The sequence below is a fragment of the Rhodopirellula halodulae genome (genome assembly GCF_020966775.1).
GTDB classification, from domain to species: Bacteria; Planctomycetota; Planctomycetia; order Pirellulales; family Pirellulaceae; genus Rhodopirellula; species Rhodopirellula halodulae.
Window position 1 is genome coordinate 1 of the sequence record NZ_JAJKFV010000029.1, and the last position, 50,000, is coordinate 50,000.

At 56.3% G+C, this 50,000-nt stretch carries 40 protein-coding genes (1 of these 40 running past the window's edge); 10 read left to right on the top strand and 30 right to left on the bottom strand.

Annotation, left to right across the window (positions count from 1 at the left end; genetic code table 11):
- Positions 1 to 93: 93 nt before the first annotated feature.
- Positions 94 to 1,380 (top strand): sulfatase-like hydrolase/transferase, encoded by a 1,287-nt coding sequence (locus tag LOC70_RS13095; protein WP_315857294.1) that lies wholly within the window; start codon positions 94 to 96, stop codon positions 1,378 to 1,380.
- Between the two features lie 276 nt (positions 1,381 to 1,656).
- Positions 1,657 to 2,688, top strand: a complete 1,032-nt coding sequence (locus tag LOC70_RS13100; RefSeq protein ID WP_390889066.1) for an AI-2E family transporter — start codon at positions 1,657 to 1,659, stop codon at positions 2,686 to 2,688.
- Positions 2,689 to 2,705: 17 nt separating this feature from the next.
- On the opposite strand, the gene LOC70_RS13105 is transcribed toward LOC70_RS13100, so the two are convergent.
- Positions 2,706 to 5,831: an efflux RND transporter permease subunit gene (locus tag LOC70_RS13105; RefSeq protein WP_230254037.1), complete on the bottom strand. Its 3,126-nt coding sequence runs from the start codon at positions 5,829 to 5,831 to the stop codon at positions 2,706 to 2,708.
- Between the two features lie 65 nt (positions 5,832 to 5,896).
- Positions 5,897 to 7,225: an efflux RND transporter periplasmic adaptor subunit gene (locus tag LOC70_RS13110; protein WP_230254038.1), complete on the bottom strand. Its 1,329-nt coding sequence runs from the start codon at positions 7,223 to 7,225 to the stop codon at positions 5,897 to 5,899.
- A gap of 244 nt (positions 7,226 to 7,469) precedes the next feature.
- Between LOC70_RS13110 and LOC70_RS13115 the strand changes: the two genes are divergently transcribed.
- Positions 7,470 to 8,189 (top strand): potassium channel family protein, encoded by a 720-nt coding sequence (locus LOC70_RS13115; RefSeq protein ID WP_230254039.1) that lies wholly within the window; start codon positions 7,470 to 7,472, stop codon positions 8,187 to 8,189.
- A 12-nt stretch (positions 8,190 to 8,201) separates the two neighbouring features.
- Here the strand turns inward: LOC70_RS13115 and LOC70_RS13120 are convergent, their stop codons facing one another.
- The 6 genes from LOC70_RS13120 to LOC70_RS13145 all read right to left on the bottom strand — a co-directional run bounded on the left by LOC70_RS13120 (position 8,202) and on the right by LOC70_RS13145 (position 14,418).
- Positions 8,202 to 9,533: an APC family permease gene (locus LOC70_RS13120; RefSeq protein WP_230254040.1), complete on the bottom strand. Its 1,332-nt coding sequence runs from the start codon at positions 9,531 to 9,533 to the stop codon at positions 8,202 to 8,204.
- A 119-nt stretch (positions 9,534 to 9,652) separates the two neighbouring features.
- Positions 9,653 to 11,125 carry a cardiolipin synthase gene (gene cls / locus LOC70_RS13125; RefSeq protein WP_230254041.1) on the bottom strand — a complete coding sequence of 491 codons (1,473 nt, stop codon included), beginning with the start codon at positions 11,123 to 11,125 and terminating at the stop codon, positions 9,653 to 9,655.
- Between the two features lie 181 nt (positions 11,126 to 11,306).
- Positions 11,307 to 12,713 carry a hypothetical protein gene (locus LOC70_RS13130; RefSeq protein WP_230254042.1) on the bottom strand — a complete coding sequence of 469 codons (1,407 nt, stop codon included), beginning with the start codon at positions 12,711 to 12,713 and terminating at the stop codon, positions 11,307 to 11,309.
- A gap of 54 nt (positions 12,714 to 12,767) precedes the next feature.
- Positions 12,768 to 13,892, bottom strand: a complete 1,125-nt coding sequence (locus LOC70_RS13135) for an HlyD family secretion protein (RefSeq protein ID WP_230254043.1) — start codon at positions 13,890 to 13,892, stop codon at positions 12,768 to 12,770.
- The gene (locus LOC70_RS13140) at positions 13,889 to 14,068 is read right to left on the bottom strand and encodes a hypothetical protein (RefSeq protein WP_230254044.1); all 180 of its coding nucleotides are present in this window, start codon (positions 14,066 to 14,068) and stop codon (positions 13,889 to 13,891) included. Before LOC70_RS13140 ends, LOC70_RS13135 begins: the two co-directional genes overlap by 4 nt.
- Positions 14,065 to 14,418: a DUF3302 domain-containing protein gene (locus tag LOC70_RS13145; protein WP_230254045.1), complete on the bottom strand. Its 354-nt coding sequence runs from the start codon at positions 14,416 to 14,418 to the stop codon at positions 14,065 to 14,067. Before LOC70_RS13145 ends, LOC70_RS13140 begins: the two co-directional genes overlap by 4 nt.
- 224 nt (positions 14,419 to 14,642) lie before the next feature.
- Here LOC70_RS13145 and LOC70_RS13150 point away from each other — a divergent pair, with 224 nt between their 5' ends.
- Positions 14,643 to 16,166, top strand: a complete 1,524-nt coding sequence (locus LOC70_RS13150) for a DcaP family trimeric outer membrane transporter (protein WP_230254046.1) — start codon at positions 14,643 to 14,645, stop codon at positions 16,164 to 16,166.
- Between the two features lie 57 nt (positions 16,167 to 16,223).
- Here LOC70_RS13150 and LOC70_RS13155 read toward each other — a convergent pair whose 3' ends face one another.
- The 3 genes from LOC70_RS13155 to LOC70_RS13165 all read right to left on the bottom strand — a co-directional run bounded on the left by LOC70_RS13155 (position 16,224) and on the right by LOC70_RS13165 (position 20,205).
- Positions 16,224 to 17,129 carry a hypothetical protein gene (locus LOC70_RS13155; RefSeq protein WP_230254047.1) on the bottom strand — a complete coding sequence of 302 codons (906 nt, stop codon included), beginning with the start codon at positions 17,127 to 17,129 and terminating at the stop codon, positions 16,224 to 16,226.
- Between the two features lie 110 nt (positions 17,130 to 17,239).
- The gene (locus tag LOC70_RS13160) at positions 17,240 to 19,183 is read right to left on the bottom strand and encodes a mu-protocadherin- cell-suface protein (protein WP_230254048.1); all 1,944 of its coding nucleotides are present in this window, start codon (positions 19,181 to 19,183) and stop codon (positions 17,240 to 17,242) included.
- A gap of 8 nt (positions 19,184 to 19,191) precedes the next feature.
- Positions 19,192 to 20,205: a YybH family protein gene (locus LOC70_RS13165; protein WP_230254049.1), complete on the bottom strand. Its 1,014-nt coding sequence runs from the start codon at positions 20,203 to 20,205 to the stop codon at positions 19,192 to 19,194.
- Between the two features lie 354 nt (positions 20,206 to 20,559).
- Between LOC70_RS13165 and LOC70_RS13170 the strand changes: the two genes are divergently transcribed.
- The gene (locus tag LOC70_RS13170) at positions 20,560 to 21,870 is read left to right on the top strand and encodes a carbohydrate porin (protein ID WP_390889067.1); all 1,311 of its coding nucleotides are present in this window, start codon (positions 20,560 to 20,562) and stop codon (positions 21,868 to 21,870) included.
- 17 nt (positions 21,871 to 21,887) lie between these two features.
- On the opposite strand, the gene LOC70_RS13175 is transcribed toward LOC70_RS13170, so the two are convergent.
- The 8 genes from LOC70_RS13175 to LOC70_RS13210 all read right to left on the bottom strand — a co-directional run bounded on the left by LOC70_RS13175 (position 21,888) and on the right by LOC70_RS13210 (position 30,042).
- Positions 21,888 to 23,153 carry a BatD family protein gene (locus LOC70_RS13175; protein WP_230254051.1) on the bottom strand — a complete coding sequence of 422 codons (1,266 nt, stop codon included), beginning with the start codon at positions 23,151 to 23,153 and terminating at the stop codon, positions 21,888 to 21,890.
- A gap of 83 nt (positions 23,154 to 23,236) precedes the next feature.
- Positions 23,237 to 23,881 (bottom strand): tetratricopeptide repeat protein, encoded by a 645-nt coding sequence (locus LOC70_RS13180; RefSeq protein ID WP_230254052.1) that lies wholly within the window; start codon positions 23,879 to 23,881, stop codon positions 23,237 to 23,239.
- The gene (locus tag LOC70_RS13185; protein WP_230254053.1) at positions 23,878 to 24,831 is read right to left on the bottom strand and encodes a vWA domain-containing protein; all 954 of its coding nucleotides are present in this window, start codon (positions 24,829 to 24,831) and stop codon (positions 23,878 to 23,880) included. Before LOC70_RS13185 ends, LOC70_RS13180 begins: the two co-directional genes overlap by 4 nt.
- Positions 24,828 to 25,865 carry a VWA domain-containing protein gene (locus tag LOC70_RS13190; RefSeq protein WP_230254054.1) on the bottom strand — a complete coding sequence of 346 codons (1,038 nt, stop codon included), beginning with the start codon at positions 25,863 to 25,865 and terminating at the stop codon, positions 24,828 to 24,830. The genes LOC70_RS13185 and LOC70_RS13190 overlap by 4 nt, the downstream gene beginning before the upstream one ends.
- Positions 25,865 to 26,392: a DUF4381 domain-containing protein gene (locus tag LOC70_RS13195; RefSeq protein ID WP_230254055.1), complete on the bottom strand. Its 528-nt coding sequence runs from the start codon at positions 26,390 to 26,392 to the stop codon at positions 25,865 to 25,867. The genes LOC70_RS13190 and LOC70_RS13195 overlap by 1 nt, the downstream gene beginning before the upstream one ends.
- Entirely contained in the window at positions 26,389 to 27,321 is a 933-nt protein-coding gene (locus LOC70_RS13200) for a DUF58 domain-containing protein (protein ID WP_230254056.1), read from the bottom strand. The genes LOC70_RS13195 and LOC70_RS13200 overlap by 4 nt, the downstream gene beginning before the upstream one ends.
- Positions 27,322 to 27,341: 20 nt before the next feature.
- Positions 27,342 to 28,301 (bottom strand): AAA family ATPase, encoded by a 960-nt coding sequence (locus tag LOC70_RS13205; protein ID WP_230254057.1) that lies wholly within the window; start codon positions 28,299 to 28,301, stop codon positions 27,342 to 27,344.
- Between the two features lie 184 nt (positions 28,302 to 28,485).
- The gene (locus LOC70_RS13210) at positions 28,486 to 30,042 is read right to left on the bottom strand and encodes an arylsulfatase (RefSeq protein WP_306796912.1); all 1,557 of its coding nucleotides are present in this window, start codon (positions 30,040 to 30,042) and stop codon (positions 28,486 to 28,488) included.
- Positions 30,043 to 30,556: 514 nt separating this feature from the next.
- Between LOC70_RS13210 and LOC70_RS13215 the strand changes: the two genes are divergently transcribed.
- Together LOC70_RS13215 and LOC70_RS13220 are read left to right on the top strand one after the other, a co-directional pair.
- A complete protein-coding gene (locus tag LOC70_RS13215) occupies positions 30,557 to 30,730 on the top strand; it encodes a hypothetical protein (protein WP_230254059.1) in 174 nt (57 codons plus the stop codon).
- A gap of 76 nt (positions 30,731 to 30,806) precedes the next feature.
- Positions 30,807 to 31,664, top strand: coding sequence for a pirin family protein (locus LOC70_RS13220; protein WP_230254060.1), 858 nt, complete (start codon positions 30,807 to 30,809; stop codon positions 31,662 to 31,664).
- A gap of 94 nt (positions 31,665 to 31,758) precedes the next feature.
- On the opposite strand, the gene LOC70_RS13225 is transcribed toward LOC70_RS13220, so the two are convergent.
- The 3 genes from LOC70_RS13225 to LOC70_RS13235 form a co-directional block, all read right to left on the bottom strand.
- Complete coding sequence (locus tag LOC70_RS13225) at positions 31,759 to 32,007, bottom strand: hypothetical protein (RefSeq protein WP_230254061.1); 249 nt, start codon at positions 32,005 to 32,007, stop codon at positions 31,759 to 31,761.
- On the bottom strand, positions 32,004 to 33,572 hold the full coding sequence (locus LOC70_RS13230; RefSeq protein ID WP_230254062.1) for a YeiH family protein: 1,569 nt from the start codon (positions 33,570 to 33,572) through the stop codon (positions 32,004 to 32,006). Before LOC70_RS13230 ends, LOC70_RS13225 begins: the two co-directional genes overlap by 4 nt.
- A gap of 73 nt (positions 33,573 to 33,645) precedes the next feature.
- On the bottom strand, positions 33,646 to 34,158 hold the full coding sequence (locus tag LOC70_RS13235) for a MarR family winged helix-turn-helix transcriptional regulator (RefSeq protein ID WP_230254063.1): 513 nt from the start codon (positions 34,156 to 34,158) through the stop codon (positions 33,646 to 33,648).
- Between the two features lie 196 nt (positions 34,159 to 34,354).
- On the opposite strand from LOC70_RS13235, the gene LOC70_RS13240 reads away from it, so the two are divergent.
- Both LOC70_RS13240 and LOC70_RS13245 read left to right on the top strand, forming a co-directional pair.
- Entirely contained in the window at positions 34,355 to 35,782 is a 1,428-nt protein-coding gene (locus tag LOC70_RS13240; protein ID WP_230254064.1) for an FAD/NAD(P)-binding protein, read from the top strand.
- Positions 35,783 to 35,846: 64 nt separating this feature from the next.
- Positions 35,847 to 37,193 carry a hypothetical protein gene (locus tag LOC70_RS13245; RefSeq protein WP_230254065.1) on the top strand — a complete coding sequence of 449 codons (1,347 nt, stop codon included), beginning with the start codon at positions 35,847 to 35,849 and terminating at the stop codon, positions 37,191 to 37,193.
- A 36-nt stretch (positions 37,194 to 37,229) separates the two neighbouring features.
- On the opposite strand, the gene LOC70_RS13250 is transcribed toward LOC70_RS13245, so the two are convergent.
- Positions 37,230 to 38,831, bottom strand: a complete 1,602-nt coding sequence (locus tag LOC70_RS13250) for an ABC transporter permease (protein WP_230254066.1) — start codon at positions 38,829 to 38,831, stop codon at positions 37,230 to 37,232.
- A 169-nt stretch (positions 38,832 to 39,000) separates the two neighbouring features.
- Between LOC70_RS13250 and LOC70_RS13255 the strand changes: the two genes are divergently transcribed.
- The gene (locus tag LOC70_RS13255) at positions 39,001 to 39,798 is read left to right on the top strand and encodes a DUF1559 domain-containing protein (protein ID WP_230254067.1); all 798 of its coding nucleotides are present in this window, start codon (positions 39,001 to 39,003) and stop codon (positions 39,796 to 39,798) included.
- Positions 39,799 to 39,804: 6 nt separating this feature from the next.
- Here LOC70_RS13255 and LOC70_RS13260 read toward each other — a convergent pair whose 3' ends face one another.
- The 7 genes from LOC70_RS13260 to LOC70_RS13290 all read right to left on the bottom strand — a co-directional run.
- Positions 39,805 to 40,815, bottom strand: coding sequence for a class I SAM-dependent methyltransferase (locus LOC70_RS13260; RefSeq protein WP_230254068.1), 1,011 nt, complete (start codon positions 40,813 to 40,815; stop codon positions 39,805 to 39,807).
- Entirely contained in the window at positions 40,812 to 41,945 is a 1,134-nt protein-coding gene (locus LOC70_RS13265) for an ABC transporter ATP-binding protein (protein WP_230254069.1), read from the bottom strand. The genes LOC70_RS13260 and LOC70_RS13265 overlap by 4 nt, the downstream gene beginning before the upstream one ends.
- Complete coding sequence (locus LOC70_RS13270) at positions 41,942 to 44,287, bottom strand: hypothetical protein (protein WP_230254070.1); 2,346 nt, start codon at positions 44,285 to 44,287, stop codon at positions 41,942 to 41,944. Before LOC70_RS13270 ends, LOC70_RS13265 begins: the two co-directional genes overlap by 4 nt.
- Positions 44,284 to 44,634, bottom strand: coding sequence for a hypothetical protein (locus LOC70_RS13275; RefSeq protein WP_230254071.1), 351 nt, complete (start codon positions 44,632 to 44,634; stop codon positions 44,284 to 44,286). Before LOC70_RS13275 ends, LOC70_RS13270 begins: the two co-directional genes overlap by 4 nt.
- Before the next feature lie 23 nt (positions 44,635 to 44,657).
- A complete protein-coding gene (gene ppk1, locus LOC70_RS13280) occupies positions 44,658 to 47,015 on the bottom strand; it encodes a polyphosphate kinase 1 (RefSeq protein ID WP_230254072.1) in 2,358 nt (785 codons plus the stop codon).
- A gap of 4 nt (positions 47,016 to 47,019) precedes the next feature.
- Entirely contained in the window at positions 47,020 to 48,117 is a 1,098-nt protein-coding gene (locus LOC70_RS13285; protein ID WP_315857296.1) for a c-type cytochrome domain-containing protein, read from the bottom strand.
- A 578-nt stretch (positions 48,118 to 48,695) separates the two neighbouring features.
- Positions 48,696 to 50,000, bottom strand: the 3' portion of a protein-coding gene (locus LOC70_RS13290; protein WP_390889042.1) for a hypothetical protein. 345 nt of this gene lie beyond the right edge of the window; the window shows 1,305 of its 1,650 coding nt (coding positions 346-1,650); its start codon lies off the right edge, out of view; the stop codon is at positions 48,696 to 48,698.

Consider the following 50,000-nt stretch of genomic DNA (forward strand, 5'->3'; position numbering starts at 1 on the left):
ATCGCATCAATCGGACGGATGCTCCGAAGACTTGCACCCGCTGGCGACCAACCTCCGTTCAAATATCGACTTACAACCTGAATCGGTTTCCGGATAGGCTCTTACTGCCAAGTCCCAACCTGCGGGGCATCTCGGGCCAGTCTGTTCACGTCGCTGTATCCGACGGAAGAACGCTTTCCGAACTTCCTGACTTGGGCGGAACGCGACGCGAAGGATGTGAAAACGTTGCCGCAGCGTTTCAAAGAGGCGGGCTACGTCACGATCAGCAACGGCAAGGTGTTTCATCACAAAAAGGACACCGAGCATCGTTCCTGGAGCGAACCGGCGTGGCGTCCCGGCACCAACGGGCGGACGTTTTACAACGAGGCCACCAAACAGTGGAAACAAGAGCGAATGAAAACCATTCGCGGAAAGAATGCAGACGAACGAAAGAAGAAGGTCCCGATGTGGGAAGCGGGCGATGTGAATGCGATGCAGACGCACGATGGTCAGATCGCATCCAAGACGATGGCCGATTTGGAACGGTTGGCGCAGGGCGATCAGCCATTTTTCATCGCGTGTGGATTGGCGAAGCCTCACATGCCGTTTTACTCACCGGTGGAGACTTACCGTCGTTACCCACTGAAACAGATTGAGCTCGCGGAGCATCGCGAGCTGCCCAAACCGATCCCGGAAAGATTCCGATTGGTGAAGGAACAATTTGCGTACGTGCCGATGACGTTGGATCTTTCACGGGAGGTGAAATACAACAGCGATGAATACCATCGGCGAATGCGACAGGGCTATTACGCGTCCGTGTCTCATGCAGACGACTTGATGGGACGAGTCTTCGCCAAGATGGAAACGCTCGGACTGGATAAAAGCACGATCGTGGTCGTGTTGGGCGATCATGGATGGCTACTTGGCGAGCACAATTCGTGGGCCAAGAATCAATTGCTACATCCCGCACTACGGACTGCCATGTGGATGCGTGGACCTGGAATCGCGAAAAATGCCTCGATTCCGACGCATGTCGAATTTGTTGATGTGCATCCAACCCTGTGCGAAATGGCGGGCATCCGAGTGGAGGAGCCCATTCACGGAAAGAGTTTTGCTTCAGTCTTGAACGATCCGCAGGCGGTTCATCGCGAAGATGCCTACACTCGTTTCGGACCGGGCGATGCGTTGACGAGTCAGGACCACTATTACGTTCGATGGCGTGGCGATTCAGATGCGTCCGGAAAAAATGAGTTGCTGATCGACCGAGTCAAGGATCCGTTGCATCAGGTGAATGTTAGTGGAGACCCGCAATATGAAGCGGTGCGGAAGGAGTTGCGAAGCAGGTTGCAGACCCGGATCGAGATGGCGGAGTCCGTGATGACGGAGACCGCGGCTCACTGAGTTTGCGATCGCGAGCGAGCTGCCTGATGAACGAAACACTGTTTTGTTATAGTCCCGACCATCACCCTGAAGTCGGTCGTGTAATGGGCTTCAGTTGTGCTTGCCACTTCGTCGCACCTGTGAGACAGCGTCATGAGCCATCCTTCGGAAGTTGAACCGAGTGAATCCGGTCGTCCGATTCGCAATTCGGTGCAAGACGCTTGTTTGTTGATCCTGACGGCGATTGCTTTGATGGCGGCGGTTTATTGGTTGCGGTCGGTGCTCATTCCGTTGGTGGTGGCGTTGTTCATCGTCAGTGGGATCACGCCGATTTTGGATTTCATGCAGGCTCGGCTGAATGTCAATCGGTTGGTAGCCGCGGGTGTGACGTTCGCGTTGGCAATCGGCGGAACGCTGTTGGTGGGGATGAGCATTTGGTTGTCGATCGCCCAGTTGTCAGAAGAGGGCAAGCTTTACCGGATGCGTGTGTCCGAGATAGTGTCAAACGCCGAGGAATGGTTGCATGACAACGTGACTGAGCGGTTCGACCAAAGCGAAGTATCGGAACGATCAGAGGCAGCCGTTGCGGATCTGGTCAACGTCGAACATCCACCGGTCGTTTCCGCCACGCAATCCGAGCCGGACGAACTGCTGGCCAATGCGGCGGCTGACTTGCGGGCGCAGCTCGAGACCTTTTTGCGAGACGCGGTGGCGACGTTGTCGAGTGAACTGTTCCAGTTGGGATCCACCAGCATCGTGATTTTGATTTACGTCTTCTTCCTGTTGCTGGGAAATCTCAGCGGTTATGGCGAGAACACGTTGGCGTATCAGGTTGATCGACAAGTCAGATCGTATTTGTTTGTCAAAACCATGATCTCGCTGGCGACCGGTATCGTGTTTGGATTCGCGTTGTGGTTGTTTGGTGTTCCGATGGCGCTGACGTTTGGGTTGTTGGCGTTTTTGCTGAACTACATTCCCAACATTGGTCCGATCCTGGCAAGTCTGTTGCCATTGCCGTTCATCTTGTTGCACCCCGATGGTTCGATGGCCTGGATGATCAGTGCCATTGTTGTGACTTGTTCCATTCAGGTTGCCAGTGGCAATTTGGTCGAGCCAAAGTTGATGGGCAATTCGGCTGATTTGCATCCGGTGGTGATTTTGCTCGCGCTGATGTTCTGGGGCACGCTTTGGGGCATCACCGGGATGTTCCTCGCGACGCCGATCACCGCCGCGATCAAAATCGCGTTGGACCGCATGGAAGTCACTCGGCCCGTGGCACAGATGATGGCGGGCCGGATGGGAGAAAGCCCGAGCGTGAACGCGACCTGAACGGAACGTTGACGAACCTAGTCGTTGCTTTCGGCATCGGGCTTCGGCGAGAACCATTCCGACAGTGTCCGAAAGACAACGAAGAAGGTCGGGACGAGTAGCAACGCGAAAATGGTTGCCGCGACCATTCCGCCAACGACCGCGGTTCCGACGGCCTGGCGACTGGCAGCTCCGGCACCCGTTGCGACAAGCAATGGGAGGAATCCGAGGATGGATGAGAAAGCCGTCATCAAGATGGCTCGAAAGCGAAGCTTGGCGGCTTCCGTGGCGGCATCGCGAGGAGAGAGGCCGGCGTCGCGTTGTTCCGATGCAAATTCGACAATCAAGATCGCGTTCTTACTGGCCAAAGCGACGAGCAGCACGATTCCGATCTGCGTGTAGGTGTTGTTGTCGCTGCCTCGCAGCATCAGGGACAGAGCAACCCCCAACGCCGCCAAAGGCACCACCGCGATCACGGCGGCGGGGCTGGTCCAACTTTCGTACTGTGCGGCAAGCACCAAGAAGACGAATAAGATTGCCAATGCGAAGATGAAGTACTGCCCACCCGAAGCCTGCTTTTCTTGGAAAGACATGCCCGTCCATTCGTAAGAGAAGGACGCGGGCAAGGTTTGGGTGGCGGTTTGTTCCATCAATGTGAGCGCGGTCCCTGAACTGATTCCTGGGGCGGCGGAACCATTGACGGCGGCACTGGGATACATGTTGTAGCGGCGCACGACGTCCGGGCCGTAATCGTCGCGAACGGTGACGATCGAACCCAGCGGAATCATGTTCCCACTGTTGTCACGGACATCCAGTTGAGTGATGTCTTCGGACTTTCGGCGGAAAGGTGACTCCGCCTGGACACGGACTTGATAGGAACGGTTGTTGAGTGTGAAGTCATTGATGTAAGCCGATCCGAGCGAGGCTTGCAGGGTTGCGAAAACGCCGCTTAGCGGAACGTCCATCGTCTTCGCCTTTGCGCGATCCACGTCCACGTAGAGTTGCGGCACCGTGGCTCGGAAGGAGGTGTTCAGGGCGGCCAAGCTGGATTGTCCCGAGGCGTTCGCGACCAACTCTTCCGTCGCGTTTTGCAGAGCGAGATAGCCGTTGCTACCGCGATCTTGCACTTCCATTTGGAAACCGCCCGCGGTACCGAGACCGTCGATGGGTGGCGGCGAAAACGTGAACAGGATGGCACGTTTTTCCTTCGCGAATTCTTTTTGCAGCCGCTGCTGAATTGCAACAACGCTTTCGGCTTCCGGATCGCGTTCATCCCATGGTTTGAGAATCAGAACGGAGAAGCCGACGTTCGAACCGCCGTTGCCACCGAGCAACGAGTATCCGGTGATCGACAACCAATCACGCACACCCGGCGTTTCGCGAAAGACTTCGTCCAGACTGTGGATCACTTCGTCGGTGCGTTCTTTGCTCGCGGCGTCCGGCAGCTGCACGTTGACGAACAGCACGCCTTGATCCTCATCTGGAACGAAACCGGTGGGAAGTTGAGTCAGGATCCACCCGGTGGCTCCCACCAGTGCAATGGACGCCACCGAAACAATGAAGGTCAATCGGACCAAACGCGTCACGGCCGAACCGTAAACGGATGTGGTTCGTTCGAAGAAACGGTTGAAAAGTTTGAAGCCAACGAAGGAGGCTTCCTTGGGTGGCCGAAGGAAAATCGCACACAACGCGGGACTGAGCGTCAACGCGTTGATTGTGCTGATGATCACCGAGGCCGAGATCGTCAACGCAAATTGCCGGAACAGTTCCCCCGTGATTCCCGGCATGAACGCACACGGCACGAACACGGCCAGCAGAACCAAGGTGGTCGCGATGACGGGGCCGGTAATTTCGGACATCGCCTTCACCGCCGCGTCGCGGCTGCTCAACCCATCGGCAATGTGTCGGGAAACATTTTCGACGACAACGATCGCATCGTCGACCACGATGCCGATGGCCAAGACAATCCCAAACAACGAAAGCATGTTGAGTGAAAAGCCAATGCCTGACATGATCGCGAAGGTACCGATCAACGAGACCGGAATGGCGACAACGGGGACGATGGTGGCCCGCCAGTCTTGCAGGAAGATGAAGATCACGAGGACCACCAGTACGACCGCTGTACCCAGGGTTTTGTAAACCTCGGAAATGGACGCGGTCACAAACGCGGTCGCGTCGTAGGCGACTTCGGCCTCGACATCATCGGGCCAGTTCGCCGCCGAACGGAGTTCGTCCATCTTCCGGCGAATCGCATCGGCGGTTTCAAGAGCGTTGGCCCCAGGCAATTGGTAGATCGCCAGCGTGGCAGCGTTGTCTTCTGTGTACGTGCTGGAATAGGTGTAGCTTTCGGCCCCCAGTTCAACGCGAGCCAGATCGCCCAGGTGCAGCACCTCACCATTTTCACCGGCGCGAACGATGATGTTCTCGAATTGTTCGACCGTGTTGAATCGGCCTTGCGTGTTGACCGAGAATTGAAAGGCTGTGCCGGACTCCGCAGGAGGGGCGCCAATTTGTCCCGCGGCGACCTGGACGTTTTGTTCTTGAATCACGGACACGACGTCTTGGGTGGTCAGCCCTCGAAGTTTCAATCGACGAGGATCTAGCCAGACTCGCATGCTGTAGTCGCCGTCGCCAAACGTTTGAACGTCTCCGACGCCTTTGACGCGACTGATTTCATCTCGGATGTCGAGCGAAAAGTTGCTGAGAAACAATCCGTCTCGCGATCCGCCGGGCGAGGTGAGCGCGAGGAACTGCAGCGTTTGTGTGGATCGCTTCTTGGTGGTGACGCCTTGCGCTCGGACTTCCTGTGGCAGGCTGGCTTCCGCACTGCCGACCAAGTTCTGAACCAGGACCGACGCAATGTCCAAATCCATTCCCAGCTCGAAAGTGACGGTCAGCGTGTACAGACCTTCGTTGGTGCTGGTGGACGACATGTAAATCATGCCCTCGACGCCATTGACCGCTTGTTCGATCGGTGCGGCGACGGTTTCAGCAACGGTGCGAGCGTTCGCACCGGGATAGATCGCGGTGACTTGTACCGTCGGTGGCGTGATCGGAGGGAACTTTTCGATGGGCAGGCCAAAGAAAGACACCGCTCCAGCGATCACGATCACAATCGAGATGACCGTGGCAAAGATCGGGCGATAGATGAAAAAGCGTGACATGATTCAGTCGGCAAGTTGCAAACGGAGGCCGGGCGTGGTGATGAGACAGATGGATTCCGAGGGAATCAATCTTCGGTCTCCGTCGGAGGTGCATCGTCGACGGAGGAATCAATCGCCGCTTTCAGCATGGGACTGTCTTCTGTCGACAGTTCAGTGATCGTTGGCGAGACCTTGCTGCCGGGGCGTGCTCGCTGCAATCCGTCCAGCACAAAGGTCTCGTCCGCTTCCAGTCCGTCGCGAACCAACGCCCATCCGTCCAGTGTTTGACCAACACTGATTTCGCGTTGTTCGATTTGGTTGTCACCGTCAACGAGCATCAGGTAGGAACCCGTTTGGTTGCGAACGATGGCTCGTTCGGGAATCAGCACAGCATTTTCAATCTGTCGAACCGGCAACCGAATGATCACGAACATGCCGGGCAGGAGTTTGCCGTCTTCGTTGTCAAACACGGCTCGCAATCCGAAGGTGCCCGTTCGTTGATCGATCCCGCGTTGGTCGACATAGTCCAGGTTGCCACTCATCCACTGAGTGCTGTCGCCGTCACGTTGCAGATAGACCGGGATTTTGGACCAGTCTTCGGGTGAGTCAGCAGGTTCTTCCGTTTCAGGTCTTGCTTCGACCAGTTCCAGCAACTTGCGATCGCTGATGCTGAAGTTGGCGAAGATGGTTCGTTGATCGACGACGGAAGCGAGTGTGCTACCGACCTGCACGAGGTTGCCAAGTTTGATCTCCGTTTTGGAGACCCGGCCGTCAATGGGAGCACGAACGATCGTGTATTCCAGGTCCAATTCGGCTTGAGCCAGTTGGGCTTTGGCCTGCAACAGTTTGGCTTTGTCGGCTTCGATGTTGGCCTCGGCCGCTTTGGCTTCGGCTTGGCTGGAATCTCTCGCGGCGAGTGCGGCGTCCAGGGACGCTTGTGAGCCGGCGTTGGAGGCTTCGAGTTGCCGTTCGCGTTTGAGATCGTTTTCCGCTTTTTGCACGGAGGCCAGCGCGGAAGCCAGCGAGGCTTCGCTGACTTGGATCGCAGCTTCCGCAGCTTGAACGGTCGCGTCGGCGGCATTGCGATTGGCTTGGTAGGTGTCGGGCTCGATTTTGTAAAGCTCTTGGTCTTTCTCGACCAACTGACCGGGTGCGAAGGAGATTCCCTGAACGAAGCCGCCCACTCGCGCTCGGACGTCGGCTTGCTCGACCGCTTCCGTTTCGCCGTTTTCTTCAATGAAAATGGTCAGCGTTTGCAGCACTGGTTTGGCAGTGGTGACTTCGGGTGGTGGCGGGGCTTGGTACTCATTGGATGTGGATGAGCAACCCACCAGGGTCAAGACGACCAGAGTACCGGCGACGGCGTGTGAAGAAAGGTTCATGCAAGGCAGGGGACGGTGTGAGAATGGTTTCATCACAGATGGCTCGGCGGGAGAAAGAGATCGTGTCATCACCGTTGTCAGAAGAAGTGACAAAGGGTGGCCCGCCGACTGATCAGTTTCTATGGTACACCATCACCGTCAATGGACAGTCAAAGATTTTGGTTTGACGTGGCTTTGCCTGTCGAGATTGGATTCAACAGCGAAGGACGAAAGCACTGTATCCAATGTTGGTGAAGGGAAGTCTTCACCCGAGTGATCGAATGCGAATGATTGCAATATGAAGCCTGAGTCACCCCTGAAGAATCGATCGCGATCGACTCATGCCGAGCTGTTGATTGCCTTGGTGGGACTGATCTTCATTCAGTCTTGGTTGTCGCCAGACAATCAGCTTCACCGGGCGTTTTTCAACGGTTTGTTTTTCTTGGTGGTGTTGTCGGCAATCCGAGCGTTGTCGGAATCCACTTGGCGCATGTATATGACGTTGGCGCTTGGTGCAGTGGCCTATGCGATCAGCTGGGTGAACGACTCGGTCGGGAGTTTCTGGTTTTCGGCCATTGGGGACACCTGTTTTGCCAGCGTCTTTGCTGTCTTGACGTTCACCGTTGGTCAGAGTGTGTTCAGCCGTGGTCCGGTGGACGCACGCCGAATCATCGGTGCGGTCTCGATCTATTTCTTGCTCGGACTCCTATGGGCGTTCTTCTATACCCTCATTGAGTTAATTGAACCGGGGTCGTTCCGAATCGCCAATGCGGATGCGGAGTCGCAGAGCAATTCACGATTGTTGAGTGAATTCATCTATTTCAGCAACGTGACGTTGACCACGTTGGGCTACGGAGACATCGTGCCGGAGTCTCGGCCGGCCAAAACGATGGCGTTACTCGAAGCGATGCTGGGTCAGCTCTACATTGCCATCGTGATCGCACGCATGGTCGGGATGCAGGTGGCGCAGCATCAGAAAGAGCCCGAGCGAGACAAGCTCGTCGAATCGGAAAGCTGAGTGGATTTCCGGTCAGGAATTGCCTGGATCGGGCGGCGTCGATGGAGTTCGGCTTTGCGTGGTCAAGACATACATGGTGCCACCGACCAAGAAGGTGATTCCCGTCGCGAATAATTGTGTTGGATCATTCGCGGTCATGATGAAGGCGGAAACCAAGGTCGCCAGCACAAAGAACGCAGGGGCGAAGAGCCAAATTTTGGGGGCGGCACGCTCGGAGTTGCGAACGGACGGTAGGAACAGGCAGCAAACCGAGCAAGCCGCGGTGAGCGAGAGTGTTAGCCCCAAGTAGGACAGCAGTCCTTGCAAGTCGGAGATCAATACGAGTATCACCGCCAAGACCACTTGCACCGCCGTCGCGGCAAAGGGAGCTTCCCCTTGGAACCGCATCCATGCCGGCAACATGCCATCGTCCGCCATTTTCGCGTACACCCGTGGAGCCGCCATCATCATGCTGAAAACGGATGTGAGCAAACAGAGAGCGATGGTCCAACGAACGAAGTTGGCTAGCCCGTTGCCACCCAGGCTTTCCGCGGCAATCGCGGCCACGTCGGCGTTCCCCACGATGCTGGCCGCAGGTGGTGCATAAACAAACACCGCATTGAGCAGCAGGTAGAGCAGCGTGGTTGCGATCGTTCCTGCTACCAATGCGCGAGGCACGACTCGTTTGGGATCGATCACTTCATCCGCGACATACACCGCCGCGTTGAATCCTGAGTAGCTCAAAGAGATCCAAACCAGACTGCCTGCAAACGCGGACCATTGCGCCCAGGTGCTCGTTTCGGCAGATTCAACTTCGGGTGTGCTACCCTGAGTAGCAAGGTTGCCCTGCGACCATTGATAAGCGGCGACGATCAAGATGACCGCGAGCAACACGAGTTTGACGCTCACCGCGATGTTCTGAGTCGCGGCACCAAATCGCGGGTGCATTCCGTGAAAAAAGCCCGCCAAGACGATCGCCATGACGGTGACAATTCCCGCAGGCATCCATTCCGGGCGAAGGCTGTCGGGCACAAGGTAGCCTTCCAGGGCAGTTGCGGCGAAAGCGATGGCACCGGAGAAGCCAGCAATGAGCGAGACCCAACCGGCGATGTAACCCAGCAGCGGATGGGCGGCTCGCGAGAGAAAGAGGTACTCACCGCCGGACTGCGGCATCACTCGAATCAACATGGCATAGCTGATCGCCCCCATCAGTGCGATCACGCCTCCGGCAAACCAAGCCCAGAGAACTCGATCGGGCGAGCCCAAATCCGCGAGCGAGTACCCGGACGTCGTGAACACGCCCGCACCGATCATGTTGGCGATGACCAGGAACGCGAGTGTCCAAAATCCGTATTTCCCGCTCAATCGACTGCTTTCTTGGGTGAATGTTTGAGGCCATCTGCGAGGACAATGTAATTCAATTGTCCGGTTGGATCACTGTCCTGTTGGATTCGAGTGAGTGGTCGGTTTGAGGTATCGGCTGATCAAAGCACCGGTCCGAGGGTGGCCAGGACGTTGTTCCACAAACGCTGCGGAAGGCTCCAGGATTGAACCTGCTCGGCCGTGACCGGTTGTGAGTCCGCGAGGTATTCCTGCTGTCTTTGATAAACATCGCCGGTCAATTTCGGATCGTAGAACAGGATGTTGTTTTCATAGTTCAGGTCAAAGCTGCGTCGGTCCATGTTGGCGGATCCGATCAAGGTGATCTCGTCGTCGACGGTGACGGATTTGGTGTGCAGCAGCCCCTTGGTGTACTCATGGATCTGGATTCCTGATTCCAGTAGCCCCGCGTAGTAACTGCGACTGGCACCGCCGACGATCCGTGAGTCATTTCGAGCGGGAAGGATCAAATTGGTTTCCACGCCTCGCCACGCTGCGGCACAAAGAGCTTGTTGCATGGATTCGTTCGGAACATAGTACGGCGAGGTGATTGTCAGTTTTCGACGAGCGGTATGAAAAAGCGTTTCGAACACCTCCGGCATGGCTGAGTTGCGAACGGTCGGCCCCGTTCCAATCACTTGAGCGGGGAAGCCCATTCCAATGTTCGGCAGTGGGCCTTCCAATAAGCAGGTCAGATCGTCGTCTTCGCCGGCCATCCAATCCGCGATGAAGAGCTGTTGATTTTGCCGAACCACCGGGCCTTCGAATCGAATCATCGCATCCACCCAAGGCGCGTACTTTGGTTTGACCCGGAACTCGGGGTCCGCGCAGTTTTGGCTGCCGCAGTACGTGATGCTGCCATCGATCACCACAATCTTGCGGTGGTTGCGCAAATCGATCCGGCCTCGCAACGCTCTCAGCACCAAGTTGCCGATGGGAAGAGCACGAGATAGATGCACCCCGGCTTCACGCATTTGCTGCCAGTGTTGTGACCGGATGATCCCGCGAGATCCCAAATCATCCGCCATGGCTCGGCAGCGCACACCGCGTTTGGCTGCTCGGATCAATGCATCTTTGATTCGAGTTCCATTGTTGTCAGGCAGCCAAATGTAAAACAACAAATGAACATGATCGGTTGCATGGTCAATGTCATTGACGATCGATTCGATCGTGTCGTTGGAATCCTTCATCAGAACGCCTCGATTGCCACCCAAGGCTTCGAAGCCATTGACGGACTCGCCCATTCGAAACAGGTGCTGGTATCGATCCGGAACATTGGCCAACGTGTGCCGCGATTCGTCCGCGTTGATTTCAGGCATGGATGGTAGGCGTTCCATCACACCCTTCATACGCTGCATGCGACGGCTGCCGATGTTGGTTTCACCGAAGAGGAAATAGAGAAAGACTCCCAAGAAGGGAATCGCCGCAATGATCGTGACCCACGCGATTCGGGAAGCTGGTTCGCGATGCGGTCGGGTCATGACACGAGTGAGCGTGACGACCTCGATGGCGACATGAATGACCAAACCGATCGAGATCGCATCCACGTGGAATTGAAAGTACTTTTCAAGATTCATGGCGAGCGTTGATCGCTCCTGTGAGGAATGGTCGTGCAAAGATCGAGGTCGGCATCTGGCAGCCAAACGGACAGAGCATCGATCATGAAAGGCAGATTGCCAAAGCAAAAAGCCAAGCGATGAATCTTAAAGGATCCAACGCTTGGCTTTGAGGATGGTCGACTCGAAGTCGGGTGACGACTCAGAATTGAACTTGGTATTTCTGAGTCATGTCGCGGCGGATTGCCGCGGTCAGTTTGTCGATTTGGTTGAGGGCTTCGCGGTAGTTTCCGTAGGCGTTGCCCTGGGCGATCGCGCTGGTGACGCGCTGATAGTCGGTCACGCTGTTGGTATTGTAGTACCCGTAGCCGTCGTTGTAGTACCCGGTGTCCAAGCTTTGACTGGCTTTCACCTGACCAGCCTTGATGTTGGTTTTGCGAACTGTCAACGCATTCCCGCGAAGCAATTCGGAGACGTTGGTTCCGTACTGGATCATGTCGGGGTCGACATTCAAAGTTCCCAATTCGTCAATTTGGCGAGCACGCTGGTCGCTCCATTTGGCCATGGCGCCGGCGGTTTGCGATTTGTGGTCGCGTGTGTGCTCGATGATGTTGTTGATTTGATCGAAGTAGTACTTGGACTCGTAAGCCATCCGTTGCTCTTCGGTTTGTTCGGTCAAGTTCGCTCGACCGGCTGCACGTTCGGCTTGGCTTTGCAAGCTGAAGATTCCCATCAGGCTGCTCAAGCTGGCTTGAGTGATTGGGCCCTGCAGCGACAGAGCATTGCCATCCACCGAGACCTTCCACTGCTTGACCTCCGGAGCATCTGTTCCGTTGCGACGCAAGATTTCCGCAAGCAACTCAGGAGCGATGAGTTTGAGGGCGGATGGCGATTGGCTGAACTCGAACTTCACGATGCATTCGTTCAAACTTCGACGGCCAACGATGATGCTGAAACCCTCTACTGACGCCAGGATTTTGGCAATTGATTCAGGAGAGTTTGATTTGAGCGACTCCAATCCTTCCAGCCGTGTTTTCAACGGAACCGGTGACAAGACGTTGGCCATGTCAACGGCCAACATGAACGAAAGGTAAGCCTCGGGCTGTTTCGCGTGTGCCGTCAAAAACGGCGTGTACTTCACGTCGATCACGGGAGTCAGCCAGCCAGCCAACAACGAACGGTCGGTGGGGCGAAGGATGCCCAATCGATCGGGATGGTCAGTGCCGGGAAGGAAATAGGTTTGATTGGGTGCGTGGACGACTTCGCGATTGACCACCTCGTCGACGTAACCACCCAAGTGATCAGCCAGTTTCTTTGCATCGACCGGTTTGTTGACGATTGCGTAGCCAGCTTCCCACTTAGGACGCAGGTTGCCCAAATCGAGATCCGCCAGGAGCCAAACTTCTTTGACGGATGAAGCCGCCGCGGGAGAGAACCCCGCGTCTTTCATCAGCTTGTGAAGGGCGGGCACATTGACGTAGCCAATGGCGTTGCCAGGGGCGGGCGATCGATCGAGAAGCAATTCGATCTTCTCTTTCTCTTCCGCGTGAATGATTGATGAAGAAAGGGCAACGGTGGCTGCAATGGCCAATGAGAGGAGGGTTCGCATAAGATTGGCTGGCTTCATCAAAGGTTGTGAGTCGGTAGAGAGAACCGCGGAGAGCTAGAAGACATAGTTCATCCAACTATTTGCCCGGATGACAAACATGATCGGAATTCCGGCAATTTGAACGTCGCCAGTATAAACCGCGGCTTGGCCCTGTGCACCGCCGGGCATGGGGTAAGATTCGGGGTCGTCCAAGCGGATTCGCACCGCAAATTGCGATGGTTTTCCATCTGAGACCGAACTGGGAACGACACCGCCGGCGGTGAGCTGCCCCTTCCCGGAAACGTTGATCGCGTTAAGAACTCGCCCGGTGAGAATTTCACCTGGATAGGCGTCCATCGCCAGTTCCGCGTACTGATTCGGTTGGATCCGCAGGAAGTTTTTCTCCGTGAAGAGTGCCACGACGATGCCGTCGTGCTCCTGATCAAAATCGCGAATGAAAGACATGACGGGACCCGTTGCGGGACCCAGCAACATGCCGGGATGGACTTGGAGATTGGTCACGTAGCCATCGGCCGGAGCTCGGACCGTGGTTTGTTCCAAGTCGTATTCCGCGTTGGCAAGGGAGGTTTCCGCTTGGGATTGTTTGGCCTGTGCCACACCGACAGATATCTGGGCTTGTTTGAGTGATTGCTCGGCTTGCGTGAGGGCGGCGTCGGCTTGTTGAAACTGAGTCTCGGCCCGTTCCAATTCATCTTGGCTGGCTCCACCGGACTCTCGCAGCTTGCGATATCGATCGCGGTCATTGGTGGCATATCGCAAATCGGCCGTGGCGCGATCCAGGGTCGCTTTGGCAAGTTCGACCGTTGACTCCGATAGTTCGATACTCTGTTTCGCCTGAGTCAGATTGGCTTGAGCGAGTTGGACTGCGTTCTCATAGGGAACGGGATCCACTGTGAAGAGTACGTCGCCTTTCTTAACCGGATCATTGGCCGAAACGAAGACTTCTTGAATGCGGCCGTTGGTCGAGAGTTGAGCTGTGATCGGATCAATCTGTGCGATCACAATGGCGTGTTTGGTGTAGGGGTGAAAGTATTGGGCGCAAAAGAGCAGGGCGATGATCAACCCCGGCCCCACCGAAGCAAGGAACACGGCGAGCGGAAGCGTCAAACGCAACAGTTTGAACTTCGCGAAAATCAGCCAGACCGCTCCGCAATAAAGACCACCAAGAATCCAGCTCATGTCGCGTCCTCGGTGTTGGCGGAACTCGCAAGTTTTTCCATTCGCGATTGAAGATGTGAGAGACGCTGATTCAGGTCGTCAGCGGAACGCTCTTCGTGACCAATCGGTGTTTCGGGTGCGTTCAAGCTTCGGTAGAGATAGATCACGAAGACACAACTGACCAAAGCTGGGATCATGATTTGGCTCCTTGACCAGAGGCTTCCATTGAATCGACCAACGCTTCGAGACTTTGGATCTGTGTTTCCAATTGCAACGGATCGATTTGCGAGTGTTTGCTTTGTGGCGTGGGTTTGGGACTCATGTGTGCCCAAACCATGGCCAGCACCCAAACGATCCCGGTCGGAAGCCCCAGCCATCCCGCGATGTTAACGGCGTCCGCGTAAGCGTGTTGACGTCGCTTGGCGATCTGACCCGGCAGGGCTGCGAGGACAACTGTCACCAACAGGGCCAGTGCGACAAAGACGAGCAGGAACACCAACGCGATGATTCGCAACGTGGGTCCCGCGGATTGCAGTCCGTATTCCATGGCAGAATCTTGGGTGAGAGTGCAAAGACACTGATGGATGCCATCTTATCGATGCTGTGAACGCCTCACCAGCAATCGCGATCACACCGCAAGCTTTGGTTGTCGGCAAAATCGTCGAATATGGAAATATCGTTCAATTTTAACGTTGTTTGATGACGATCCCAAGAAAGACAAACCCAGGTCGGGTTCTGCGCAGAGACGGACTTGAATCGCAGTGTCATTCAATGAATTCGCGATCATTGGACCGAGAACGAACGATCTCTTCCCTTGCCACACGAATGATTCTTCAAGCGATGGAACGAACGCGAAATCGTCTAGCCGGCCAATGGTTTGGGCGATGGTCGACGGCTTTCATCGCATCGATGGTGTTGCTTGGGCAGGCGAACGTCATGGGCGAGGAGTCGTTTGCAAACCTGTTGCAATCGATGACCGTGGTTCCAGGCGAAGACACGTTGCTGGCGGCCCACTTTCGAGAGTTGGATCGCGAATTGGCTGCGATCGAGGAACCGATCATTGCTTCGTCGATACCTGATCCGGAGCCGATTGCCTGGGTGGGTGATTCGTCTGGGAACGCATTACCGGGTAACGTTTCTTGGAACGGTTCGAGCCAGCCTTTTTTGACCGAAGCGTTCGACCGTCCGTCGGGAGTTCAAAAGCAGAACAACTTCACGGTCTTTCCTGACTTTGATTCGGGGATCGTGATCGAAGGCGACGGGGTGGCACTCAAGATCGGTGGCTTTGTGAAAGCCGACTTCATTTCAGATTTCGATCCGATTGACTCAGAAGATTCTTTTGACACCAGCGAGATCGCAGTCGGTGCTGCGGACCGCGAAAATTCGCGGTTTCATTCGAAGGCATCTCGCTTGAGCTTTGACACCCGTTGGCGAATCCACGAGCAAGCCGTTCGTGCCTTCATCGAAGCGGACTTCTTTGGTGGCGAAGACGGTGCGAACGGATCGTTGAGGCTGCGTCATGCGTACGGAACCATGGGCTACTTCACCGCGGGTCAGACTTGGACAACGTTCACGCATCCGTCGGCGGTGCCACAGACGTTGGACTTTGAAGGTGCCGTTTCCAACGTGAACCGACGGCAAGGTTTGGTGCGTGTGGATTTGCCGTTGGGTGATAGCGGTTTGTCTTGGGCCGTGTCGCTCGAGGATCCGCAGATCGACATCGAAATCCCAACGGGCGTGATGGGAGAGGGACGCACCGAATCGCCGGACTTCATCACCCACGTCAAATTGGAACGCGAACGTGGCGATTTCCAAGCCGCGATGGTGATTCGTGAACTCGGATTTCAACGAAACGGGGATCCGGTCATCACGGACACCGCGTGGGGGTTCAATTTCACCGGGTCGCTTGGATTGTCCGAGGCCACTCGCGTTTATTCGCAGATCACGTTTGGAGAAGGAATCGGAAGCTACCGGGGCTCGCCCGATGTTGTGGCAACCGGACCGACCTCCGCGCAGATCCTGCCGATGTTTGGTTGGATGATCGGTACCAAGCACATTTGGAGCGACCGCTGGACGTCCAACTTGACCTACAGCGAGTTGTCGTTGGATCCCATTGCTGGGCAATCAGGATCGAACTTGCGCGACACGACGTATCTCGCCGTGAACTTGATTCACAATCCTGTCGACAGAGTCTTCATCGGTGCTGAGTACCTGTATGGCACGCGGGAGAACCAGAATTCACAGCGAGCCGATGCGACACGCTTGCAGATGACCTTCGGTTTCTATTTGCCGTAACCTCGACGGTAGGGGGCTTGAAAGTGGAGGCCCTGAAGGTGGGGCAGCAAAGTCGAGTCAGTAGCTGACTTTGCGAACTCCGATCGTGGAGTAACCCGGATAGTTGGGAAGCACCATCTGCGTCGCGGTCAGGCTATCGCGAGCCGTCACCATCACGCTGATGGGGCGTCCATAGACGCCGGGGTTGGGGCGGATCTGAACTTCCCACACATGAGTCAGCCCGGTTCGAACGGCGGCCATGTTGAACTTCAAGAGTTCCATTTGTTGACGCTGTTGTTGCTGAGCCATGGATTGTTGGTAGTTGGCAGCTTCGTAACGCATCATCAAATCTTCGCGGGCGCGAGCGTCTTCGTCTTCATTGTACTGTTTCCAGTTTTCCCATCCCGCCTGAAGAACTTCCAAATCCTTTTCGCTGAACATGAAGAACGGAACGGCGATTTGGTCGCCGGATTCGAGTTCAATCAGAACGCCTTCCAACGGATACGACTTGGGTTTTCCAGCGAGCGAGGCCGCGAATTTTTTCAGGTCGGCTTCGTTTTCCATGGGAGTGTTCTCGATCGTTGAAAGCACTCGCAAGATGACCCGTTGATGCAGCGGATCAAAGGTGGAGAAAGCTTTGCCATCGATGGTGACCGCACCCAGTTTGCGTTCCAAAACGTAGGTTTTCTTTCCATAGGAGAGAATTTTTGCTCGGATCTTCAATCCATCGCGGGAGGTCCAGGTGTGCATTTCCAGATCGCCGCCGGATCGTTGATCGGAATCCGCGTCCGATCGTTTTTTGACGAAGGCTTGATCCTCATCGGACAGTTCTTTGAGTTCGATCGCTGCCAATCGACCGGAGCCGCGGCGTTTCAGAATCACGGTGGTCTCGTTGAACCCGATCATCTCGCCGTCGAGCTTGTACGCTCCGTTGGCACTGGTCCAAGTTCGTTGGTTGGCGGAGACGGCGGAAGTGGTGGCCATCAAAGCCACAAGGAGGAATAGCGAGCGAAGCATGTGATCGAGACGTGGGAAAGGAGGTGAATTGTGAGCCTCGCCGCCTGGATCCAGGCGGCAAGTGTCAGACAAAAGTGTCAGTTTTCATCGTCCGAGTCAGCGTCGGCGGAGTCGCCGGAGCCGTCCGAATCCTCAGGGTTCGGCAGTCGCACGAGCATGTAGGTGTCTTGGGTCTCGGTTCCAAAATGAACCAGGACCGACGCCTCATCTTGGGTCAGATTATAGATGCCCGTTTCGGCAACCACGTCTTCACTTTCACCAATTCTCATCGCAACGCGTTGGGTGTCCTTGTCGACACGCCCCTGGATGGCCTGCGTTTCACCGGTTTTCTCGTTGTGCAGCGTTCCGGAGACGATGCCTTCTTTATTGACCGCCAATTGGACGATTCGGTTGGGTTCCGCATCATCCGCGTCTGTGGTCAAAGCAAAGGTACCCAGGGGAAGCCATTCGGATTCTTCTGCGGTTTGTTCATCCGCGGGCGCCTCCACCGTCGCGAGCTCTGCTGCCGATTGGGCGAATTCCTCGGTGGAGGCGACTTCCTCTCCACCGATGTACACGCGATTGTCTTCGTAGGTCACGTTTCCACCGCTGCCGTAGTCGTAGTACACAGGTTGCTGTGCGGTCGTTGGCGTGCTCCAGGTGAACCAGTTGTTGACCATGGGGTAGGTCGGCGTGCTCCACCAATAGGTGTAGGGGTAGAAGCGGAAGGAATAGAAATAGTGCCAACCGCAGAAGCGGAAAGGGTAACGTCCCCACCAATTCGGTCGGAAGCAATCGTGGCGGTGATAGCGCCATCGGTTACGCACATCGTTGCCCCAATCGCGGAAGTGATCGAAACGATGTGGGGGAATCGTCGGCCAATTGCTGACGTTGGCCAAGCGGTTTTGCCAGCGATTGTTGATTTGGTTGAATCGGTTGTTGTCGATGTTGGCCCAATCGAGTCGGTTGTTGATGACGTTGTTGTTGCCGATGTTCACGTCGCCGATGTTGATGTCGGGACGTCGATTCGGCGGCAAGCGGTCACCCGGATCAGGGCGATGATCCAGTCCGGGACGATCACCAGGACGATCGAAATTAGGGCGATCCGATCCGGGACGATCTCCAGGGCGTCCATTCGGACGATCGCCGGGGCGACCCGGTCGGTCACCATCGCCAGGACGATCGATGTTGGGCCGGTCGCGATCTGGCCGATCAGTGTTTGGGCGGTCAATATTGGGGCGGTCGCGACTGGGACGATCGGCATTGCCTGGGCCGCTTGGTCGAAGAGGACCATCCAAGCCCAAGAAGTTGCCAACATCGCCGGCGGAAGGTCGGCCGCTGGGTAGCTTGCCAAAATCGGGCATGTCGGGACGACCACCACTTCCCGGCCGTGACGGGCGATCGATTCCGCCCGGACGGTTCAAACCACCGGAGCCGCCTGGACGACTGGGGCGGTCCATGCCACCGGGACGATTGATGTTGGGGCGGTCCACCGACGGACGGTTTCCAGACGGCCGATTGCCCGGCAAGGTGCTGGGGCGATCGGGACGGTTCGGGGTGCCGAGATTGGGACGTGATAGGTCCGGCCGCGATATGTCGGGACGTGACGGACGCGTCGAACCACCAGGGAGACTGGGGCGAGTGGTGCCGGGCAATCCGGTCGATGGACGGTTGAAATTCGGACGGTTGATATTCGGTTGGCTAACGTTGGGACGGCTGAAGTTTCCACCGCCAACATGTGGCATGCTGGTTTGCGGACGCGAGGTCGGCATTCGATTGGCACCGCCAAAGTTCCCGCCCATGTTGCCTCGGTTGAAGTTTGCTCCGCCGCCCATGTTTGGCCTTGCGCCGCCCATGCTGGGTCGAGCCCCGCCTCCACCAAATGAACGTCCGCCTCCTCCGCCGCGACCACCACCGCCGCCACCACGACCACCGAAACCACCGGCTTCGACGGCAGGCGTCACCAGCATGACCAGCGACATGGCCAAGGCGGCTGAGATCCAACGGGACGACATCCAACGCAACAAATTGTTTCGGTTCATGCAATGGTTCATTGGTTGTCTCCTGAGGAAACCGTTGGTTCGCGATCGGAGGTCATGTCGCTGTCGGGTGAAGTCTGGCGTTTCAGTGTGACGGCTTTGCCATTGGGAAGTGGTTGACCATCGACCGTTCGTGAGATGATGCGAACGGTCATCGTGTCGCGATCAATCGGACGCACAATGCAGGTGCCCGTGGCTTCGCCGCCATCGGCAAGAGTTTGGGTCATTTCCAAACGCCAATGATCCGCTTCGCCGGCCCAATACCCGCTGCCGAAACTTCCGTCCGCGAAATAGGTCCAGGAACGAACGCGATTTGCACGCGGGTCATAGCCGATCATTTCGTAACCGATCGGCTCGTCATTGGCACCGAAGGTGAAGGTTCGGCGCAGGAATTGATTGCCGGGGACAAAGGCGATGTCGCTCCGCAGACCCTCGTCCGATTCCTCTTTCCAGGTTCCGACCAACCAACCCAAAGATTCGATTGGTGATTCGGATTCTGTTGAAAGCGTTTGTTCTTCGATGGAGGTGATTTGCCACTTCGCGTCGCTGCCATCCGCTGCGATTCGTGTTACCGTGACGGCGAACTCGGAGGTTTGATCGGCCTCCGACTCGGACTGCAGCGTGTTGGTGCCTCGGACGATCACATGCGAGTTGTCGAGAGGCTGGACGTCATTGATTTCAGCGGCCAGTTGCAAGGACGGTTCCGCCTCGACCGATTTTCGAATCAATGCGATGAGCTGTTCGGATCCCGCCGCTTGCAAATTCATTGACTCGTCGGAGTATCGGACGTCGTTGGCCAACAGTTGACCGATGGTGTCGAACTGACGCTGGTTGAATGCATCGACGTATCGTTTCAGGTGTGCTCGGACGATTTGGATGTCTTTGCCTTCCGCAGCGTCCGCCGAACTTGCCGAAGACTCGACGCTTTGATTCGGCGTCTCCTGTCCAAACGTGGGCGGGCAAATGAGCCCGATGCTTGCTGCCAAGCAGATTGACTGCAGCAGCTTTTGTGAAGCAGTGATCATAAGACGAGTCGATTTTCAGCGTGGGGAGAGGAGGCCGAGCGAATTCCAATGCCCGTCGGCGGTCACCCAATCTTAAAGACTCCGGGGTCAATTTTCTGCCTTCGGAAAGCGAATAACCCGCAAATTCTGATTCTGATTCAATCTTTCCTGGTCAATCGATTTGCACCGCTGACTTTGCCCGAATCACGTTTTTGTGGCGTCCGAAAAACAGAACGATGACCAGCAAGATCAAGGAATCAAACCTCTGAAAGCGGAGTGGTCGAAATGACCCGAGGGCACAGGACAGTTTCGGATTGCATCCAATGGTTTTTGGGTTGTTTCTTCATCTTTGGGGCTGCGATGACGCAACCCGCGATGGGGCAACGGAACGGGTGTGCGGACGGTTGTGACCCATTCGGGATCATCGCTTGTGACGACTGTGCCCCGGTAGCCTGTGATTCAGTGCCATGTGATTCAGATGGTTGTGATTCGGCGGGATGTGATTCACTCGTTGGCTGTGGTCCAAGTTGTGAACAGCATGATTGCTTCTGCAAGGAACTGCGTGCGTGTTTGGCGGATAGTGGGATCACGCTGTCGAACAACTTGACCCAGTTCTATTTCGGAACGGTCAGTGGCGGAACGGAAGAGACCGGACGCTATGGAGGCCATGGTGATTACGTTGCCAACATGGATCTTGGCAAACTCGGTGTACATGAAGGGCTGTTCCTGAAACTGCGAGCCGAACACCGATTTGGAAGATCCATCGGTGAAAGTGCCGGCGTGATTTTGCCACCAACACTGGCTGCCGATTTGCCCGTCGCCGAAAGCGAAGGTTTGTACCTGACCAACGTTCTGTTCACCCAGTTCCTCTCCGAACGCTTTGCGGTCTACGCGGGGAAGCTCGACACGCTCGATGGAGACACGAACGCCTATGCCAGCGGACGCGGAATCACTCAATTCTCAAACGTCGCCTTCATTGCCAATCCCATCGTTCTGCGATCAGTCCCCTACGCTTCGCTGGGATGTGGTTTCATCGTCTTGGGTGAAGAAGGCGATCCGGCATTCAATTTCTTGGTGATGAACCCGACCGACACCGCGGACTCGGACGGGTTTGATGAGTTGTTCAGCGAAGGCGTTGTGATCTCCGCCGAGGCACGTGTGGGCACGAACTGGCTGAACACACCCGGCCACCAACTGTTGGGAGCTTCCTGGAGTAGCCGAGACTACGTCTCGTTGGGCCAAGACCCGCGAATCATTCTTCCCAACATTCCGATCAATCGTGCATCGGATTCATGGTCCGTCTACTGGAACATGGACCAAGCCTTGTGGGTGGACCCATGCGACGCGAGCCGGCACTGGGGATTCTTTGCTCGCGCCGGAATCGCCGATGATGACACCAACCCGATCAACTACTTGCTGAGCGCTGGGTTGGGTGGAGCAAGCCCCATTCGCGACGGCGACACGTTTGGGATTGGTTACTACTATTCGGGAACCAGCGACGAGATTGGGCCGCTGTTGACCGGAGCCTTGGGGCCGATTGGCGACTCGCAGGGAGTTGAAATTTTCTATCGCACCCAGCTCACACAATCCGTTTCCGTCACACCTGATTTCCAATGGATTGATCAAGCTCGTGAACAAGTGTCCGATGCGTATTTGTTGGGACTTCGGATGAACATCGCGTTCTGATCGAATCCCTGGACCGATCACAAGGGGTTCAGCGGTGGCAATGGGCGAGAGACACGTTCCCCGACCGATCCGAGTTGACCCACTGAACCGAATTGCCCCACCGAGCCATGTTGACGTGATCGCTCAAAAGCCTGACGCAGCGGTTGACCGTTCCAGCTCGAATCGACGTCGCCACCATAAAGCGACCGATGCAGTTCCATGATGGCGGCATCGAGTTCGGCGGGATTGAGTTCGGCGGAAACGTTCTGGTCTGATGAGGTGACGTTTTGCCATTCGGACCAAGCTGCCTCTGCCGCAGACGCGTTGTTCGATTGACAGGCTTGAATGAGTTTTTTGGACGCGACACGTTCCGGTGGATTCCACCATCGGTGAAGCGTTTGCCAACAGCCTCGGATGCGTTGCGTCTGAGTCGCCGCGAATGCGATCAGGGCCGCAACCGTCAGCATGATCCACGGAAGCCAGGCTCGATTCTGATTGTCGGTGTCTGCAATATGGGGCTGAGGCGCGGCAGCCACATCAAAGGTGACTTCGGGCAAGGTCGTTGATCCGAAGCTTTCTTTCTCTGGATCCCACCACACATAACGAATCGCGGGCAGGGTGATTTGCCCCGATCGCTGAAGCTGGTACTTCACCGTATCGCGTCGTTGTCCCGTGAACTCGCCTCGTTCCGTGTTGTCGGTGACTTCGGGGGATTTGAGATAGACCTGGACACCCTCGGGAACCTTGCTTGGCGGCGGCGCGAGTACCATCCCGGACACTTCGTCCGCGGTTTGAGTGATCACTCGCTGAATCACGTCACCTTGTTGAGCCTTGCCCGGACTGGGTTCCCATTTCTCCTCGACTTTGATGTTGTCCGTCGTGACCAGGAAAACGTTTGGGGCTTGGTCGGGTGGTCGTTGAATCTCGACCTGGGCTGCTGGGGTCTGTTCTGAATGATCTGTGGAAGGCCCGGTGAAGCCGTCGCGATTCGAATAACGAACCTCAAATGCCGGTATGGTGACCTGACCGGAGGCTTGAGAGTACAACGCGAATTCGTGTGTTTGAACGAACCAGGATTCGTCGCCAACGTCCTCGGAGGAGACGACGGGTGAACCCACCTGGACGATCACGGCGCGAGAAATCTGCGGCAAGGTGAATGAGGTTGCCCCGACAAAGGACCCGGGCGCACGGACCTTCACGGTGAACGACAGACGCTGACCCACCCACGCTTTGGGATTGGGGACGTCGATTTCGACTGGTTGGGGCGTTTCGTCGTCCGCCGAGAAAACGGTCGATGGTGTCAAGCACAACCAACCCGCAATGAAAACGCTCGCCAACGCAGAAGCTGAAAGCCGTCGACGGTTCTGTCGATCCGTTGGATGATTCCTCATGGCGTACCGGTTTGCTGTGTTGATGACGGTTCCGATTCCGTGGGTGTGGTGTCGGCCTGTTCCGCTTTCTCGCGGTCCGCCAGTTGGTAGCGAAACTTTGACTTCAGGAAATCGGCGGGTTGGGTTTGGACTTGATGCAACCAAACAGCCTGCACGGATGAATCGGTTACGGCCTGTTCGGCGGTGATGTCCGTGTCTTGGCCTTGTTCTTGTTTTTGCTTGTCTTTGTCAAAGACAACTTCGTCCGCGCCCACGCGTTGGTCACCCGCGTCGCCACCTTTGGCTTCGGTGGCCTTCATGCGAGCTTCGGCAAGGTCGCGATTTTCTTGAGCCTCTTTCCAATCGGGACGCTCCTTCAAAGCCTCGTCGTAGCTGGCGATCGCTTTGTCGTACTTCCCTCGCATCAACCAGCAATTGCCCAAGTTGAATTTGGAGTCTGGACCAGACGCTCGTGAAAACGATTGGGCTGCTTTCTCGAACTCGCCGGCGCGGTACCAGGCAACGCCTTGCCACATGGGGTTTTCAAACGCCGTGGCCGCTTCCGCGAATTGGTTTTGTCGTAACAGTCGCTGGCCGAGTTGATCAGGTGTCCAGAACCAAGCGGACAACCCAACCGCGGCAATCAAGCAATACACCTTCACTTGGCTGGCTCCTGACGTTCTGATTTTTCGCGGCGAAATGACATTGCGACCATGCAGGCCAGCACAGGCGACAACCAGTACCCAGCTTCTTGCCAGCGATCGCTTTTGCCCGCCAGACCCGTCGAAGAGCGACGCTCTGCAAACTGAATGATCGATTGGATATCTCGATCGTCCACGGTCAGTGGAACGCGTTGTCCGCGAAGCGAATCTGCCAATGATTGCAGCGACTGAGTTTCTTGCGACTCTTCCGGGAGCAGACTCAGGAACTCAATCGCCGGTGCGCCGATTGATTGATGAGCGTCGATGACCTGTTTGGCGTCCAGGTTTGCTTGGTCGGCCATGACCAGGATCGTTGCCCCGTCATGGTTTTCTAGCAGGCGCCCGGCTTCCAAGATGGCTTGGTCCAGGGCGTCGCCGGATTTCGGCATGATGGATGGATTGATCTCAGCCGCCATTTCCGCGACCACCGTCGTGTCTTCGGTCGGTGGAAGGACCGCATGTGCCGATCCGGAATACGCAACCAGGCCGAGCGGATCCCCTTTCCGAACTGACGCCAAGTCGGCAATCTTCAGTTTGGCTCGTTCCAACGGCGGAGTGGTGAGAGCCGTCGATGCCATGCTCTCGTCCGCTTTCAGGAGGATGACCAAGGGTTGAGCGTCTTGCGCAAATGGGTTGGCTTCGACTTTCCACGTCGGGCCCGCGATGGCAACCACGGCCAGCAGCCATCCTGCCGACAAGAAAACCAAGTTGGATTCACGTTTCCACCAAGCGTCGTTCGCGGTGGATCCGTCACTTGTCAATGCGGAGAGCAAGTCCGAGTCAATTTGTGTTCGCCAGCCTCGCAGTGGATCGGAGCTGGTCTTCCACCACCACGCAACCGCACCCGCAATTGGGATCAACACAAACGCCCACGGCCGGATGAAATGGAACGCACTGATTGCGTCGTTCATGCTGCCACCTCCATCTCGCCCGTGACCGGATTGACTCGGATGTGATGGTCTCGTTGATGCGAAGAGTGGTTTCGTCTTCCGCGGCGAGCCAACCAAGCCTTATCCAAAATGGACAAGCAAAGGCCGGCGAGCAGTGGGAGATAGTAGACATCGGTCCGAGGTCGATGGCTGACGGTTTGGATTTGATTGGTTTCGATCTTGTTCAGCTCGTCGTAGATACCGGCCAGGTGTTCGCGGTCCGCGGCGAAGAAGTATTTTCCACCGGCTTCACTGGCCACGTCTTTCAGTCCCTGTTCATCCAGTTTGTCCTCGCCCACCGTGGTCGGATCACCAATCGCAACCGTGTAGATGGTGATATCGCGTTGAGCTGCAACGCGAGCGGCTTCGACCGGTGGCAGGTGGCTTTTGGTGTCATTGCCGTCCGTCAGCGCGATGATGGTTTTGGATCGATCGGAGTCTGGATCGAAAAGACCGACGCCCAAACCGATCGCATCGCCAAACGCGGTGCGTGGTCCGGCCATTCCGACTTCGCATTCAGCGAGCAATTCCAACGCGAGCTTGAGGTCGGTCGTGAAAGGCGTTTGCAAGTACGCGGCATCGCCGAAAACGACCAAGCCAACGCGGTCGCCCTTGCGTTTTTCGAGGAACTCGCTGAGGACCTCCTTGACCGCATCCAAACGAGCGACTTTCTTGCCGGCCGAGTTTTGAAAGTCCTCCTGGTCCATCGAACCGGAGAGGTCAACCAGTAACAGCAGGTCTCTCGTTGGGACTTCTTTGACCACTGGTGGTTCGACCCATTGTGGTCGAGCGACGGCGGTCAGGACGCACAGCCAAATCAGACTGTTCAGGATCGCTCCTTCCCAGTCGGTTCGCTTGATGGGGGAGATCCCTGGTTGGCCGAGAACCTTGCGCAGGCGACTGCCGAATGGAACTCGGACCGATACTTCGTGGCGTTGTTGGGCGGGCAATGCCAAACGTAGCAACCAAGGCAGCGGCAAAAACGCGAAGCACCAAAGGTGGGCAAAGGTCAGCATCACATTGCCTTCCGGTTGAGGTTGCCCGCCGCGGGAGACTCAGTCTCAGGTCGCTGCAATTGATGGTGGGCGATCCACTTCTTCGCATACGAGCGGAGCTCCTCGACCGAGTTTGCGTTTGGATCGTCGTCCGCCGAAGGCTGATACACCGAGCTTGTCAGTTGGTCCCGAACGGACCTCGGCATGGACGGATCGGTCGCGGAGGGTAATTGCTGCGACAGCCAATCTGCCCAATTCAAACCGGTCAAACCAGCCAGATGCTCTCTGGGCGTGGTGACCAAAGCTGTTCGCCGAAGAAGAGTGGAGATATCCGCCACCGAAGTCGCGGTCTGCAGTTCCTTCAAAGCTTCGCGGCGATAGGCATTGGCACACCAATGCCGCCACCATTTCCAAGCCGCCCCAACGAGCAACAAGGCCAGTCCGCCCAGGAGCATGTACCAACCGGACGCCAGAGGCCACCAAGACACGGGGGCTGGCTCCACAATGTCGTGCAAGCGATCAAGATTGGTCGCGTCGCTGGTTTTCATGATGCCGTGTTTCCAAAGAGAGCACGGATCTGTTCTGCGACCGGCCGTGCGGTGGTCAGCGGCATCAACGGAATTCGTAACGAGCGAAAAACATCCCGCCAATGCGAGAGGACTTCGCCAAAAGCATGTTGGAATTCATCTGGGAAGGAAGCTCGGTCCGGGATCTCAAAGTTTGTTCCACCATCGCTGGCAATCATTCCTGGAGCACCGTTCATTCGAATGCCCAGTGGGTCATAAACCGCAACCACCAGAACATCGTTGTGCGCAGCGATGCGGGTCACCAAACGGCTGGTTTCTTCGTCCGCTCCATCCAGATCGCTAACCAGGATCACCAAATGATCGTGCCGGGCGATCCGGGATGCGTTCTCGAGGACCTGATTCAGCGTGACTGGTGACCGATTGCTGGGATTCTGGTCGGAGGGGATTTTGCTTGCGAGTTTTTGATTCAACCGCACCAATTGATGCAAGAAGTGCAGGACTCTTGATTGGCTACGGTGGGGCCGGACTTCTGCGATTTCGGTTTCGTTGAACACCAAGCCGCCCACTCGGTCACCGCTGGAAAGGCTTCGCCAAACACCGATCGCCGCGAGTTCGGCAGCTACCACGGACTTCATGGCGACTTGGCTGCCAAAGAACATAGGTTGGCGTTGGTCCACCAACATCAGGACCGGGCGTTCGCGTTCTTCGCTGTAGACGCGCAGGTGAGGCGATCGCAATCGAGCGGTGGCTTTCCAGTCCATCAAACGAATGTCGTCGCCTTGCCGATACGAACGCAGTTCCTCGAATGACAGCCCCCGTCCGCGAAGTCGAGAGGCATGTCGGCCGGCGAGTAACGAGCCAACCGGTTGCCGCGGTGTCAGCGAAAACCCGCGCGCATCGGCTCTGCATTTCAGCAGATCTTCTAGCGAGACGGTGACGCGTGCGGACATGTTGCTGCCGAGCGAAGTGTTTAGGCGGGGACCACGTTTTTCAACAAGGCATCGATCACGTCGGTTCGCGTGACCCCGGATGCTTCCGCTTCGTAGGTCAGGTGGACTCGGTGTGCCATACATGCAGGAGCCATGGCACGAATGTTGTCGGGAGAAACGAAGTCTTGTCCCGCTAGCCAAGCATGGGCTCGAGACGCTGCGTCCAACGCTAATGTTCCACGCGGACTGGCACCCAAGCGGATCCATTTTGGCAAATCACCCTGGTAGCGATCGGGGTGTCGTGTCGCCATCACCAAGTCCACGATGTACTTCTCTGCCGATTCAGCGACGTGAACCGCGCCGACTTCCTTCTGGGCGTCGAAGATGACTTGTTGCGAGATGGCGTTGGGGGCGGAAGTCGCCGATCCCGTTTTCTCGCCTCGCACGAGCTGCAAAATGGACGTTTCATCGGCGTCCTCGGGATAGTCGACGCGGACATAAAGCATGAACCGGTCCATCTGCGCTTCTGGCAGCGGGTACGTGCCTTCTTGTTCGATGGGGTTTTGTGTTGCCAGAACCATGAATAGCTCCGGCAACAAATGCGTTTTCGCGGCAACCGTGACCTGGCGTTCTTCCATGGCTTCCAACAAAGCCGACTGAACTTTTGCCGGTGCACGATTGATCTCATCGGCAAGAATTAGATTGCCGAAGATGGGGCCTTCTTGAAATTCAAAGGTGCCATTTTGTTCGCGGTAGATATCGGATCCGGTCACATCCGACGGCAGCAGGTCCGGTGTGAACTGGATTCGACCGAACGCACTCTCGACAAGCTTTGAAAGCGTTTTGACCGAACGAGTTTTCGCGGTGCCCGGCAAGCCTTCCATCAACACGTGGCCTTTGGCGAGCAAGGCGACAAGGATGCGGTCCACCACCGCCTGTTGGCCGATGACCGCCGCATTCATCGCGGTGGAGATTTCGAGAATCGTGTCTCGGACCGTCATGGAGCGGTTCCCTAATTCAATCGTTGGAATGGATGTGGCGGGTGTTTGCAATATGGCGGCACCGATGAACCGGTGCAAATGAAATGTAGGAGGGCGTTTTGTATGCCCTTTCGCATGTGGAACAAAAAACGGCCGTGGCCAGCAAAGGACCACGACCGTTTCGATGCGGTGCTGGGTTGAGAACCTAGTTTCGAGGTGGCGAGATCTTCTCGAGTTTCTCAATCCATTCTTGAGCCTTCAACGTTTGGTAGTTGATGCCCGCAGCGTTCAGGCTGGATCCAGATTGCCAAGGGTATTTTGGAATGGTTTCCATGAATTTTTGGATGTAATTCTGGACAGGAACAAAGGTCCAGAGGTTGTCGGCGTACCAACGGAAATAGCCGAGCGTTCCTTCCTTCCACATCTTTTCATAAGGATCAGCACGCAGGTTGATGATCAACGGCCAACCAGGAACTTCGCGAGTTCCGGTTGCGATGTTTCCGTTCACGGTTGCGAAGTGGATCTTCCAGTTTTGAACGCGAACGGCATTGAGTTCGCCGCCTTGCCCGAAGTAGTAAATCTCTTCGCGAGGGCTCTTCTTGGCTTCACCTTTGAAATACGGCACAAAGTTGTAGCCATCGGGGTGAACCTTGAATTCTTTTCCGTTGGCGGAATAGCCCTTCTTCATCTTCTCAACCAAGTCTGGTTCGCCAGCCGCCGCGGCAAAGGTTGGCATCCAGTCTTCTTGGGAGATGATGTCGTTGTAAACGGTTCCGGGTTTGATCACGCCGGGCCATTTGACCAACAACGGCACTCGGAAACCGCCTTCCCAGGTGGTGCCTTTTTCGCCATGGAACGGAGTGATGCCTCCATCAGGCCAACTGAACGTTTCGGCCCCGTTGTCGGTGCTGTAGACGACGATCGTGTTGTCTTCGATTCCGAGATCTTTGATCTTCTTCAGCACTTCGCCGACGTAGTCGTCATGCTCGACCATTCCGTCCGGATAAAGCCCGATGCCGGTGCGGCCTTGCGATTCCTTTTTCAGGTGAGTCCAAACGTGCATTCGTGTGGAGTTGTACCACAGGAACACTGGCTTCTCGGCTTTGACACCTCGCTCGAGAAAGTCCATGGCCTTGGTGTGAACTTCTTCGTCGATGGTTTCCATTCGCTTCTTGGTCAGAGGACCGGTGTCCTCCATGCGGCCGTCGGCGAAGGAGTGAATCACTCCGCGAGGTCCATACTTTTTGCGGAACTCTGGATCCTTGGGGTAGTAATAAGTCTCGGGCTCTTCCTCGGCGTTGAGGTGATAGAGGTTACCGAAGAACTCATCGAAGCCATGGTTGGTTGGCAAGTGTTTGTCTCGGTCGCCCAAGTGGTTCTTGCCGAATTGGCCGGTGGTGTAGCCTTGTTCTTTCAGCACGTCCGCGATGGTTGGCGTCCAGTCAGGAATACCATGTTCACTTCCGGGCATGCCAATGGTTAGCAAACCGGTGCGGAATGGGTGTTGCCCCAGGATGAACGAAGCTCGTCCAGCGGTGCAGCTTTGTTGGGCGTAAGCATCGGTGAACATCGCGCCTTCTTTGGCAAGGCTGTCGATGCTGGGCGTTTTGTATCCCATCACCCCGTGGTTGTAGGCACTGATGTTATGCACACCAATGTCGTCGCCCCAAATGACGACAATGTTGGGTTTTTCCTGGGCCTGCACCGTCAAGGCAGGCAACAGAATTGCCGCAATGGCAAAGAGTCGTGATACGACGGACATCGAGTTGCTCCAGTCGAAGAAAAGTGTGACGCGGAAGTTCGCGGACGCTTCATTCTTAGCGTTCATCTTGCGGTTCACAACCAGAGTCCAGGCAGGTTTGTCTTGGTTCGGATTGATGGCGCACATCCGTTGTTCAATCAAGCAATTGGTCAGTAGGCTTTTCTAGGCTGGCAATAGGCGGATTCATGCACGCGGTGCTCCGGATGACGCAAAACCAGATTGAAAGATTTGCGCGTTCTTCAAATGCTGTTCATGATTCGCCAGATTGGAAGGCAGGCCGGATTCCCGAGCCAGAGACGCAGGAATCCTGGCTGATCGGCGGAATTCCCGATCAGCGAAATAGTCGCAGGTGCCGGGAAAAATTCGAATGTCAATTGACGGCCGATTCCACACCGTTGATTCTGGGAGTTTCCAAGAGACGGTGGGCGGGCGCCCACGGAGCGTCTGTCTTGATTGGTGCGTGTCGCGAGGTGCGACGTCAGGGAGAGCGGTTGGCGTGGGACAATTCAAAGGCTTGTGGCGCGACACTAAATTGGTTTGGCTGGCGTTCATCTCGGTGGTGTTTGCCTTCGCGATTTTTGTGTCGTGGTACTACCTGCTGTTGCTGCCGTGTCTGCCCGTTTCATTCGTGTACTTCGCCTTCATTCGGTACGACGAGGATGGCAACGAAAAGGGAGACTTCACCTGAAAAGGTCAACACTTGCCGAAACCGCTGACGCAGCGTAGAAGGAATGCAACCTTCCTGATTTCGGGGCTGTTGCCAGATGAAAAAGATTCAGAGAGTCATCCGTGATGTCCCACAACATTGGGTCGGTGACGGGTTTCCGGTGCGAAGTTTGTTTTCGTATTCCCAGGGCAGCGACTTTGATCCGTTTTTGCTGCTCGATTATGCGGGGCCGCATGAGTTCGCTCCCGACGAGGCAAAACGCGGGGTTGGGGAACATCCACACCGTGGTTTTGAAACGGTCACCATTCTTTACGAAGGTGAGTTGGAGCACCGTGATTCCAGCGGTAGCCACGGAACCATCGGTCCCGGCGACGTGCAGTGGATGACCGCCGCGTCTGGGATCGTTCACGAAGAATTCCATAGCCGTGCCTTCGCGAAGGAGGGCGGGACGTTGGAGATGGTTCAGTTGTGGGTGAACCTGAAAGCCAGCGACAAAACGGCTGCTCCGAGATACCAGGACCTGCGAGCGGAGCAATTCCCGCGTGTCAAACTGCCGGGGAACGCCGGTTCGGTTCGCGTGATCGCTGGAGAGTTTGGTGAGGAGATGGGACCGGCCAAGACGTTCTCTCCGATTAATGTCTGGGACGTCAGTCTGTGTCGAGGCGGCAAAGCGTCAATGGATGTCCCTGATGGTCACACTTGTTTGGTGATCGTCCAAAAAGGGGCCGTCGATTTGAATGGGCAATCCGTGCGATCGGTGGAGTTGGCATTGCTCGAGCGAGACGGCAAGACCATCGCCATCAATGCGAACGAAGGAGCTCGGCTCCTGCTCTTGACTGGCCATCCGCTTGGCGAGCCCGTCGTCGGACAAGGCCCATTTGTGATGAACACCCGAGAAGAAATTCGCGAAGCGATCGCGGATTACCAAGCGGGGAAGATGGGGCAACTCAGCTGAGCGAGGCCGATTTGAAAGGGCCGATTTGAAAGGGCCAGTTCGAAGAGGCCGGCTCGCAGGAGCCGGCATCGCTCTTTCAAGTGAAGCGCTGAGGTCAATCCAGCGGCGAAGGGTTGTCGCCGCGAAGCTCCGCCCGTCGTTGTTTGGCAAGGATGTCTTCCATCACCTCCAATTCGGTGTAGTACATCGCACTGGGGTCGATGCCCTCCTCGTCCAGCCAATGCAGGTGAGCCTGCATCTTCGGTTGACGAGCATAAGCTGGAAGGAGAATCAACCAGACGATGGCCAGGAGACCGACGACCAGGCCGAATGCCGCCATTCGGAGAGCGGATTGCTGAATCATGGTGCCACCCCATCTGCGAAGACAACTTTGAACATCAACCAAGCCACCACCAACGTCAGGCAAAGGTTCAGCGACTGGCCGCAGACGTAAAGCACGAGCGGCTTGCCGCCTTTGAGTTGCGGTAGCAATTGACGGAAATTGGTTTCCAGCCCAATGCTGACAAACGCCAAGCAGAAGAACCATCCACGCAGGGTTTTGGTGGAGCCACTGATCATCGCGCCGACCAATTCGGGACCATTGGACAGTGAAGAGTAGAGGATGGAAAACAAGATCGACATCGCCACAAATCCCAGCACGAATTTGGGGAAGCGATACCAGATTTCCGAAATGCCAATCTTCGGGCCCGAGGGATCTCGTTCGACAAAGGTGACCCAGTAGATCGCCACACAAAACGCGGTCACGCCGATCAGAATGTTCTGAATCATCTTGACGGTGGCGGCCACTTCCAACGCTTCGTCACCCAGCACGGCACCCGCCGCGGCGACGGCTCCGGTCGAGTCGATGGTTCCTCCCAACCAAGCACCGCCCAGGATGGGATCGATGCCCAAAGCGGTGATAACGGCTGGCATCACGGCCATCATGATGACCGTGAACCCAAGCGACAAACCGATGGAGAGTGAGAGTTCTTCTTTCTTCGCTTTGCATGCCGCCGCGGTTGCAATGGCCGCCGAGACACCGCAAACCGACATGTCGGCCGAGATCACCATGTTCAAGGACTTGGACTGAATCTTCAGGACCTTCTGTCCAAAGATGTAGGTCGTGATCAGCACCACCGGTGTCACCAACCAAGCGACAAACACACCAGGAAGTCCGAGCGCCAGCAAACGGCTCATCAGCACCTCCGCACCCAGCAGCACCAAGCCGGTTTTGATGAAGAACTCGGTTAGCATCGCGGGGCGCAGGAACGTTGGGGTGCCGATGGTGTTGCTGATGATCAAGCCCACTAAAAGTGCCCACAACGCGTATTCCAAGTTGTAAGCCTTGACCACGCTTTGGCCTGACATCCAGTAAGCAAGCGTGGCGAGAGCAAACACAGCGGGAAACGCCGTCAAGAAAGCCGATGCCGATTTGCCTCTTGTTTGCGACGCGAAGGCGAAGAGCGAGGCGATGACCAAGAACACGCCCAAGATGCCTTTCCAACTGGAGGAGACAGCATCGAGCGGGTTCTCCGTCCACTTGCCAGGCTTTGCGAGAAAGGATTTCAGCGGGCTGACGTACTCGTAGGGTTCCTCTTCTGCGGCTTCTGCTTCGCTCGCTTGTTGCTCTTCCGCCGGTTCAGTGGTTTCGGCGACGGGGCCTTCCGCTGTCATCTCCGCTGGGGCTTCGACGACTTCTTCGACGGAAGACGCAGCGATCAGTTCGCTCAGGTTTTCAGGTTGTCCGAACCAGACGACTGCAAACGCGATGGCGAGCAAGAGCATCGCACACCAAATGGCCCACCAATCTTCGCTGGTGGTCATGTCTTTCCAAATACTGGGGCGTTCCGTTGGAATGGCAACGGTCTCTGAAGAGCTGTTGCCGGGAGAAGGTTCACTGGGAGCGGGAGATTCGCTGGGTGTGTTCATCGACGAAGCAGGTGGGATGGAGGGGAGGGAAGGAGAAGCGTCCGCGAAGTGACGAACGGGGAAAGAAGGATGGTCAAAGACCGGAGCTGGACAATGATTCGCTGGTACGTCTTTCGACGGCCTTGTTCATGCCGGTGCGAACCAATTCGAGCAAGCGAATCAGTTCCTTTTGTTCTTTGCGTTTGAGTTCACCCATCACTTCGTGTTCAAGTTCACGAAGATGGTCGATCACGGGTTGAACCAGTTTGCGGCCTTCTTTGGTGATCGCGACGTGCACGGTGCGTCGATCGGTTTCGGAGCGTTGTCGGGTCACCAGGTCTCGTTTGAGCAGTCGATCCACCAACGCGGTGACCGCCGGAACCACTTGGACCAAACGCTCGCCAATTTCGCTGCAGGTCAGCGGTCGATCTTCCATGTCCAAGATTCGAAGCAAGTTGTATTGCGAGAACGTCAGGTCATGTTGGCGAAAGAACCGAGACAAATGGTTGTCCAATTGGTCGCCCGTGCGAACCAAGCTCAGAACGGCTTCCTGGTCCACGCTGGCGAACGGTTGGCAACGGTGCAGCTCTTCTGACAGGTCAGTCATGGATGAAGCGAAGGCGAGGTGATTCGGAAAAAAGGCAGCGACCGAAATTCAGTTGACGCGACAATACTTTACCGATAAAGTATTCGCGTATCAAGCTCTGATGCATTCGGTTTCGGCCATTATGCCAGAGATGGGTGCCCCGCCTCAAACACACGGTTCTGCATTCCGGAACCCCGCCCCGCCATACGGTTTCTCTATGCCAACAACTGCCATCATCGGTGGCGGATTCAGCGGAACGCTGGCCGCCGTGAATCTTGCCCGATTCGCCAAAACACCTCAACGAGTGGTGGTGATCAACTCCGGTCGGCCGTTTGGACGCGGTACCGCTTATGGAACGACTCGGAACGAACACCTGTTGAACGTTGCGGCGCGGAACATGTCCGCTTTTCCTGATCACCCCGCTCACTTTTTTGAGTGGCTGCGTTCTCGATGCGATTTCGATTCGCTCGATGACGCGACTTTGCGTGAAACGTTCATTCCGCGACGGATCTATGGGGACTACGTCCGAGGTCTCGCGGCGCATTATCTGGGCGACGCGGATCCACGTTCCAATGTCACTTGTGAAGTGATCGATGATTCCGCAATTGACATTGAACCGCGCGGGGCAGAGCAGGGCGGTGTGGTGATACTGGAAAACGGCGAACCCGTGGAAGCCGATTCGGTGTTGTTGGCCACGGGCAATCAACCTCCCGCCGGGTTGCCAGGGGCGAATAAGCTAGCCAATGACCGTCGCTATTGCGGGAATCCATGGATGGGATGGCATGAGAACTTGCCGGGGGATGACAAGCACATTGTCATTCTTGGAACGGGACTGACGGCCGTCGATGTGATTGTCACGTTGCGCCGAAAAGGTTGGTGCGGCAAAGTCACCGCGATCTCGCGAAATGGCATGCTTCCTCAACGTCATTTTCGTGGCATCGAATGGCCGCACGCGGTTCCTGACGATGGTCAGGCACGTTCGTTGAAAGAGTTGGTGCGTCTGATTCAACAAGATTGCCAACGCCTTCGCGGCGTGAGTCAAAATCCCGCGATCGCGGTGGACAAGCTGCGCGGTCGCACGCAGCAACTTTGGAAGGCGCTCACCATCGAAGAGCGGCGTTTGTTTCTGAAGAAGTATGCCGCCGATTGGAACGTGATTCGTCATCGGATCGCTGGGCCGATTCACGATGCCATCACCGACGCGTTGGATTGTGGGCAACTCACCGTACGTCCGGCGATGATTCAGTCGTTGGCTGCGGGAGAACACGGGATCGAAGTTCACATGGTCAGCGGCGAGGGTCAGGAGAAGACCATTGAAGGCGATTTGGTGATCAACTGCACCGGCCCGAAGTCTCGGTTTTCCGATTCCGATTTGCCGCTCTATCGAAACTTGTTCGAGCGAGGGTTGGCCCAGCCGGACGAGATGGACATGGGCATCGCGGTGAACGACGAGTTCGAAGTGCTGGATTCAACTGGCCAGGCCTCCTCGTTTTTGCATGCCATCGGACCGATCTTGAAAGGCACGCTTTGGGAGAGCATTGCCGTCCCGGAGCTTCGGCAGCAGGCCTACCACGTGGCTCAATCGATTCTGAATCAGGAGCCGATGGAAATTCCAACCAAGGACACGTTGGAGTATTGCATTTGAGTCCGGAGGCGGCAGCGATGACCTCGCCCGTTGCCTGTCGTGAATGTCGTCGGAAGGAGGCAACATGAGTCGAACATCGACAGACGCGAGCTTGCTGTCTCGGTCAGGGATATCTGCGAAACGTTTCGGCATGAACGATTTGCCGGATGGGACGCTCGCGATCTCTCTCTTCTCGTTCTTGACCGCAGCGTCGTATGTGGTGACGCGAGCCGTTGGTGTGGGGTTGTTTCTGTCGCGAATTGGCGCGGATCGTTTGCCTTATGCGCTGACCGGGGCGGCTTTGGTGGTGATCGTGATGTCGGCTGTGACGCGAATGGTGGTGCGACGTGCTTCGCCCCGGATCGCATTGCGATTCACCTGGACGGTGTTGGCTTTGTTTTCGGGTTCTCTGGCTGTGATGATTCGCTGGTCGCCGGACTCTCTGCTTTGGTTGGGCGTGTTGTTTGTGTTGGCGGAAGTTCGTGGCTGCTTGAATTCGGTCTATGTGACCACGCTCAGCAACGATGCGTTTGGCGGATCGGGATCCAAACGTCCGTTTGTTTGGGTGGCGACGGGAGCAACGCTTGCGGGTGTGTTGATCGGCGGGGTGTTGTCGGTGGAGGCATCCAGCGTTGCCGGGGAAACATTCTTGCTCGTCGCCGTGGGGCTGGACGTTCTGGCGATCACCGTGATCCGTTGGCTGCCAAGATCGACGGTTTGCATTGATACCATGTCAGCAGGCGACGGATCGCACAAGCGTACCGAATCAATGAGGCGGCGTTACCAACGAGTGCGGCACTACCGTTGGGCGTTGGGAGCGTTGATGGCGTCTCAAGTCGTCGCGTTGACGTTCATGGGCTATCAGTGGAACGTGGTGGTGACGAAGTATCACGCGGGTTACGAACAAGGCATCATTGCGTACTTCGCTGCGTTTTACGCCATCAACGATGCGGTGATTTTGTTGCTGCAGATCACGGCGGCGGGGCGTTTGCTCGATCGTTTGGGGATTGGGTGGGTGTTGTTGCTGTATCCGCTCGCGTTGTTGGGGGTCGCGCTGGCGATGCTGGCGTCGCCTCAGATCGCTTACTTGTTCATCGTTGTGTCCATCGGAAGCGGTTTGAACGTGGTGCGGCGTTCCTTGCATGATCCGGGACTAGCATCCGCTTATTCCATCATGCGGCAAGACGTCCGTCGTGAAACGATCGTTGTGGTGCGGGGAATGGTGAAACCGTTCGTAGAAGCCGCTTCCGCGATTCTGCTGTTGTGGTTGGCACCGCTGTTGAGCTTGAGCAATGTGACGTTGGTTTGGATTTTGGTTCTGACACCTTGGTTGGTGTGCGCCATCGTCGTGGTCAGCATTCATCACACGGGACAACCGGACGTCGTCGCGAGAACGCACGATGAACGTGGGTTGGGGTTGGCAGCCGGTTGAGAAGCCGTCGGCGATGCATCGCAACGCAAGGCCGATTCAACGTTTCGCGGCTTCTTTCGCGGCCAGGACCGCTTCGGGAGTGGCGGTTTTGATGGCCAATGATCGTTGGCCAACCGTGGCAATGGACAGCAAGAACGCGATCAATCCGCAGGCAGAGAGACAACCGATCAATAAATCAGAAACCTGGTTCTCGGTGATCATGGCGATGGTCCAAGCCCAATTCGTGATTTGCCATGCCGAGTAGTCGTATTGCCGGTAGTCGTTCATGTGCAGTCCGATCGAATAAGGGATCAGAGCGGAAAGCACCGCGACGACAATCAACGCGGCCATGCCGATTTCGACGCGAGGGTTGTTGTTGATGCGAACCAACGCGACGATCCAGCGAACGCAGAATAGAAACACCAACAAATACGACGTGTAAGCCAGCACCAAGTGCCAGAGCATTTGCCGGGCGCTGGTCGGCATCGTGCTGCCCGTTGCGACCTCCGCACGCTCGACCACCACCAACAAGATTCCAGTGATCAGAATCGATCCCAACGACGCGAACACTAAACCGGTGGCGGGGCCGGGAGTGAAGAACGTGAGCGTCAGGCGGCTTAGAAAATTGCCTGGCAGTTCGCGCTGAATGCGTGGCGTCAGAGCCGAGGATTCCGCGGCCATCATGGATCCTGCAGCCGTCCAAAGGCCGGCAAGAAGCAGCGTCACAGGGAACCAAAGAAAGATGCCTTCTTCCGAGTCCACCGAGAATCGCCATTCCATCGCGAAAGTGCACAGGGCGATCAGGGTGGCGGTCAAAATCAACAGTGACCATCGAATGCCACTGGATCGATTTTCACTTTCCGGCGTCAGTTGTGCCGCAGTGGTGGTGAGCAATAGATGGCTGATGCAGGTGGCCGCTAAAAGGCTGCCGATGAAGGCAAAGGCAGTCCATCCGGCGTCCATTGGGTTGCCGTAGAGGATCAACCCGACGGCCCCCGCACCAACGATGTATTCCGCCAACATCAACACCATCAAAACAACGAGCAAGGTTGAGATGCGACCCGTTCGGCCTCGAGCGAGCGGGGCAAAGGACAAGGCGACCACGGTCAGCAATAAGCCGCTGGCGGTCAACATCGCCATGATCAAACCAACCGTCGGCAAGTCGATCCCTCGCAACGTGTAGGCGTAAGCCACGCAAGGAAACAACGTGATCAGGTACAGCATCATCTGCAGTGACGCACTGGCGAGTTTGCCCAAAACAATCTGCCACGGACTCAGCGAGGTGATCGATAGCAGTTCCAACGTTCCATCGTCGATTTCGGCCTCGAGCGATCGATAGGCGGCCAGCGGCACAATCAGCAGCATCGGTACCGCAAGCACGAAGTAGTAACCCAACAGCAAACGGGGAGCGGATGGCGACGTGTAAATTTGGGGCATGAGCATCAGACTGCCCACGACGGTCCAGGCGAATGCGGCAACCAACAACACCGAGAAGGTCACCACAAACTGCCGGCTCTTGAGTGCTTGGCGAGTTTCCTTGATCAGGATGGGATTGAAGGTGTCACCAAGCTTTTCCGCCCAGTGATCCAAACGCGAAAGCCAATCCGTGGTTGGTTCTTTCGCGTTCGCGTTGGGTTCGGAAAGAGTTGCGGTGCTCATGAAGTTTTCATTGCGAGAAGACAGCGAATCAGCGCCTGATATGATACCGAGTTTTGCCTGAGCAAGAGCCGAGTCGTCTGCCCAGGCATGGAAGACGATCACGTTTGCGGATTCAAAATGGTCTAGAATCCAAGCGGGCAGTGCCAAAACCTCTTTCAGTGAGTTCCCAATGTCGAATCCCGTTGATCCCGGCAATTCTGCGAATCCCTATTCCGAAACCATGCCGGTGGAGGCTCAGCTCGCTTCACCCAAGAAGTCCAGCACGGGGTGCATCATTGCCGTTCTGGGTGCCGGCTTTCTCGTCACGTTGATGTGCGGAGGGGTTTTGTTAGGACTTTTGTTGCCCGCTGTGCAGGCGGCAAGAGAAGCTGCCCGACGAATGCAGTGCAGCAATAACATGAAGCAAATCGGGCTGGCTCTGCACAATTATCACTCGGCTTACAACCAACTACCGCCGGCGTACACCGTCGATGAAGACGGGAATCCACTGCATAGTTGGCGAGTGGCAATCCTACCGTTCCTGGAGCAACAGGCTTTGTACGATCAAATCGATCTTTCAAAACCGTGGGATGCACCGGAGAACGCCAACGTTGCCAGCAATCTGGTTCCGGCGTACGCGTGTCCGTCCAAGGAGGGTGATCCCCTGATGACAAACTATGTTGCCGTGATCGATCCTGCCGGTGTTTTCGCGGGTGCCATTCCGACGAAGTTTTCACAGATCACCGATGGACTGGCCAACACAATCATGATCGTCGAAACGGGACATGAAAATGCTGTTCACTGGATGAGCCCTGACGAGATTGACTTGGCGACGTTACTTGCCGCAGGTGGCAGCGATCCGCACGTCGGTGGTGGGCACATGCTGATGGCCGATGGTGCAGTGATGTTCATCACCAATTCCATTGATCCCGTTGTGTTGGAGGGGATGGTCACCAAGGACGGCCAAGAAGACCTCGGCGATTTCTGATTGGCGTCATTCGTTGGTCGTGCGTGTGATTCTCCAGCAACGGTGGATTCGTCGATTGCGAAAATCATCCGGCACGGTTTGACGGCTGATTTCGTGGACGTTGGCGCCTTCCAAAGCACCACCGTCCATTTGGAACTTTCGGTAGTTGTTGGAAAAGTAGATCACGCCGTCTCGCGAAAGGTGCCGCAGGACATTTCGCAATAGACCAACATAGTTGTCCTGCACGATCCAGTCTTTTTGCGTGCGTTTGCTGTTGCTGAACGTGGGCGGATCAATGACCACCACATCGAAAACCTCGGTGGCGGCTAGGTTTTTGACGTAGGCAATCGCGTCACCGGCGATGAATTGATGTTGTTCTCCTTCGAATCCATTCAATCGCATGTTTTGCTGTGCCCATTGGACATAGGTGTTCGATAGGTCGACCGTCGTGGTCGATGCGGCACCTCCGTCGGCGGCATAAACCGTGAATGAACCGGTGTAGGCAAACAAATTGAGAAACCGTTTGCCGGTGACCTCGTCACGGACCATGGACCGGGTGATGCGATGATCCAGGAACAAGCCCGTGTCGATGTAGTCCGACAGATTCACGACGAACTTCAGACCGCCTTCGTGGGCCTCGATTTCGTAATGGCGACTGGCGATGGTTTCGTGTTGGCTGGTGCCTCGTTGTCGTTTGCGTTGTTTGAAGAACGTTTTCGAACGCGGAACATCCAGGGTCTGTGCCGCGACCTTGACCATGTGTTCCAACCAGACCGCGTGTTGATCATCGGTCCGATTGTGGGGGCGTTCAAATTCGCCGATGTGCAAATGGTCTTCGTAACGATCGACCACCAAGGGGACTTCGGGAACATCGCGTTCGTAGAGTCGAAAGCAGGTGATGCCTTGTTTGGTCGGCCAGCGACGCAGGTGTTTGGCTCGTTTGCGAAGCCGTGCGGCGAACTCCTCGCTTTGCCGAGCGGTGACTTCGGGTGAGGGCAGGGGAGTGACCGGTTTGGGAGGCGTGAAGAAGTCACTCATTGCACCAATCCTTCGGTGACTTGGAGGAAGACGTCTTCCAAGCTCTTTTTATGAGCCGCGACTTCGGCGATTAAAAAGCCCTGGCCGATCAACCAAGCGACCAGTTCAGCTTGATCGCGAACGTCGCCTTCGAATTCGAATCTCACAAGTTCGCCATCCACGACGACGGAGGAAGCGGGAGCGGGCAATGTTTCTGTGGCGACCTCGCCATTGGTTTCAGTTTGTTTGTCGTTCGATGATTTCTCTTGCAATTGTTTCTCGATCAGTTCGGCGGCCTCGCGTGGACGCTCGAGAATTCGCAGCGTCAATTCGCGATGTTGGGCGCGTTGACGTTGGATGTCTTCCACGCTGCCGGTGGCCAGCAGACGTCCTTGTTCGATGATGCCGACGCTGTCGCACATCTCTGCCAATTCGGTCAGGATGTGGCTGCTGATAAGAACTGTCTTGCCGCGATTGGCAAGTTGGCGAATCATTTGGCGAAGTTGAATTCGAGCACGCGGGTCCAAACCTGCGGCGGGTTCATCCAAAATCAAGACCGCGGGGTCATGGATGAGCGCCCGGCCGAGGCACAGGCGTTGTTTCATGCCTTTGCTCAACCCACGAATGGGTTTGTCTTTCATGCCCACGGTGCCGGTGAATTCCAGCACCTCCCGCAATCGCCGAGTCCGGTCGGTGCCGACCAGCCCATAGGCTCTCGCGAAAAAGTCGAGGTACTCTTCGCAGTTCACATCGCGATAGGTTCCAAAACTATCGGGCATGAAGCCCAACCGGTTGCGAACCAATTCGGGATCGTTGACCACGGAAAAACCATCGACAAACGCATCTCCGAAGCTGGGCAAATCCAGTGTGGCGAGAATTCGCATCGAAGTGGTTTTGCCGGCACCGTTGGGACCGATGTAGCCGAAGACATGGCCTCGCCGAACAGAGAACGAAATGTCATGAACCGCGTGGGTCTTGCCGAAGTAGCGATGCAGCCGACGCAGTTCAATGCAGTCAGCCGTTGCGGCATGCACCGGTGGGACGGAGAGTGGAACAGTGCTGGTTGGGGAGGTGTTGTTGCTCGGCTCGGTGGCGACGGAAGTTTCCGATTCGACCATGTTGGCGGACGAAGGATTGGACGAATCGCTCATGGCAACTCTCCCATGATGAAGTGGATGCTGTCAGCGATTGAAATGCCTTCGATTGCGGGCACATCATCGGATAAATCTGCAATCGCAATGAAAGACTGATTGGGAAGCGATTTACCGAGCTGCATGCGTTGTTGAAGTTCGTTTTCGAACAGGCCGTCGTTGGGTGCGGAGGTCATGTTCGTCGCCGAACGAAGCGAGTTGATCAAGTCGAAAGTCTCGGTCAGCATTCGTCTTCGTTGGGCCTGGTTCGCCGAGTCGGACGTTCGACTGATTTTCGAGCTAATCAGCCATTGCCGTTTGTACCATTCCCCGAGCATCTTGGAGGCGTCCAACTGCGACACCTGCGATGCGGTTGTGGTTTGGCCAGGCTGAACGTTTTCCGCGGTGAAGAACGCGCCCACGCGATCGCGTAGCAAGATCGTTTCCAAGGGCAGTTCGCAGTCGCTTCGGATTTGGACACTGGCCCGATTCTTCTTTTCTTCCGAGTCATCGGTGATTCGGACGGTTCCAAATTGACGGCGAGGCTGAAGCACCACGAATTGCTTCTGTTGTCGGCTGGGCAGCAATCGGCTGTTGAAGTGAATGTCGTCCTCGGTCACGGTGACTTGGCCGCGAAGTTCGAATCGGTCGTTCGTGCGATCTTCCCAGCTACGTTCGTCGTTGTCGGGGAAAACGGTCACCGCGGCGTTGGCAGGAAAGTGCATGCCATCCGATGGACGAATGCCCGCGAAATAAGTCGAACGGGTTCGTGACATGGCATCGCCGTTTGGGGCGACCCAAGTGATCTGTCGTGCTCGCAATCGAGTGCCAAATCCATCGGCGACCACACCGTAGGTGAGCATCGCCAATGTGGTTGCGATCGCCAGCACCGGAGCGATCAAGAACATCAGGTAGCTGCGACCACTGCGAGTGGTTTTGCGATACGCGATCGGGCCAACCAGGATCACAAACAATCCGAGGAAGCCCATGAAACTATAAACAGGCGGTTGCGACACGCCCGGAATCACCCAGTCATAAAACCGTTGGCTGCCCATCATCGGTTCGACACCGCGACGCAGCAGCCGAAAACGGTGGAAGTTCAGAAGCGATTGTGTTGTTCGCCAATCGATCACTTCCATCGGCTCAAGTTCTTCGTGGGCGGGCAGCAGCACAATCACTCCGGCCAATTGTTTGTAAGCGGCCATGCCTTGCTTGGTGCCAAGCGGCACTCGTGACGCGGAATATCCAAAGGCGCTGGCCAGTTTTCTTTGGAGCGATTCGATGGTCAACGCCGCGGTTTGCCCGTTGGTGTCGAGTTCGGCGAGGTTCTGATTGATCTGTTGGTTCACCTGCCAACGTCGGCTGAAATTAGCCGCGTCGGAGTGAAGGCTTTCGAGCGATGCGGCCGCGAGCTGGTCAATCTCCTTGGGCTCCAGTTCCGATGGTGCGTCGAAGCTGGCTTTCGTTTGGGCGATTTGACCGGGAAGCATCCCGCGAATGAGGATGCAGCCGCCGCTGTTGACCCATTCGTTCAGCGGCTTCCACCAAGATGGTTGTTCTTGTTGGTATTGCAGGTAGTCGTCCAGATGAAACACCACCGCATCAAACGGCAACCAAGCTCGCCAATCCTTCGGCAAATCAGATGGAGCGAAGGGTTCGGTGTAAACAGACGGTTCGTTGATCCGGCCGCTTTGAGTGGCCGTGCTGAAGGATGCCCGCAAGGCATCGGTGTCCCAGTTTTGTATGGCGGTGGATTCGATCAACGCATCCAATGATTGTTTTTGGATGTCCAAATCTTTGGACGATTTGACCCAGACCAGTTTCCATCGCAATTCAGCGGCATTGACGCTGCTTAGCGTCCGACGTCGAGGAATCGGACTTCCGATTTCAAAAGCAGCGTTGGTGACTGAACGTCCGTTCTCGAAGAGCTCGACTTCGTAGTGGTTGCCAAACGATGTTTTGGGAACGTGACGAACGAAGGTTTTTTGGGTGGTGTTCTGCGGAACGCGAAAGGGGAGTTCGACTTCGAGGGCGGCTTGGGGCGGGCTGTGTCCCTCGGAAAGCGGTGTCAGTCGAACGAGGAAGTTGCGATCAGCGGTGGTGGGGCCTGTCGTGGAGACAAAACCAATTTCGACTCGCTGTGTTTCAGCGATCAAGGGCGAGGATGTTCCGACGCTGACCATGTATCCCAAACGGTTGGCTCCGCGCGGAAAGGTGGTCAGGTTGCTGCCGTCAAAGGTCCAAAAGCCGGTCGGTTGTAGCCCGCCGGGTGGCTGCGCCGCAGCAAAGCCCGCCCACAAAAAAACAATGTTGATTGTGGCAAGCAGGAAAGTCGGGATTCGCAACCGTCGACGACGACTCATATTTCCTTCTCCCGAGGTTTCAACAACTGCGGTGGCAGTTGGTCTTTCGCGAACGGGCTGCCTTGACGAGATTGATCGACGCGTCCGATGGTCATTCTCGCCACAGACCAGGAAACCAAGAACGCAAGTGCAGCCATGGCGGTGAAAACCGCGAGCACTCCCACAAAGGCCAGCACCGCTTTCGCGAAAATCGCACCGTTGCCCGCCGCGCGGGTGACCGCGGCCAAGACCGCCGCCATCGCCGTCAGCAACATCATCATCCGAAACGAAATTCGCGGCAGCACGCGACTGCGAATGACGGGTTGGATGGACGGGGTGGGGGTGATGATCGGTTCGGGATCTGGCATGAGCGAACGATTCGGCGACGAGATCAATCAGGACGATGAGTTTCGAAAGTCGTCTGCGGCGTTTGTTGTGCCGCTTTCCGATTTTCGACCACCTGATGATACAGTGTCTCCTGCACCCGCATGCGAGTTTCGCCTTTGCGAGGTTTCAAACGCTGGTAGCCGCCGTCGGGCTGCATCCGCCACGAATTTTGGTTGTCTTTGAAGTACAGCTGCAGCGTGTCTCGCAAACGTTTGCGGTTTTCCGGATCGATCACGGGGACCAGCAACTCGACACGTCGATCCAAGTTGCGAGGCATCCAGTCGGCACTGCTGATGTAGATCTCGTGGTCGCCACCGTGACGGAAGTAATACGTTCGTGCGTGTTCCAAGAAGCGATCCACAATCGAGACGACTTCGATCGTTTCGCTCATCCCCGGAACTCCCGGTCGCAAGCAGCAAATGCCACGAACGTTCAGTCGGATCTTCACGCCGGCTTGGCTGGCCGTGTACAGCGCGTCGATCAGTTCGGTGTCGACCAACGCGTTCATCTTGGCGATGATTTCGGCTTTCTGCCCCTGACGTGAACGCTCGGTTTCGCCTTGGATCAGATCCAAGATTTGTCGTCGCAACGTCAGGGGTGCCATTCGCAATTGCTGCAGCGGTTGAGGCTGGCTGGCACCCGTGACGGCATTGAAAAACATGGTCGCGTCGGTGCCCAGGATCTCATCGCATGTCAGCACGGAAACGTCGCCGTAGAGGTTGGCGGTGACTTCATTGTAATTGCCGGTGCCGAAGTGAACGTAACGCACCAAACCTTGTGGTTCGCGGCGAACGATGATGCAGACCTTGGCGTGTGTCTTCAGGCCGCGAATTCCGTAGATGACTTGCACACCGGCTTGCTCCATTTCGCGAGCCCATTCGATGTTGCGTGCTTCGTCAAATCGAGCTTTGAGTTCCACAATGGCGGTGACGTATTTGCCTCGTTCCGCGGCACGCATCAGCGCCGCCACGATGGGGCTGTTGCGACTGGTGCGATACAGAATCTGTTTCACCGCCAAAACATCCGGGTCAACGGCGGCTTCTTCCAGCAAACGCACCACCGGATCAAAGGACTCGTACGGATGCATCAACATGATGTCTCCGTCGGAGATTGACGTGAACATCGATTCGGCCGGATCGATTTTGGGGCTGCGTTGGGGTGGCCACTCGTCGTCGCGAAGCGTGTTCATGCCCTTCAATCCATGCAGGGCGAACAGGTACGTCAGATCCAACGGGCCGTCGATGTCGAAAACGTACTGTGGGTCAACCTCGAAGCTGCGAATCAGGTAGTCGCGAATTTCGGGGTTGGCGGTCGCATCGATCTCCAGTCGCACCGCGTCGGACAGGCGACGGCTTTCCAGGACCTCTTCCATGCCACCGAGCAAGTCGCCCGCACCGTCTTCACGCAGTTCAATGTCCGCGTTGCGAGTGATGCGAAACGGTTTGCACTGGACGACTTCGCGGCCAGGAAAGAACTCGTCGACGAAGTGCGACACCAGGTCTTCCAGCAAAACGTAGGCGTAACCCGATTCGGCCGGAGTTTCCTCATCCGTTTCTTTTGACTGGGAACTCTTTTCGATCGGCAGCGGAATGACGCGGCCAAGAACGCGGCCGAGCGGAATCACCGCAAATTGTGTGTTGGCTTCGGTGTCGGCGTCGTCGTCGCCAAGATGGCCGGTGGTCTCGGAAGCTTTTGCGGCGGCGACCGAATCACCGGTTGAATCGTTCAGCGAATCGGCCGGGGCGGGGGTTTGTCGAGGACCGATCTCATCGCCGGGGCGCAGTTGAACGCACAGGTGGATGCCTAAGCCCGGAAGCATCGGGAATCGTCGGTCGTGCAACGCTTGGGGCGACAACACCGCCAAAACGTCCCCGCGGAAGTGCCGTTCGGCGGCTGCCAGCAATCGGTCGCTGCATTCCCGCAGGTCGACTTGATTGATCTGATGTTCGCTCAGCAGTGGCAGGAGTTCCTTCCGCAGCAACTCGTATTGCCGATCGACGTGGGCGTGGCAGCGTTTTGAGATCGCCTGAAGCTGTTCCGTCGCGGTTCGCCCGGAGGGATCACGCCGGCCGCCACCGCTCACGGCTTGCAGTTTCAAGCTGCCCACCCGCACCATCACGAACTCATCGAGATTGGAGCTGGTGATGGCGAGGAACTTGGCTCGTTCGAGCAGTCGGACCGACGTGTCATCGGCTTGGTCCAGAACTCGCGCGTTGAATTCCAGCCACGCCAGTTCTCGATTGATGAATCGCGGTTTGGACGCATCACTCGAGTCGACTTTGCGTCGCGAAGCGGTTTTCAAGCTGTTGGGAGGACGTTTGCCGATGGACGGGCTGGGCGCGGGATCGTGTGACAACGTCAAACTCTCAGGTGTGATAGAAACGTTTCGCGGGGATGATTTGAATGTCAGTCGAAGTTGTGTGCGAGGAAGGCACAAGGGACGCGACGTCGGCTGGCTCGGATTCGTCCGCCAAGGTCTCGGTGGTGTCCTCGGGGAGTTCTTCGGTCACCGCTTCCTCTTCCGGCGGCCAAGGTTGACCAAACAGGATGCTGAAGGCTTTGGGGTAGAACTCCTCGCCGTAAGTCAGTTCACCGCCTTGGTGACCAACTGCACCCACCATGCCAGCCACGACCAGCAGTCCGACTTTCCAAACCTTGGTCAGGCTCTGTTTTGCGTCACCCTCTTCTTTACTCATCGATTTCAGCGCAACGATCGCAAAAATGCTGGATAGGACCGTGACGATGATGGCTGACCAACGATGCCAAAACAGTTCGGAGTCGAAGTTGACTTTGGTCCAAGAGCCGTAGCCTTTTTCGACCGAAAACGACCAGCCCATCATGGTGGCCACAATCGCGGTGGAAGCACCCAGCAGCAGACACGCCAACGGAATTTGCGTTCCCACAGCAGGCCATTTCCAGCCCAAAACGACAAACAATCCGCCCATCAGGAACAACGCGATGGGAAAGTGAACCGTTGCGGGGTGCAGGAACCCTTGGAACGACCAGACCCGTGCAAGCAATCCGGCCTGAGTTGGATCGACACCTTTGCGGATGCCGTCGGCGAGTTCCACCGGTTGTCCCGAACCGTCCAGCGGTGGTTGGACCACGTTGGCTTCATCTGGCCAAGCAGCACCCTCTTCAATCCACAAACGGACGAGCGCCAATTCGTGGGGTGAGAGAGGACCGCCGTGGGTGCGGGGTGGCATCAGCATGTCGTCGTCTTCACTGATCAAGTAGTCGACGTACATGGTGCTGGATTCAATGTCTTCTCCGTAGACGTACTCCATCACGCTGTCACGTTCGTCCACTCGGAAGCCGGCCTTGGCGTCTTCGGCACCGTGGCATTCCAAGCAGTGCTCGCGGAAGATGGGGGCGATGTCGCGGGCGAAGTCCACGACTTGTCCCTCTTCATTCACTGCCATCCGGATTTCGGCTTCGGCTGTGTCCGCATCGTCTTGAGCCATTGCCGATGACGGCTGGCTAATCAAGCTGGCAAGAGCCAAACACGCTGCGGTGCCGAGCGTTCGGTAGCACTGCTGGAGGTGAGAAGTCCTTTGGGCCAGAGCCTGATCGCGAGCGAACAGAGGGGGAAAGAACGTTGGGATCGGTTTCATCTTCGGGGTGGCTGTTTCGGTGGACATGATGAGCGTTGGGTGCCAAGGATGGGGGCAGGTGGGGCCGGCAAGGCATAGCGACCAGTCTCAGACGGGCTTTTGAAGCGATGCACGGTTCTGCGAGGTGGGGAATTTGCGGGGCATCATTGTACCGTCCCGCGAAGAGACGCCAAACCACGACGTGATTCGGTGTTTCGGCGGAAATGGCGAGTCGGCGTTTCGGCGGAGAGAGTTCGAAGCCGCGGTCAACCTGCGGCGCCTTGGGGTTTGACCGCATCCCTATCCCAATGGTCTCTATCCCCGGGCGTTTCGACCGCGGCGTCGTTATGTGACGTCATTTCGAAACGCCGCGGGTTCGCCCCGAACGCCCTGACGCTTGCTCTGCCCGAGTCCCTGCTGCTGCGTTGCAAACGCCACACGCACCGATCTCACATCACCGAGAAGTAGTTGTCGCAGGCGAAGTCGAAGTACTCATTTTTGAGCTCCACTTCGAGGTCGTTGTAAAGGCAGTAATTGCGAACTTGGAGCAGCAAATCGCGTGGCTGGCAGTTCCGAAATGGACGGTCAACGGGTAGGTAGTGAGTCTTGATTAGATAGTCCACCGCATCCGCGTCGTAAGGGATTTTGGTGATGCGGCACATGATCTCAAATAGCTTTCGGAAGTCTGCCTCCGGTGGGTTTTCGACTTCAATCTTATAAGGGATCCGTCTTAAGAATGCGTCGTCGACTAGGTCTTTGGGTTCCAGGTTCGTGCTGAAGATCACCAGTTGATCGAAGGGAACTTGGATCTTCTTGCCGGACGCCATGTTCAAAAAGTCATAACGTTTTTCCAACGGAATGATCCAGCGATTGAGCAGTTGGTCAATGGACATTTTTTGGCGACCAAAGTCATCGATCACGAGTGTTCCGCAGTTGCTTTTCATCTGAAGCGGAGCTTCGCTGATGTTGCTGGTGGGGTTGTTGAGCACTTCCAGCATGTCCATGGTCAGCTCACCACCGGCGATGATGGTTGGCCGTTTGATGCGTACCCAGCGTTTGTCAAAACTGCCGGAGTCCAGCAGTCCGCCCGAATGCTCTGGCATGGCAGCCTCGTGATTCATGGGGTCAAACACACGTAGGACTTCGCCGTCGATGTCCACGGCGCGTGGGATCCAGATGTACTTTCCAAACGCACCCGTGACCCGTTCGGCAATCGAGGTCTTGCCGTTCCCGGGAAACCCGAACAAGAACATGCCGCGTCCGCTGGCGACCGCCGGACCCAAGCGGCGAAGCATCTTGGGGTTGATTAGCAAGTCGCTGAAGGCGCGTTCGAGGTCCTTGCGTTTGGGGTATTGGCCTTCAATGGACTGCAGTCGAATGCTCTCGACATACTCGGTCAATCGGACCGGGCAGCTTCCGTGGTAGGTTGAGTCCGTCAGATGGTTGCGAGCGATCGCACGCCCCGACTCAGTGAGGATATACACATAGTCATTGGTTGCGGTCGCACTCTTATAAGCCACCGATTGATCCATCTTGAGCCGTTCCAAGATGGGCTCGATCATTCGGAATGGAAGCTGGACTTGGTCGGCAATCTTGCGGCCTTCCACTTCGCCAGCGTTCAAGATGTAGCGAAAGATGATCGACTCGACCAAGGTCTCGTTGATCTTGCTCGCTTGCATTGATTCCGGTTCGGCCGGACGCCAAGCTTCGTCGCGGTTGGGTTGGTATCCAGTCGGTGCTGCTTTGGGCCGCGC

Bases quoted from the DNA above. Each gene is read 5' to 3' on its own strand.
- LOC70_RS13115 (WP_230254039.1), top strand. From the start codon at position 7,470: ATGAAGCCTGAGTCACCCCTGAAGAATCGATCGCGATCGACTCATGCC.
- LOC70_RS13185 (WP_230254053.1), bottom strand. From the start codon at position 24,831: ATGAACGACGCAATCAGTGCGTTCCATTTCATCCGGCCGTGGGCGTTT.
- LOC70_RS13170 (WP_390889067.1), top strand. From the start codon at position 20,560: ATGGGGCAACGGAACGGGTGTGCGGACGGTTGTGACCCATTCGGGATC.
- LOC70_RS13230 (WP_230254062.1), bottom strand. From the start codon at position 33,572: ATGAACACACCCAGCGAATCTCCCGCTCCCAGTGAACCTTCTCCCGGC.
- LOC70_RS13135 (WP_230254043.1), bottom strand. From the start codon at position 13,892: ATGAGCTGGATTCTTGGTGGTCTTTATTGCGGAGCGGTCTGGCTGATT.
- LOC70_RS13250 (WP_230254066.1), bottom strand. From the start codon at position 38,831: ATGAGCACCGCAACTCTTTCCGAACCCAACGCGAACGCGAAAGAACCA.
- LOC70_RS13245 (WP_230254065.1), top strand. From the start codon at position 35,847: ATGAGTCGAACATCGACAGACGCGAGCTTGCTGTCTCGGTCAGGGATA.
- LOC70_RS13105 (WP_230254037.1), bottom strand. From the start codon at position 5,831: ATGTCACGCTTTTTCATCTATCGCCCGATCTTTGCCACGGTCATCTCG.
- cls (WP_230254041.1), bottom strand. From the start codon at position 11,125: ATGAATCTTGAAAAGTACTTTCAATTCCACGTGGATGCGATCTCGATC.
- LOC70_RS13205 (WP_230254057.1), bottom strand. From the start codon at position 28,301: ATGACGGTCCGAGACACGATTCTCGAAATCTCCACCGCGATGAATGCG.
- LOC70_RS13270 (WP_230254070.1), bottom strand. From the start codon at position 44,287: ATGAGTCGTCGTCGACGGTTGCGAATCCCGACTTTCCTGCTTGCCACA.
- LOC70_RS13275 (WP_230254071.1), bottom strand. From the start codon at position 44,634: ATGCCAGATCCCGAACCGATCATCACCCCCACCCCGTCCATCCAACCC.
- LOC70_RS13140 (WP_230254044.1), bottom strand. From the start codon at position 14,068: ATGATCCCAGCTTTGGTCAGTTGTGTCTTCGTGATCTATCTCTACCGA.
- LOC70_RS13240 (WP_230254064.1), top strand. From the start codon at position 34,355: ATGCCAACAACTGCCATCATCGGTGGCGGATTCAGCGGAACGCTGGCC.
- LOC70_RS13265 (WP_230254069.1), bottom strand. From the start codon at position 41,945: ATGAGCGATTCGTCCAATCCTTCGTCCGCCAACATGGTCGAATCGGAA.
- LOC70_RS13195 (WP_230254055.1), bottom strand. From the start codon at position 26,392: ATGAAAACCAGCGACGCGACCAATCTTGATCGCTTGCACGACATTGTG.
- LOC70_RS13255 (WP_230254067.1), top strand. From the start codon at position 39,001: ATGTCGAATCCCGTTGATCCCGGCAATTCTGCGAATCCCTATTCCGAA.
- LOC70_RS13235 (WP_230254063.1), bottom strand. From the start codon at position 34,158: ATGACTGACCTGTCAGAAGAGCTGCACCGTTGCCAACCGTTCGCCAGC.
- LOC70_RS13165 (WP_230254049.1), bottom strand. From the start codon at position 20,205: ATGATCACTGCTTCACAAAAGCTGCTGCAGTCAATCTGCTTGGCAGCA.
- LOC70_RS13200 (WP_230254056.1), bottom strand. From the start codon at position 27,321: ATGTCCGCACGCGTCACCGTCTCGCTAGAAGATCTGCTGAAATGCAGA.
- LOC70_RS13155 (WP_230254047.1), bottom strand. From the start codon at position 17,129: ATGGCCACCACTTCCGCCGTCTCCGCCAACCAACGAACTTGGACCAGT.
- LOC70_RS13210 (WP_306796912.1), bottom strand. From the start codon at position 30,042: ATGTCCGTCGTATCACGACTCTTTGCCATTGCGGCAATTCTGTTGCCT.
- LOC70_RS13190 (WP_230254054.1), bottom strand. From the start codon at position 25,865: ATGCTGACCTTTGCCCACCTTTGGTGCTTCGCGTTTTTGCCGCTGCCT.
- LOC70_RS13285 (WP_315857296.1), bottom strand. From the start codon at position 48,117: ATGGCTCAAGACGATGCGGACACAGCCGAAGCCGAAATCCGGATGGCA.
- LOC70_RS13110 (WP_230254038.1), bottom strand. From the start codon at position 7,225: ATGAAACCATTCTCACACCGTCCCCTGCCTTGCATGAACCTTTCTTCA.
- LOC70_RS13145 (WP_230254045.1), bottom strand. From the start codon at position 14,418: ATGGAATACGGACTGCAATCCGCGGGACCCACGTTGCGAATCATCGCG.
- LOC70_RS13260 (WP_230254068.1), bottom strand. From the start codon at position 40,815: ATGAGTGACTTCTTCACGCCTCCCAAACCGGTCACTCCCCTGCCCTCA.
- LOC70_RS13225 (WP_230254061.1), bottom strand. From the start codon at position 32,007: ATGATTCAGCAATCCGCTCTCCGAATGGCGGCATTCGGCCTGGTCGTC.
- LOC70_RS13220 (WP_230254060.1), top strand. From the start codon at position 30,807: ATGAAAAAGATTCAGAGAGTCATCCGTGATGTCCCACAACATTGGGTC.
- LOC70_RS13150 (WP_230254046.1), top strand. From the start codon at position 14,643: ATGAATTCGCGATCATTGGACCGAGAACGAACGATCTCTTCCCTTGCC.
- LOC70_RS13130 (WP_230254042.1), bottom strand. From the start codon at position 12,713: ATGCGAACCCTCCTCTCATTGGCCATTGCAGCCACCGTTGCCCTTTCT.
- LOC70_RS13160 (WP_230254048.1), bottom strand. From the start codon at position 19,183: ATGAACCGAAACAATTTGTTGCGTTGGATGTCGTCCCGTTGGATCTCA.